Here is a 57671-nt window from a genome sequence, read left to right on the forward strand (position 1 = left end):
GCTGGGCACGCATCCCTTAGATACTGAAAACGCAGCCAACAGCTTAAAACTGACGGCACTGATGTACCCGAAAAAGACCGGCACCGCATTGAGCGATTATGAGTGCGCGCGCAGAGAAAGCAGCGACCCATTTGACACTGTTTTTTCAGTTGAATTACAGCAACAAATTCAGCAAGACATAGACGAAGGCTTAATGTCTGGCGAGCAGCGCGAATTTTGGCGCCGTGCTTCGCATGTGGTTTGGGGCGTATTGGCTGTGAGTTTTTCCGTACCAACCAGCTATTATGCTGCTGGGGGATCTGGCAAAGATTTTAAAGCACACAGTGCTGATAGAAACACACAAGAAGAGAGGTTGAGATCGCAACGTTCAGAGATTCAAAAAGAAATAGACAACCTACACGACAGTATTGCATTGAAGCAACAGGAGATCAGTGCAAGGCAAGCTGCAAATGCACAAGTGCGTCAAGAGTTACAGTCTGGGTTATTTGGAGAGGGTAAATCAATACCGGATAGCATGGATCAGGTTTTAGCCAACAGAATGGAAGAGTTAGAAGCGCTTCATGATAACCATAGTCGGGCGCGTGCTAGGCTGATCCGCACCAAGCAAAACTTAAAGCTGTTACATCAAAGCGGTGAGTATTATCAAGGTAAGTCGTTTCGAGATCTTTTATTACGTGAAGTGCCACACACTCGCTATATGCATTTAGCTAAAGTGATGACAGGCGATTTGCTTACAGAAATAGATATTGATGTTAACGATTATTACTCTAACAAATTGCCTGATGGCAAAGTACCGCTTAACTTTTTAGATAAAGCCAAACGCGCCCAAGAGAGCTTGCTAAAGCTTGAACGGGCTGCAGAAGGGTTTGATAGTGCCTATGAGAGCCCGCAAACAGATCCTTTAGTAAAAGCAAAAATAGACGAATTTGCTTCTATTGAAGCGCGATTAGACCACATCCTAGAGCTGGATGGCTCTTTGGATGAAGTGCTTAAAGTGATGGAAAAACAGCAAGCTGATATAGAGGCTGGGCAAACACGCATTAAAAAAACTTTAGTGGTGATGGATTTGTCGGCTGTGGAAGAGTTGGATAGAGCCATTGAGGAAAATATTGATAAGATCGATGGAAATTTAGCCCAGGGCTTAGAAGCTGAATGGAAATTAAAGGGCCTCAGTCACGAAAATGCGGCACTGAGTAAAATGGCCAGAATGAACATTAATCCAGCGACACTAGATGCGGTGTTGAGACACCTGTTACCTGTTGTGGCCATGTTAGAGGTCACGAATTTTTTTAGTACATTTAGTGACCCTAATGCATCAACAGTAGCTAAAGCATCTGCGCTTTTAGATGCAGCGGATATTATGGGCAATATTGGCCTTAATATGGTGGAAAGAAAAGTAGGCCTGCCTTCACCAAAACAATGCTACGCAATCATACGTAATAAACCTGTTCCGCCAAGTGCGTTAGCAAAGCGCTTTTGGTGGTCATCTCAATTGAAATTTAAAGTATATGGCTCGGTGGCGGCAAACGCATTGACCTTTGTTGCCAGTGCGGTTAGTACATACGTTGCTTTTAACAACATGATATCAGCATATGAGCGCGGCGATGGTGCACAAGTCTTGTCTCAAGGCTTAATGATGACTGGGGCAGCGAGTATGACCTTGTCATCCCTTTTAGGGATATTGGCCAAATCGAGTTTGGTATTTCAGAGCGCAGCGCTTGTGTCATTGGCTTCGGGACTTGCGATTGCAGGTGTGATTATATTACTGATCGGAGCGGGTATCGCATGGGCATTTTCGGAAGAGCCGATAGAGGCTTGGCTGGAGGCTTGTCACTGGGGTAAAAGAAAGACCCGCTTTAAAAATGATGACAGTCATGATGCGACGATCCGCGCTGCCCAGTGGGAGGAAAACCCAGAGTTGGCATTGCATGATTTATACAACACGCTCTATCGCCCCAATTTATCGATTACCTCTATTAATGTGATTGGTTCCGTGAAGTTTTCATTCAGTGTGCCTCTTTCATACCCTGAAAATGGCGCAAAACTGGTATTTATGTACAAAAAGCAAGGTGGCGACAACTTTAGTATTTTATCAAGGTATCAAATTAGTCAAATGGTCGATACGATTGACCTCTATCCCAGCCGCACTGGTTGGGAGTTTACCACGACCTATTCAAAAATTAAGCACGCTTTAGGGGTTCAGCAAGATATGAGGCTTGAATTTAAAGTACTTTATGCCACTTATCCAAGAGGGATAAGCGAGCCCATCATTCATGGCACTAAGCAGGAATTTGTATTGCCTATTAGGTTTGACCGAAAGCAGGGGGGGGGGGTTGAGCAGCGTCATGGCGGCTTGTCGATGAATGCTATTTACACTCAGCCAAGCGGTTTGCTAGCCCTGTAAAGTTATTATTTAAAGCGGCTAAAAAAGCATAAAAACACTAAAAAGGAAAGTTATGAACAAAGAAGCGCTAACAGAAGAAGAAATTAGAGAGCAGCAACGAGCGGCAATGCGTTTAAGAAATCGTAATGTGACGAAATATTCAAGGTTAGGCTTTTATTATTTAGAACTATCAAAAGAGTATCTTCATCATAGTAATTATGAAGATCGTTTAGCAATGGCTGCAAAACTCAATGGTTGTGAATTCAAAGTAGCAAAACCCTTTAAACGAAAGTTCGCATCCCATGACCATACCGATATGTTTTACCACATAGGTAATTGTGATGGACAAGTGTTGGTTTTGCGCAGAGCCCCCGGAATTTGGCTTGTTTGTTTGTTTCTATCTCTTTTTTGTTTTGTCGGTGGGTTTGGTTTTTTCTTTGAAGGGGTATTCCATGGCCCGAATTGGTTAATGCCAGCTGCGATAGCTCTTTTTTGTATTGGCCCTTGGTTGACTTATAAGTTATGGAAAAAGTTGGATTGGTTAGACAAGATTGAGTTTAACCGTCATACCGGGCTTGTGCGTACCTCACATACTCTATTGCGACGGCCATTTTATGTCCCGATTGAAGACGTTGAAATGTGTGAAGGGCCAATCATTCAAGCGGCGAGAGGAGGAGGTGAAATGGGAACGGGTGGTTTAGTGTTGACTAAATACCCAGCTAAGTTTTGGTGGCGACCAACCATTGCCACTTTTGGGGGGATGGAAAAAGATCATTGGACAGCCATTTTGAAGTTTATGGATATCAATGAGCCGATACATCGAGATGTACATTTATCAATAGAAGAGCATTATAAAAAAGATAAAAACGCCATGGGTACGGGCCCTTTTCCTGAAGTGATGAAAAAGTATATTGATCCAGAAGACAAGCAAGTAAGCCGCTGGAAGGTGTGGTAGCCATGGATTGCGGGGCAAGCCCGCAACGACGGGGTTTGAGGATTGTGCTGTGATTTAGGTTATAGGTTTGTAATGCTCCTAGTTTTTGACTCTTCACTGCGGTTGCGACATTTCACCATAACTTCCCCTTGTCACTCTGAATTTATTTCAGAGCCTATAACGAGGAGAGACCTTTTAACTTAACCCGTTTTAGCAACATAGCTTCCTTTGACAAAATATGGATTGCGGGGCAAGCCCGCAATGACGGGGGGGAGGTTGAGTCGTGATTTAGGTTATAGGTTTGCAACGCCCCTAGTTTTTGGCTCTTCACTGTGACTGAGGCACTTCACCATAACTCCCTTTTTATCAGTCGTTTTTCCTACTTGAATAACCCTCAAAACGCTTTTTCATAAATTTTTTAATTTATTTATTACGGGTCCGGTCAGTCAGTGTGTCCACATTAGTAAGACTGACGAACTGCGTCAACGGATCAAAGTAGTGAAAGGAGACCTGAGCATGAATTGCTGGGGACATCAAAAACAAAACAAAAAAGCTAATTGGTGGCATCAAGCTTTGCTGCCTTTGGTGATGTTTTGTGTGCAGTGTGCATGGAGCCAAGATAAGGCTGAGGTAATGTCTTCACATACGGCTGGCTCAGCGGTTACGCACACTACGCCAGCGCAGTTGGACGATGGTAGCTTGACGATAATAGGCTCCAACGAGGTGAAGCAGGCGTTAAGTATGCTTGAAAATATGCGCCGCCGCTGTCATGAGCGTACATTTCAAGTCAGCCTCAGTCCAAACGATGCAACCATGTATCAGGTTGTCGGGACTTTATGCGCTAACGGGACTTTTGAAGACAAAACCCTACAACTGTTGTTATCTGGCGGGACTTACTCCGGTGTTTACTGGGACTTTCCTTTGAATCCGGCGGTGTATTCTTATGTTGATGCCGCGAATCAGCAAGGCTATGCGACTTTAAACTTGGCGCGCATTGGTGTGGGACAAAGCGAGAGGCCCAGTGGCAACCTCGTTGACGTTGTCTCTCATGCCCATGTGGTACATCAAGTGATCCAAGCGCTGCGTGCTGAAGATAATGAGCACACGCGTTTTGAAAAAATCATTGCGGTGGGCCATTCCTTAGGCTCGATGATTGCGATTGAGCTGGCAGCTCGTCATCCCGATGACCTAGATGGCCTAATCTTAAGTGGGTTTTTACACAACTTAAATCCTAACTTTTTTGAACTGGCGCAAAACGCCTATCACCCAGCGACTTTAGATGAAAAGTTCTTGGGGCAGTTTCCTCATCATGATTATTTCACAACGGTGCCAGATAAGCGTGCTGCGCTTTTTTATCACTCGCAGACAGCTGAGCCGCAAGTCATCATCATGGATGAACTCACAAAAGATACCTCTTCAATTGGGGAGACGGCATTTACCTTGCCGTTTACTCAAACGCTGAAAATTGACGTCCCAGTGATGCTTTTGGTGGGGGAATTTGATGCCGTGTTTTGTGGCGGCGCGCTGGATTGTAACAGTGCCAGTGAGGTTCATAGCCATCAATCTGACTTTTTTACAGCATCATCCTGCTTGCACACCAAAGTCATTCAAGATGCAGGACATAGTTTGAATTTGCATACCAATGCGCCTGCGACGTTTGCGCATATGAACCGCTGGGCGGACCGAAAAATTGGCAATGGTAAACATGAAGCGACACACCCCTGCGACGTAGATTAAGCGGATAAAAATACAAAGTAAAACCTCAAAGGTCGGCAAAAGCCCTTAGTTTGAGGCTGACATTGAGGTCAACAACCAGAAAAACATTGGAAGCGGTGAGCAGCTGCAACCAGCATAAAGTCAAACCGGGACAACTCAAAGGAGGTGATATTGTGACGAATCCCGAGCAAGCCGAACACGCGTGCAAACTACACGGCGAAGCAAGACAAAATGAGGTGCGCAGCGGCGTGTTTGAGCATACTTTTGTACTGCCAAAAACTGAGTCTCTTGCCGTGATAGAAGCCATAGTAAAACGTCACGCGAACGAAGATTATTACGTGTATGAAAACCCAGCGTCTGGTCAATGGCAGATTGCGCTGGGCATGCAGGCGGCATTGGTGGTTACTCCAACTCAGGTGACTCAGCTGCACATTGACAAGCCTTCGCTAACAGAGCCTCTCACTCAGCCTATATCTGAGTTGGCACGCAATTTTGTCAAGGCCCATGGCGGTCATGGTTGGCATACTTTTGGGCAAGCAGCATTTGAATACGCAGCGCACATTCACGGGGTGTTGATCACTGAGCAGGCTTCAGAGAAAAACTGGCCTTTATTAAGCTTAATGGTGCCCTACAGTGAAATCACCCTCAACCATCAGCACGTCACTATCCGCACTCGAGATATCACCACATTAGGCAAATTACAGACTTTATTAGCCAAAGAAAAACATGCGCTTGGTGAATATGGCGTCAGTGCCATAGATACCCGAGGCGGCCAAGCTGCTCACCAACAAGCGGCCGAAGCAGTGCTTGATGTGATCCATTCAGGGCGATGCGAAAAAGTCACGCTATCTCGTCAGGTCGCGGTGCCCAAACGCATAAATATGTTGGGGACATTTGTGCAGTCTCGGCCAATTCATACGCCGTCACGCTCGTTTTTAGTGAAATTTATGGGGCGTGAAGCGATGGGCTTTAGTCCCGAGCTCATTGTTGCGGTGAACGGACAAACCGTGTTAACAGAGCCAGTTGCAGGCACTCGGGCACTGCATAGTGCAATGGCCGACAATGCACAACTACGCAGAGACTTACACTCTGATCCCAAAGAGATTGTTGAGCATGCTATTTCAGTCCGCGAAGCCGTCACAGAGATGTCTTCATTTTCACATTCTGTGACGGTTGATAAATTCATGGCCACCCTTGAGCGCGGCAGTGTGCAGCATTTGGGCTCTGAAGTGAGCGGCACGCTCAGTGCCGGCAAAGATGCATGGCATGCCTTTGATGAGTTATTTCCTTCTATTACCGCTTCTGGGATCCCCAAAGCCGAGTCTATCGAAGCCATTTTGCACATTGAAACCGAATCAAGAGGCCTATATTCCGGCGCGATTTTAATGCTGGACGAGCACAACTTTGAGGCGTGTTTGGTACTGCGCTCTGCATTTCAAGATGCCGATAAGTCTTGGATACAGGCTGGGTGCGGCATGGTTGGCCTATCGACCCCAGAACGAGAATTTATTGAAACAATCGAAAAGTTCGCAGGTATTGCACCGTACGTAGTCTGCGAGCAGTAACGCGGCCTGTGCCGTAATTTTTGCAGGCAGCTACCTGTTTTTGAAGGTGATTGGCTTGCATTCCTTAGCTATTTTTTAGAGAGAGTCTTGATGTCTGAACTGAATATTCCAGAAAAGCTCAATGCTGCAACCGTGTTCGTCGACAGACACATAGAAGAAGGGCGCAGTGACAAGCCCGCTATTTTGTGTGAAGAGCGTGTGATCACATATCGCCAGCTTCATGAAAACGTCAACCGCTTTGGTAATGTCCTTCGAGACCTTGGGGTGCGTATTGAAGAGCGTATTGCGATGTTACTTCCCGATATCCCAGAGTTCGGATTTACCTTTTTTGGTACTATGAAAATCGGTGCGGTTGCAGTGCCACTGAATACCTTGTTAGACAGCGTTGAATACGCGCATTTACTGCGAGATAGCCGCGCCCGCGTGCTGGTTGTGCACGCATCACTTTTGGATGCGGTTGCGCCTATTTTATCTGAGCTAACATATCTTGAGCATGTTTTGGTATGTGGTGATGATAGCACGGAATATCCGAACTTAGAGGGACTGCTGGCGGGGGCATCTGCTGAACTGGAGGCCGTTGAAACGGGCCGCCATGATGTCGCTTTTTGGCTTTACAGCTCAGGCACGACGGGGTTGCCAAAAGGGATCATTCACCGCCATCAAGACATGATAGTGACCTCTGAGCGCTATGCTGTGCAGGCGCTTGGCTTGACGGGATCTGATATTTCTTTCTCTGTGCCAAAACTGTTTTTTGCGTATGGCTTAGGTAACAGTTTGTACTTCCCGCTTTGGACAGGCGGCACGGCGGTGCTATTGCCGGGTGCACCTACCCCAGAAGCGGTTTTTAACATCATTGATCGCCATCAGCCAAGTGTATTTTATAGCGTCCCGACCAACTTTACTGTGCTGTTGCAAGCCGCTGAGCGAGATGGACGAACATCGCTTGGTGATGTACGCATGTGCTTATCTGCTGCGGAGCCGCTTCCTAAGCCGTTGTTTGAACAGTGGCAAGCGCGCTTTGGTTTAGAGCTGTTAGAGGGAATTGGCTCAACAGAAGCACTGCATATTTTTATTTCAAATCGAGCAGGCAGTGCCAAAGTAGGGAGTACCGGTCAGCTGGTCCCCGGCTATGAAGCAAAGATAGTCGATGACGAGGGAGAAGAATTACCCGTTGGTGAGAGAGGCACCTTACTGATCAAAGGGGAGAGCATCACCCTAGGTTACTGGAATAACCCAGACAAAACACAGGCAACCTTATTAGGTGAGTGGTGTAACACGCGGGACACGTTTAAAGTCGATGAAGATGGCTTTTTTTATTATGTCGGCCGTGAAGATGATTTGATGAAAATAGGCGGTCAATGGGTATCGCCAAAAGACATTGAGTCGGTTTTACAAGAACACCCCGCTGTCCTTGAAACGGGCGTTGTGGGCTCTGCTGATGAGGGGATCATCACCCCAGTTGCTTATGTCTCTGTTAAAGATGGATATAGCCCTTCTGCGGATCTCGCTTTGGAATTACAGGAGTTTGTTCGAGCACATTCGGCAAGAAATCACGCGTGTTGGATTGAGTTTATCGACGAATTACCGCAAACCACGGTCGGAAAAATCCAGCGCTCGAACTTGCGAGCACTCAACGAGCTGCGCGGCGAGCACAAAAGCCAAGTGGGCTCATTTGTTGATGAGTTAGCTCAGCTTTCGTCGCCACAAGCTCAGCGCGATCATTTACTGAGCTATATCCGCACGCAAGTGGCTGTCGCACTGCGTTTAGGTGAATCACAGTTGCAAGATGCGCACATCAGTTTTTTTGAGTTAGGGATGGACTCTTTAGCTGCGGTTGCACTGAGAAATCGTTTGCAAACCGGCTTGGGTCGGGCGGTATCATCGGCGGCGTTGTTTAAACATGCGACATTAACGGCGCTGACAAGTCACGTTTTCGATCAGGTGCTTGCGAGCGAAGGCACAGCCAAAACTGCGGAGCCCGCTTTGAGCGATGCGTTACCTCAGCTGATCCCATCTGCGCAAGACCGCTCAAAACCGTTTCCGCTAACAGACATTCAGCTCGCTTATATTTTTGGTCGAGGTGACACATTCCTTGGTAACGTGGCAACACACTGGTACACCGAGATTGACTGTGATTATGACGATGAAGCCTTGGCGCGCTTTAATGCCGGCTGGCAGCGTTTAATTCAGCGCCAAGATATGTTGCGCGCAGTGATGTTACCGGACGGCAGGCAGCAGATCTTAGAGGATGTGCCTCCTTACGAGATTGAAGTGAGTAATCTTATCAACCAGCCAGCGGTCTTGGTAGAGCGCGAACTCATGGCCACACGGGATAAAATGTCGCACCAGATCTTAGACCCCTACACTTGGCCTATTTTTGAAATCAAAGCGACGCGACTTGAGAACAACCGCACCCGTTTGCATGTTGGGCTAGATCTTTTGATCATGGATGCATGGAGCATGTTCCTGATCTTTAGAGAATTACATGACATTATCTATCAGCCACACAAGCTGGAACCACTAGAAATCAACTTCCGCGATTACGTGCTGGCCGAAGAGGCATTTAAAGAAACCGCACATTACCAAAAGGCCAAGGACTACTGGTTTGCGCGCTTAGATAATTTGCCGCCTACGCCTGATCTGCCTTTTGCAATTAAACCTGAAGCGCTGAAAAGCCATGAGTTTACACACCGTGGGATCACAGTGCCTGCGGATACATGGCAAACTTTACAGGCGCGTGCAGCCAAAGTGAACTTAACGCCATCGGCCTTGCTGCTATCGGTATTTGCCGAAGTGCTGGCAATTTGGAGCAAAAATGCACACTTTGTCATCAATATCACGCTGTTTACGCGCCAGCCTTTACATCGCCAAATAAACGATGTTGTCGGTGATTTCACTTCGCTGTTGTTGTTAGAGGTGGATCATACGATTGAAGAACCATTTATTGCCCGTGCACAGCGTATTCAACAACAGTTGATGGATGACTTGGACCACAATGCAATCCATGGTGTGCAAGTACTGCGCGAGTTGGCGAGGCGACAAGGCGGCAATCAGCGCGCAGCCATGCCTGTGGTATTTAGTAGTACGTTGGGGCTTGGCTCGCTTGGTTCCGATATGTCATCAGTGAGCCAATTTGGTGACATTGCCTACACTGTCAGCCAGACCCCACAAGTATGGCTCGATTATCAAATCTTTGAAAACAAAGGCGAGTTAATCCTCAATTGGGACTGTATCGAAGAGCTATTCCCAGAGGGGCTGATTGATGACATGTTAAGCGCCTATAGCACCATGTTGTCGTCGCTTGCAAATGATGAGACCACTTGGCAGCAAAGCAAGTTTCAACCACTGCTCATGGAAAAGCAGCTTACTGAACGCACAGCCATCAATGATACTTCGGGTGATGTATCCAACGCATTATTACATGAATTATTTATCGCACGTGCTAAGACAAACCCTGATGCGCCAGCGGTGATTTCTCACGACCACAGTGTGAGCTATGGCAAATTGTTAGATCTTGCGACGCGTACCGCGCATTGGTTGCAGCGCCATGATGTTGCGCCAAATACTCTGGTGGCTGTGGTGATGGAAAAAGGTTGGGAGCAAATCGCGGCGGTACTTGGGGTGTTGATGTCAGGCGGTGCTTATCTGCCGATTGATGCGCATCAGCCAGAAGCGCGCATCAACACGATTTTGGCCGACGGTCAGGTTACGCTTGCACTCACTCAACCCCAATTTGAGCATCAAGCGCTCTCGGCGGGGATCACGCGCTTGACCCTCACAGAAGACAACCTTGCTCAAGAACAAGCACAGCTTACTCCGGTTGCGATAGGCCCAGAAGATCTGGCTTATGTGATTTATACCTCGGGCTCAACGGGCAAGCCAAAAGGCACCATGTTGCCGCATCGCGGACCAGTGAATACCATTTTAGATGTGAATCGCAAATTTGCAGTGACAGAGAACGACAGAGCAATTTGCCTCTCTGCGCTTAATTTCGATTTATCTGTGTATGACGTCTTTGGGGTGCTTGCAGCAGGCGGTGCGCTGGTAATGCCTGATCAACAAAGACTGCGAGATCCCGCTCATTGGCGAGCGTTAATGATTGAGCACAAGGTCACTGTGTGGAATACAGTCCCTGCATTACAACAGATGCTGGTGGATTATCTAGAGCCGCGTAACGAGTTGGTGCCACCAGATATGCGTTTGGTGATGATGAGTGGGGATTGGATCCCTGTTGATCTGCCTAACCGCATTCGTGCCTTGTGGCCAGATATGATGGTTGTTGGGCTAGGTGGCCCGACTGAAACGTCAATTTGGAATAACCATTATGTCATCGAAGACGTCGATCCAAATTGGCAGAGTATTCCCTATGGTAAGCCGCTGGCCAATCAAACGCTGCATGTTCTTAACCAAGACCTTGCGCCTTGCCCTGTTTGGGTCACAGGCGACCTATATGTGGGAGGGCGCGGTTTAGGAAAAGGTTTTTGGCAGGATGAGGAAAAAACCAATGCGCTCTTTATTGTCCATCCACAGAGCGGTGAAAAGCTGTACAAAAGTGGCGACCTTGCTCGGTACTTGCCAGATGGCAATTTGGAAATCATGGGACGTGCTGATTTTCAAGTGAAGATCCGCGGCCATCGAATTGAACTCAAAGAGATAGAAGCCATTTTGGCCGACCGTGGTGATATTCGCTCTGCGGTGGTCACTGCATTTGGAGAATCGCACAGCTTGCAGTCTCTTGCGGCGTACGTGGTTTTACAGGGAGATAAGGTACTTGCAGAAGATGCGCAAAGTGACTTAATCAAAGCGTTAAAGGCCCATGTCGCTGGTTTATTACCAGAGTATATGGTGCCAACCACCATCACTGTGCTGGATGCATTGCCATTATCAGCCAATGGCAAAGTGGACCGTAAAGCACTGCCAGCACCAGATCTATCCCAAAGCCTTGAAAGTGATACGCAGACTCTACCTGAGACAGAGCTTGAGCAAACTTTGGCAGAGATATGGTGTGCGCTACTTAATCGAACCCACATTGGGATCTACGACAGCTTTTTTGATGTCGGTGGCGACTCCGCTTCAATTGTGCAGCTTCACGCCAAGCTGTGGGAGGCACTAGGTCAAGAAGTGCCTATCACCAAACTCTTTGAACATCCAACCATACATGCACTGGCAGCGCACCTAGAAGGTGAAGACGTGGTTGAACATGCTGCTCGCAGTAACCGAGTTGATAAAAGGCGCACCAGTCGGAAATCAGCAAAAGATCAAAGGCAAGCACGTAGGCGCAGCCGAGCGGAGAACTCCTAATCATGAACAGACATGACAAAAAGGTCTTTTTAAGTCAGCGCCAAGTAGGGCGGGGCTCCAAGCAAAGCAGATTAATGGAAGTAACACTATGACGACTTTTGAATCGATAAGTGACTCGGATATCGCAGTGATTGGCTTGTCCTGTCGTTTTCCCGGTGCAAAAACGGCGGACGAGTTTTGGTATAACCTCAAGCACGGCGTAGAGTCTATTACTCCCTTCTCAGACGACGCGTTGCAAAAAGCGGGGATCAGTGCCTCGACGATGGCTCGGCCTGATTATGTAAAAGCCGGATCTGTGCTTGAGGACATCGATAAATTTGATGCGGGCTTTTTTGGTTTATCTCCGAAAGAGGCAGAGTCCACCGATCCACAGCAGCGCATTTTTTTAGAGTGTGCATGGGAAGCTTTAGAAGATGCGGGCTATGTTGTCGACAAAGACACATACTCTATCGGTGTGTACGCTGGCGCTGGCATGACGAGCTATTTCTTTGACCGCGTATCGGATCAACTGCCATTTTTAGAGGCGCAAGCGTTTTCAACTTTATTGGGTAATGACAAGGATTACTTGGCGACACATGCCGCGTATAAGCTGGACTTAAAGGGGCCTGCGGTCAGCATTCAAACGGCCTGCTCCACCTCGCTTGTCGCGACACATATGGCATGTCAAAGCTTGATAAATGGCGAGTGTGATATTGCGCTGGCGGGAGGAATTTCAGCCCGTGTGCCCCATGAAAGTGGGTATTTTTATCATGAGGCCATGATGTTATCTCCCGATGGCCACTGTCGTGCTTTTGATGCGCAATCGCAGGGCACAGTACCGGGCAATGGGGCTGGCGTTGTGGCGTTAAAGCGCCTGGATGATGCGCTGGCTGATGGCGATACCATATACGCGGTGATCAAAGGCTCTGCCATCAACAACGACGGTGCGGGTAAAGTTGGCTTTACCGCCCCAAGTGTTGAGGGACAGGCCGCGGTGATATCTGAGGCACAAGCCATTGCGGATGTTGACCCAGAGACCATTTCTTATGTTGAAGCACATGGCACAGGCACCAAGCTTGGCGACCCCATCGAAATTGCCGCTCTGACACGGGCATTTCGGTTTGGCACCCAGAAAAAAGGCTATTGTCCGATTGGGACGGTGAAATCTAATTTAGGTCATTTAGATGCTGCAGCTGGCATTGCTGGTTTGATAAAAACCGTGCTGTCGTTAAAGCATCAGCAGATCCCACCCAGTTTGCACTACAGTGCACCAAACCCAAGCATCGATTTTGCCAGTAGCCCTTTCTACGTTAATACCGAGTTGACGCCATGGCCACGCAAAGAGGCGCCGCGCAGAGCGGGCGTCAGTTCATTTGGCATGGGCGGGACTAATGCGCATATGGTGCTAGAAGAAGCGCCCACGGTTAACGCACCGCGTGTTAAACAGAGTACTGAGCGACAACATCATGTTTTGACCTTATCTGGAAAATCCGCACAGGCGTTGGCACAACAGGCAGGTAAGTTAGCGCAATATTTAGACAGTCACCCTGATTTGGCATTTGCGGATGTGTGTTACACCGCAGCCAATAAACGAGCACATTTCTCCCATCGGTTAAGCTTAGTTGCCAGTTCATTGGAAGACGCGAAACAGCAACTTAGAGGTAAAGAATACAGCAGTGCACAGGCCCTAGAGAAAGCGCCTAAGCTGGCATTTTTATTTACCGGGCAGGGCGCACAATATCTTGCAATGGGACAGCAGTTGTTTGAGTCTCAAGTGCTGTTTCGTGACACGCTAGAGCGCTGTGATGCCATATTGCGACCGTTAGATGTGCCATTACTTGAGTTACTGTATGGCCGAGAGACTGAAATACTCAATCAAACTCAGTATACCCAACCTGTGTTGTTTGCAATTGAATATGCACTGGCAAAGTTATGGCAGTCTTGGGGCGTGCACCCAGATGCGGTCATGGGACATAGTGTGGGTGAGTATGTCGCTGCGTGCCTCGCTGGGGTGTTCAGTTTAGAAGATGGCTTAAAGCTTATTAGTGCGCGTGGACGTTTGATGCACAGCTTGTGTCAGTCTGGCGAAATGCGCGTATTGCCTGTGGATGAAGCCAAGGCACAGACCCTGGTTGCGCCTTTTGCTGAGCGCTTATCGATTGCCGCAGTGAATGGCCCTGAAAATATTGTTATCTCTGGTGATACTGAGTCGATGGCGCGCTTGGTAACGACGCTGGAAGCACAAGGCATTCAGAGTAAAGCGTTATCGGTTTCTCATGCCTTTCACTCTGCGATGATGGCACCGATGTTAGCTGAATTTGCAAGCGTTGCGGCAAGTATTCAATTTGCCAAGCCAAGTATTCCAGTGTGCTCCAATGTCACTGGCGAGATGATAAACGTAGACATCGCAAGTGCGGATTATTGGGTGCAGCATGTGTGTGCGCCTGTGCGCTTCGCCGCTGGGATAGATACACTGCAAAGCCAAGGTATTGAGGCATTTATAGAGATCGGGCCCAAACCTGTTTTATTGGCGATGGCGAAGCAATGTTTAGCGAATGAGCATACACATATATTCTTACCAAGCTTGCGAGCAGGCCAAGATGATGAATTGCAACTATTAGAGAGTCTAGGTCAATGGCATTGCCATGGCGGGCTTGTGGACTGGCAAGCATTTGATGCAGGGTATGGGCGCCGACAAGTGCTTTTACCAACTTATGCATTTCAGCGTCAGCGCTATTGGATGGCGCCACTGAGCAAGGATAAGCAAAGCACAAGTGATGAGCTGGTTCACCCTTTATTAGGTGCACAATTACAACTTGCAGATACAGATAAGACCCGTTTTGCCAGTGAAATAAGCGAAGATTCGACACCTTGGTTGGTAAGCCATCGCGTGTTTGGTGCCGCTGTTCTGCCCGCCGCAGGCTATATTGAGATGGCACTTTGCGCAGGCGTGCAAGTGCAGGCAGACAAGACCTCTAGCATTGCAGTGGAAAATATCTTTTTTGAGCAGGCATTGATTTTACCTGAGCAGGGCACTTCGTCCATTCAGACTGTGATGTCTGCTCCTCATAATGACAGAGCTGCTCAAAGTCACGCTTTCCAGATATTTAGCCAAGATGAACACGGGCAGTGGGGCTCACATGTAACTGGTCAAGTTGTCGCTGAGCAAACCGTTTGTCAGTCTCAGAACATTGACCTTGAAGCCCTGTTATCTAGTTGCCCAAGTGAACTTCCCGTTGCTGAGCAGTACGCACTTTGGCAATCGCGAGGTTTACATTATGGGACTAATTTCCAAGGATTGGTGCAATTACATCAAGGTGAGGGCGTCGCCATTGGCAAGGTTACACTGGCCGATAACCTGCTTGCTGATGGTGCGCTGCTAAAGGCTAGCCAAAGGCTGCATCCCGCTATGCTGGATGCGTGTTTGCAAGTGATGTTTGTGCAGATGTTTGACCCGACGGAGTCAGCTGACAAGACCTGGTTGCCTGTATCAATAGACAAGGTGAGCATGTTTGGTGCAGGCAGCAACACCTTGTGGAGTGTGGTTAAGGTGATTGAGAACGCTCAATCTGGGCAACCAAGTCTCACGTTAGATATTTCAATATTTGATGAAGCGGGTAAGGCCGTTGCAAGTATTGAAGGCTTAACCGCCGTGCAAATGGATGGCAAAACACTTCGCAGTCACTTTGCACAAGGGGCAGATGATTTCTACTCATTAAATTGGGTACCAGCGCCATTGCCAGCAGCAAGTGGTGAAGCGCAGGCGCTTGGTAATTGGTTAATCTTTGCAGATCAAGCCGGAGAAGGCGAAGCGCTGGCGGTACAGTTGCAGCAACAAGGCAATAACTGCACCTTGGTATACAGTAAAACGGCCCCCGAGTTAGAGACTGTAAAGGGGGGTTACAGTAGTGAATTTACTGGCGAAAAAGTCTACATAGATGCTGAAGAAGCTGCGGACTTTGAGGCGCTTTTCGCGCATACTAATCAGCAGCATGGTGCGTTACCTGTTGGCGTGGTGCACCTTTGGAGCTTGGATACTCCAACAACTTCTGCGCTGTCATTGTCGTCACTGAACCAAGCTCAAACACATATTGGCGCCAGTGTACTGAACCTTGTGCGCGCGGCAGCGAAGCTGCAATCTGCAAAGCTATGGTTTGTTACCCGTGATGCTGTAAATGTGGGTGATGACAATCATGCGGTATCGGTTTGCCAAGCGCCGTTATGGGGCACTGCCAAAGTCATTGCACAAGAGCACCCAGATCTTTGGGGGGGAATGATAGATAGCCCCTCTACATCCGCTTTGTTAGATGAACTCAAACACACAGTACAGAGCGGGCAAAAAGAAGATCACATTGCATATCGTGATGGCGAGCGATATGTCGCGCGTATGGAAGCAAGCATCAGTGCGCCTGTGCAAGGACATATTTCTCTGTACGCAGACAAGAGCTATCTCATCACAGGTGGCATGGGTAAATTGGGACTGCATTTAGCGCGTTGGATGGTTGAAAAAGGCGCTCGTCATATTGCTTTAGTTGGACGCAACGCGCCCTCCCAATACGCGCAAGAGGCCATTAATCAGCTGCAAGGAATGGGCGCTAACGTATTCGTGATGCAGGCGGATGTGGCAAAGGACAATGAGGTTGCACAGCTTTTCCATCAGCTAAGCTCGGACATGCCGCCACTTAAGGGCATCATTCATGCCGCGGGTGTGGTAGATCGTGCTGCTTTAGTTGAGCAAAGCTGGCAGCAGTTTAACCAAGGCATGGCTGCAAAGGTACAAGGTAGCTGGAATTTACACTGTCATACCGCGTCCTTGGCGCTGGACTTTTTTGTGCTCTTTTCTTCTACGGCAGCGCAATTGGGTGGCCTCAACATGGCAAGTTATGCTGCGGGCAATGCCTTTATTGATGCACTTAGCCAATATCGCACCTCGCAAGGCTTGCAAGCGCAAAGCATCAACTGGAGCTTTTGGGCTGATGGCGGCATGGCTGGGGATACTGATGCGCAAGCAAGCTTAGGTGACTTTATGCTCTCAACTGAGCAAGGCCTCAGCATTCTTGACGCCTTACTTAGCAGCCCACAGCTCAGTCATGCATTTGTATTTCCTGGTGGCTTGCCGGCCTTTTTACAGCAGTTTTATCCTGGTGAAATACCGGCATTTTTACGTTCGTTGAGCCAAGAAAATGACGTGCCATCTCCACAGCTAGCTGTACAGCACCTTCTGGATCAAGCCGATTGGCAAGCACATGATGAGATCTTAGAAGACTTTATTCGCAAAGAACTCGCTGCGGTGCTTAAGCTCTGTCCCACGCAGCTAGACTCAACACAAGCCCTGAACTCAATGGGCTTGGATTCACTGATGACTGTTGGGCTTAGAAATCGCATCCGTGCAGAGTTGGGTGTTGATATCTCCATTGCCAAATTTATGGGCGAAGGCACCACAGTGGTGGATCTGGTCGCTGAGTTAAACCCGCCTCGCAACCTCAATGTGAAACCGCAAACAGAGCTACAAGAAGGCGAAGAGGAGTTTAAGGTATGAGCATTATGCAGACCGTACGTACCCTGTTAGCCGATTTGCAGGCGATTGATTGTCGTATTTGGGTTGAAGATGACGAGCTTATGGTGCGCACGTCTAAAGCGGGCATACCCTCTGAGTTAAAAGCACAATTGAAAGCCAACAAACAGGATATTTTGTCGTATTTGACAGCGCCATCAAGTCGCACAGTATCCGAGGCGAGAATGGCACAAACGCTTGAGGCACAGCGCAGCACAACCCATGCTGTGCAATTGCCAGCGCTTGTCAAAGGCGAGCAGACTCAGACCTTTGAGCTCTCTTACGGACAAAAGGCGTTTTGGTTTTTATATCGCAACGCACCGCAAAGCCCAGCATATAACGTGACTATGCATTGGCGCATGTTATCCAAGCTGGATTTAGCCATCTTAAAGGCGGCTTTGCAAGCTTTAGTAGATCGTCATCCTTCTTTGCGTACAACGTTTTCTGAGCAAAATGGTGAACCGATGCAAACGGTGCATCCTCAGCAAGATGTCTGCTTTGAAGTGCTAAACGTGGTTGGTGAAAGTGATGAACAAGTTTATCAGCGTGCCCGTGACGCTTATTTGCGTTTGTTTGATTTAGAAAATGGCCCGTTGCTGCGTGCGACATTATTAACGCAAGCAGAAGATAAGCATATTTTGCTGATCACCACACACCACATCATCACAGATGGTTGGTCATTTTGGAATCTGATGTCGGAGTTTTTAACGCTATATCCTGCGTTGAAAGCTGAAAAACAAGCCAACTTACCGCCTTTGGATTGGCACTACCAAGATTATGTACGCTGGCAAAATAACATGTTTTCCAGTGAGCAAGGAGATCAGTTATGGCGCTATTGGCAAAACCAGTTATCTGAGCAGCCGCCTATTCTCGACTTGCCTGCGGATAGACCAAGGCCCTTGCTTCAGACCAGTAATGGCGCATCCATTATTTTTACGTTGCCAAAAGCGTTGACCCAACAGCTTAAATTACAAGCGCGAGAGTCAGGCCACACCTTGTATGTCATCTTGGTTGCTGCTTTTCAGGTCTTACTGCATCGCTACACTGGGCAAAATGACATTTGGGTAGGGTCCGCAGCGGCAGGGCGCAGCCTTGCCGAGTTTAAAGATATTTGCGGATGCTTTTTTAACTTTATTGTACTGCGAGGCAAATTAGATTCAGATCAAAGCTTTGCATCTTTTTTGAGTCAGATGCAAAAAGCGACGCTAGAGGCGCTAGTTCATCAAGACTATCCATCACTGCTGTTAATTGAGCGTTTGAAACCGCAAAGAGACAGTAATCGCTTTCCGTTGTTTCAAGTTGAGTTTAATTTGCAGCAACCTCATGAAGAAGATGACCTCGCGCCGTTTTTCTTAGGGGCGGATGAAAATCATATCGTGCAAAGAGATGGACTGACACTTAAGCCTTTTCGAATGACGCAGCAAGAAGGTCAATTTGACTTGAGTATCGATCTGATTGATGTGGCGGGCGAGTCACTATCTGGAATATGTCGCTATAGCGCAGACTTATTTGATGCAGATCGCATAAAACGCTTGCTCGGTCATTTTGAAACCTTGTTAGCTGCCGTTGCTGAGAATACGCAAACGTCTATTGCTCAGCTGCCCCTTTTAACCGAGTCAGAGCAGCATCAACTTTTGCATCAGGGGCAAAAGGTTACGGTGAATCTGGAGCAAAGCAGCTGTGTTCATACCTTATTTGAACGCCAAGCCGAGTTATCTCCAAAAGCGGTCGCACTGACGTTTGAAAATCAACAAGTGTGTTATGGCGATTTAAACGCACGTGCCAATCAGCTTGCCCATTATTTACGTGAGCAAGGGGTTGGGCCTGAAGTGCGCGTTGGCTTGTTTGTCGAGCGCTCACTTGATGTGGTGATTGGACTGTTGGCCATCTTAAAAGCAGGTGGGGCGTATGTGCCTCTTGACCCTGATTATCCGGCAGAGCGACTCGCCTTTATGGTGCAAGATGCAGAGCTTAAGGTGCTGTTATGTCATGGCGCTACTGTCTCTCGATTACCTAAAAGCGACGCGCTTGTCGTGGATATGTCGGTGCAGGCTGATGCGATTGCAGCGCAAAGTGCGGCGAACCCAGCGCCGCTTGCTGGGTTAGATAACCTTGCTTACATCATTTATACCTCGGGCAGCACAGGCAAGCCCAAAGGCGTGTGTGTAGAGCATAAAAATGTACTGCGTTTATTCAAAGCCACCGAGCAGGAATATGGCTTTGGCAATCAAGATGTGTGGACACTGTTTCACTCTCATGCCTTTGATTTTTCTGTCTGGGAAATTTGGGGGGCACTCATATACGGCGGCCGCTTAGTCATTGTGCCATACATGACGACGCGCTCTCCTGAGTTGTTTTATCAGTTACTGCAAGCACAAAAGGTCACGATACTGAATCAAACGCCGTCTGCGTTTTACCAATTGATTGAGTACGAGCAAGCAGCCAATGTGACTCAGAGCGAGCCGTTATCGCTGCGCTGGGTGATATTTGGCGGAGAGGCACTGACACCAGCAAAGTTGGCACCTTGGTTTGAACGTCACGGTGAGCAAACACCGACCTTGGTGAATATGTATGGGATCACTGAAACCACCGTGCATGTCACGCTCAATAAGTTAAGCGCAAAAGACATTGCGTCTGCCACAAGCAACATAGGCCAGCCAATCGCTGATTTAAGCGCCTACATTCTCGATCAACATCAACACCCAGTGCCAATCGGGATCCCCGGTGAGTTGTATGTTGGCGGAGCGGGTGTAACCCGTGGCTACCTAAATCGTCAAACGCTGACAGATGAGCGGTTCATTGTAAATCCATTTCAGGATACAGCAGCGCGATTATATCGCACAGGCGATCTATGTCGTTGGTTATCCAATGGCGATATTGAATATCTTGGGCGCGTGGATACGCAAGTGAAGATCCGCGGATTTCGCATCGAATGCGGCGAGATTGAGACTGCTCTTTTATGTCATGAGGGCATTGTGGACGCCGTCGTTGATGCATGGGGTGAAGGGGAAAGCAGGCAGCTAGTTGCTTGGCTGACTGGCGCGTCATCCGCAGAGGAAAATACGACGCTAGCATGGGATGCGTTGCGTGCTCATCTGCGAACCTCGTTACCTGATTGGATGATCCCAACTCAATTTGTCTTTGTTGAGAAGTTACCTCTCACACCCAGCGGTAAGGTTGACCGAAAAGCCCTACCTGCACCGGATGCGGCGCAAAGAGATGCGCAGGCACAACGCGTTCCGCCAAAAACAGCGCTAGAAAAAACACTGGCTGATATCTGGTGTGCATTATTGACCCGTGAACACATTGGTATTCATGAAAACTTTTTTGAAGCCGGTGGTAACTCCATGTCCATCGTCCGACTTCAGTCAAAGCTCAAGGAGCAGGTTGATAAGGATGTGGCCGTGGCCAAGTTATTTGCCAATCCCACCATCTATACGCAGGCCCGCTATTTAGCCGGAGACCAGCAAAAAAGAGCCAATCGCAGTCGAGCAGGCGAACGACGCACTCGACAAGGCTCTATGAGAAAACAACAACAAACGCGGCAGCAGCGCCGTTCGAATCGTCAGACTGACATTCAGCGTTAAATAAGGAAAATACGATGACGAATTTACCAAATATAAATGATTCGGATATTGCCATTATTGGCATGTCTTGCCGTTTTCCCGGTGCAAAAAGCATCGAGACATTTTGGCATAACCTCAAAAATGGGGTGGAATCTATTACTGCTTTTTCTGATGAAGAACTGCTTGATGCTGGCGTTGATCAAGCCACGCTTGCTCAGCCTGAATACGTCAAAGCTGGGGGCGTTTTACCCGATATCGATATGTTTGATGCCGAGTTTTTTGGCTTTACACCCAGAGAAGCTGAGATCACAGATCCGCAAGAACGTATTTTTCTTGAATGTGCTTGGGAAGCGCTCGAGGATTCGGGTTATACCGCTAAAACGCATCAATATGCCATTGGCGTGTACGCCAGTGCCAATCTGAGTTCATATATTATTGATAATCTGCAAACCGCAGATAAATCACGTGATGTGTTCGAGTTTTTCCCGAAACTGATTGGTAATGATGCCGATTATGTGGCGACACGCGTGTCATACGAGTTGGATCTCACTGGGCCGAGCATGGGGATCGCGACCGCGTGTTCAAGTGCTTTGGTGGGTGTCCACGTGGCGTGTCAAAATTTACTCAATGGTGAGTGTGATATGGCACTTGCCGGTGGTGTGGGCTTAGTGTTGCCACAGAAAAAAGGGTATGTGTATTACGATGACATGCATGTATCCGACGACGGTCATTGCCGAGCATTTGATGCGCAGTCAACAGGCACGGTATTTACCAATGGCATGGGGGTGGTGATATTAAAGCGCTTAGATGATGCGTTGGCGGATGGTGATATTATTCATGCGGTTATCAAAGGCTCTGCGGTCAATAATGATGGTGGCATGAAAGTTGGGTATATGGCACCGAGTGTTGAAGGTCAGGCGGATGTCATTGCGGATGCGCTGGCTGTGTCTGGCGTTGATCCGAACAATATTTCTTATGTTGAAGCCCATGGTACCGGCACGCGCCTTGGCGATCCGATAGAAATTGAAGGCTTAAGCCTTGCATTTGAAGCGCGAACAGGCGATAAGCTGCCAATTGGCACGGTAAAAAGTAATATCGGCCATATTGGTGCAGCGGCAGGGATCGCAGGCTTGATCAAAACTGTGCTGGCATTGAAGCATCAGCAACTGCCGCCAAGCTTGCATTATAATACGCCAAATCCGAACATTGACTTTGATGACAACCCTTTTTATGTCAACAGTGAACTGGCGGACTGGCAAGCCAATGATGGCCAGCCTCGCTGTGCTGGGGTGAGTTCATTTGGTATTGGAGGTACCAACGCGCATGTGATTTTACAAGAGGCGCCAGTCCTCGCTACACAGCCAGAATCTCATCAAGCAGAACGTCCAAAACATGTCTTAACCCTGTCGGGAAAAAGCGCAGACGCGCTAAACCAACAAGCGCTTAACTATGCAAATTACTTAGACACGCAGACAGCAGCAAGCTTGGCTGATGTGTGTTTTAGTGCTGCTAATCAGCGTACACACTTTGCACATCGTTTGACCTTAGTTGCCAGCTCAATCCAGGACGCACAGCAGCAGCTGCGCGATAAAACTTATCATATTGATACTGCATCAGAGGATGCGCCTAAGCTCGCGTTTTTATTTACCGGACAAGGTGCGCAGTATTTGAATATGGGTAAGCAGTTATTTGAAACGCAGCCGCTGTTTAGAGAATCCTTAGAGCACTGTGATGACATCTTACGCCCACTGGATGTACCTTTGTTGGATTTGCTTTACAGTGACAATGCTGACGCTGAGGTGCTCAATCAAACGGTATACACCCAGCCTGTACTGTTTTCATTAGAGTATGCGTTGGCAAAACTTTGGCTGTCATGGGGCGTGCGTCCAGATGCCGTTATGGGGCACAGCGTTGGTGAGTATGTGGCGGCTTGCATAGCCGATGTTTTCAGCTTAAAAGATGGCTTAACCCTCATTGCAGCCCGTGGCCGCTTAATGCACACACTGTGTGAAAAAGGCGCGATGTTAGCCTTGCCTGTCAGTGAAACGCAGGCGCTGTCGTTGATAGCACCTGTGCAAGATAAGGTTTCAATTGGTGCGATTAACGGCCCTGATAGCGTGGTTGTTTCTGGTGATAGTGAGTCGATAGCAGCCCTATCAGCGAATTTGGCGCAGCAAGGCATCAAAGCAAAACCACTGGCGGTTTCCCATGCGTTTCATTCAAGCATGATGGCGCCAATGTTGGCTGAGTTTAAGCAAGTTGCCGCAAGTATCGATTATGCATTGCCCACACTGCCAGTATGCTCCAATGTCACAGGGGAAAATGTCAGTGATGCGCTGACAGATCCTGAGTATTGGGTCAAGCAAGTTCGCCAGCCGGTGCGTTTTTCTTCGGGCGTGCAAACGTTAGAGGCACAGGGCGTCACTGCATTTATCGAGATTGGGCCAAAACCTGTGTTATTGGGGATGGCATCACATTGCTTCACAGCGGATACCCCTGTGGTGCAATTACCCAGCTTACGTGAGGGCGAAGATGATTGGCAGCAAATCTTAGAGAGCTTAGGGCAATGGCATGCCTGTGGTGGCTTTGTAGATTGGCAAGCATTTGATAAGGGCTATGGACGCAATAAAGTGTCATTGCCAAGCTATCCTTTCCAGCGCCAACGTTATTGGATTGAAGCAGAAAAGAATGCAACAGCCGCTCAGCCTGAAGAAACCCACCCCTTACTTGAATTTTTGTTCCAAGGTGATTTAGCGCATTTTGAGCAGTTTAAACGTCTCAATAGCCTTGTTGATGACAAGGTAAAGGCGATGGAACCGCATGAGCGTTTGAAACTGTTACAGGTGTTTGTGGAGCAGGATAAAAGAAGCCGAACTGTAACTAAGTACTATGATTCTACGGCAAATTTAGAAACCCAAGATTATCATTTAGAGGAAGGACGATTCCTAAACTTTGGCCCATTTTTTGACATGGTCCCGGGCTTTTCTTGGGTACTGGCCTTTTCTGATGCACAAAAATACCCTGAGCACTCTCGCTTAGTACTCAATGCACAAAAGTCCATGCGTGAAGTGTTATTTAGAAAAGTCGACTTTGATGCCTGTGAAAAAGTGATGGACTTTGGGTGTGGTTTTGGCACAGACATTTGTGTGCTGGCCAGAAAGCACTCGCACCTGCAACTCAGAGGCTACAGTATTTCGGGGGAGCAACTTGAAGCGGCCAATAAAAAGATCGCTAAGTTTGGGTTAGAAGATCGCGTTGCGGTGTTCAATCGAGACAGTGCCATTGAAGAGTTCCCAGACCAATTTGATTTGATCTTTGGTTTTGAAGTTGCACTGCATATTAAAAATAAAACCGCGCTATTTGCCAACATAGGTAATCACCTCAATCAAGGCGGCAAATTAGTCTTGGCAGATATTATTTCCAATACGCTGTTTGACATTGACCACGGTGAAACATCATCTTTCTTAATCACCAAAGATGAATGGGTTGAGCAGTTAACAAAAAACAACTTAAAAGTTGTTGATTGCATTGATGCCAGCCATGAAATCGCAAATTTCCTTGAAGATCCTCACTTTGAGGAGAATTTAGCGACATTTGATTTAACTGAAGAAGCACGCGCAGGGATCCGCTCACACAATCAATTAGGTGGGCTATTACGTCGCGAGTTGGCGAGCTTTGTATTACTGACCGCAGAAAAAGATACGCAGTTAAGTGCACAAGAGCTAAGACGCATTAATGAGGCGGGCTTGAGTAATTGGATGACCTATACCGAGTTATTAAAAGGTCGCCCAACTCAAGCATTGCTGTCAGAGAGCGTGTATGAGACACGTTGGCAGCCAAGTGAGATCAGCACGTCAAATCATGACACTGAGGCCGGACATTGGCTGATTTTTGCTGACGCAGGTGAGCAAGGTCAGCAATTGGCAGAACAGCTGGAAAAAGCAGGCCATCTTTGCACGCAAGTATATGCAAAAAATGGGGTTGCAGCGCTGACGACGTCTGATTCGTCACAAGGTATTCACTATCACCTAGACCCAAGCGCGCCGGCGCAATTTAAAGCTCTGCTTGCAACAGTATGTGCGAATGAAACTACACCACTTAAAGGCGTCGTGCATCTTTGGAGTCTCGACACACCGACAAGTACAGAGTTAAGTGCAACAGCGCTCACAGATGCGCAATCATTGAGCTGTGCAAGTGTCTTGCATCTGCTTCAAGCGCAAGCTGAGCATGCTGAGTCTTGCAAGCTGTGGCTGGTAACACGCAATGCCGTGCAAGTGGCGCAACAAACGCATCCGTTGAATATTGCCCAATCGAGCTTGTGGGGACTTGGAAAAGTGATAGCTCAAGAACACCCGCAATTATGGGGCGGCATAATAGATAACCCGAGTGTGGGTGACTTGGTGAGAGAAATTATCTCTGATGATCATGAAGACCAAGTGGCTTACACAGCAGGCGCTCGACATGTGCCCCGCGTTATCAGCGCACCGCAAGATGAAAGCGCGACCTTGACTGAGCTAAATGCGCACAGTCGCTATCTGATCACAGGTGGTTTAGGTGGGCTGGGACTCATGTTGGCTAACTGGATGGTCGAAAAGGGGGCGCGCAAGCTAGTATTAACTGGGCGCAGTGCACCATCTGACGCGGCAAACGCTGTGATTGCACAGTTGCAAGCTCGCGGTGCCGAGATACAGCTTGTAAACGCAGATATCGCTGATGAGGTACAAGCGACTAGGCTGTTTAATGAGATTGCAGGTCAGGGGGCGTCACTGAAAGGCATTATTCACGCAGCGGGTGTGATGGACCAAGACGCGTTAACGCACCAAGGTTGGGCGCGCTTTAGTCAGGCGATGAGCGCAAAAGTTGAGGGAAGTTGGCACCTACATCAATTGTCTAAAGACCTAGAGCTCGATTTCTTTGTGTGTTTTTCTTCTTTGTCTGCCCTGTTAGGTGGTCTTGGTATGGGCAGCTATGTTGCAGCTAACACCTTTATGGATGCACTTGCCCAGTTACGTGCTCAGCAAGGACTGCCCGCGCTCAGTGTCAATTGGGGTGTATGGGCTGATGGCGGGATGTCAGCGGATATTGATGAGGGAGTAAATAAATCACAGAGTGAGTTCATTCTAGACGCTGCATCTGGCTTGGCGATTTTAGATAATTTAATCACTCGTCCAGATGTGACCTGTAATGCCGTACTACCAGGCGACAGCGCTAAATTCTTGGAAATGTTCTATCCGGTACAGGTGCCGCCTTTCTTATCTGAACTGACACGCAATGAGTCTGATAATGATATGTCATTCTCTATTAAACACCTGCTTGAACAAGCGAGCGCTGAGGATCATGCCCGGATGTTGGCGGAGTTTATCCAAAGTAGCCTTGCTGAGGTATTGAGAATGGACACAGCGCAAGTCGATGTCCACAAGCATCTCAATACCATGGGGCTGGACTCACTGCGCGCAGTGGAATTTAGAAATCGGATCCGAACTGAGCTCAATATCGATATTCCCATGGCCAATATTATGAACGACATCAGCGTGATGGATCTGGCCGGTCAACTTGGTGCACTGCTCGTTCAGACGCCAACTGATGAAAAAGAAGCGCTGCTCAACCAATTGGACTCAGCAGAGTTAAGTGGTGAGCAGATCGATGCGCTTTTTGATGAATATTTCGGTTAGAACAATTAAGCAGGTTAACCTAATGAACAACACCCAAGACAATAAACAAGCCCTGACGACGGAACAAAAGCGCGCACTACTTCAACAGAAATTGCGCGCTGAAGTGGAAACCAAAAAGCAACAGGCAAATACGGGCAAAGAGCAACTTGCTTATATCAGTGAGGCATTACCGACTGTAGAGGCAGATCCGGAGGGGCGCTTTTTGCCTTTCCCACTCACAGAAATTCAGCAAGCTTACATGTTAGGCCGACAAAGTAGCTTTGACTTTGGTGGGTTTGCTTGTCACTGGTATCACGAAATTGATTGCCCTTATGACGAGGCACAGTTTGCAGCGTTTAATCAGGTCTGCCGACAGCTTATAGACCGCCACGATATGTTGCGGGTTGTGATGTTACCCGATGGTCAGCAAAGAGTCCTTTCACCGCAAGAAATTCCGCCCTATACCATTGAGGTGACGGATCTGAGTGCACAGCCAGAAGCTGCAAAAGCATCGCAACTGGCCGAACTTCGTGAGCAGATGTCACATCAAGTGATTGATGCTTATACTTGGCCTATTTTTGATATTAAAGCGGTGCGTACTGGCTCGCAGTCGGTTAGGCTATTTGTCAGTGTCGACATGCTGGTGGTTGACGGTTACAGCGGGTTTTTGCTCTACAAAGAGCTATATCAAATGATGAATCAGCCAGAGGTTGCGCTGCCACCGTTACCGCTGAACTTCCGTGATTATGTGCTGGCCACGGACAAAATCCAAGAGACAGCATATTACAAAAAGTCATGTGATTACTGGTTTGACCGTATTGATAACCTACCACCCTCAGCAGAGCTACCTTTGGTGCCCGCAGTGGACGAAGATACTCAAGTCCGGTTTAGCCGCAGACACGATACCATCCCCGCTGATGTTTGGGGCAAACTCAAAGCACGAGGCGCCAAATTGGGGTTGACGCCTTCGAGTATTTTGACCGCTGTGTTTGCGGAAATCTTAAGTATTTGGAGTAAGAGCTCGCACTTTATTCTTAATGTCACGCAGTTTGACCGCTTGCACCCTCAGGTCAATGATATTGTGGGTGATTTCACCTCTCCGATGTTAGTCGAAATTGACAACACCACCACTGAGTCGTTTGAGCGCCGTGCCGTGCGTATCCAGCGGCAGTTATGGGAAGATTTAAGTCACAATGCCATCAGTGCTGTTGGCGTGTTAAGAGAGATGACACGACGTCGCAAAGGGGCGTATGTCACCATGCCAATTGTATTCACCAGTACCTTGTGGTCAGGCTCTGAGCAGGAAAGCTTTGCAGGCGACATGTCACCAAAAGGATGGCTTGGCGACTCGGTATATGGCATCACGCAAACCCCTCAAGTGCTCTTTGATCATCAATTGGCGGAAATTAAAGGTGAGCTGATTGTGAGTTGGGACTGCGTTGAGGAGCGCTTCCCTGCAGGATTATTAGAAAGCATGTTTAATGCGTATTGTGACATGCTTACCTTGCTGGCCACCGATGAAACAGCGTGGCAAAAGGCGTCATTCCAAGATGAGTTGTTAGCGACTCAATTGATGCATCGTGCGCTTATCAATGACACTGCGCAAACGCCTTCAGAAGCGCTTTTACACGAATTATTTATAGCGAAAGCCATAAAAAACCCAGATGCAATCGCGGTGATCTCTGCGTCTCGAACCTTGACCTATGGTGAGTTACTAGACCTTGCTAAGCGCACTGCTAATTGGCTACAGCAACAAGGTGCAAAGCCCAATACCTTAGTTGCTGTGGCAATGGAAAAAGGGTGGGAGCAAATTGTTGCTGTGCTGGGTGTCTTGATGTCAGGTGCTGCTTATTTGCCAGTGGATGCGCATCAACCTGATGCTCGTCGCCACGCTATTTTAGCCGATGGGCAAGTGAGCTTGGTATTAACACAGCCGCAATTTGAGACGCTAGCGTGGCCCGCTGATTCGCTGCAACTTATCATCACTGATGAGAATCTAGCACAGCAAAATACCGAAGTAGCAGATGTCTCAATCAGTGCCGAAGATCTTGCCTACGTGCTGTACACCTCAGGCTCAACAGGCAAGCCAAAAGGGACCATGCTACCGCATCGTGGTCCAGTCAATACGATTTTAGATGTGAATCGCAAATTGGGGGTCACAGAGAAAGACAGAGCAATTTGTCTCTCTGCGCTTAACTTTGATTTATCCGTTTACGATGTATTTGGTCTTTTGAGCGCAGGGGGCGCGTTGGTGATCCCCGAACATGGCGGGCTGCGCGACCCCGCTCACTGGCGAGAGTTGATAAATACGCATCAGGTTACGCTTTGGAACACAGTTCCTGCGCTTCAGCAAATGTTGGTGGATTACCTTGAGTCCAGTGGAGGTGATTTAGCATCGAGTATGCGACTGGTTATGATGAGCGGTGATTGGATCCCTGTTGATTTACCGGATCGCATTCGTCAATTGTCGTCGGATGTGATGATTGTTGGATTAGGTGGCCCAACAGAAACCTCGATTTGGAACAATCATTATGTGATTGAAGAGGTTGACCCCAGTTGGACAAGTATCCCATATGGTAAACCACTTGCGAACCAAACCCTACATGTCCTAAACGATAAGTTAGAGCCTCGCCCTGTTTGGGTGACGGGTGATTTATACGTGGGCGGTCGAGGCTTAGGAAAAGGGTATTGGGGAGATGCGCAAAAAACCAATGAAACCTTTATCACTCATCCGCAAACCGGTGAGCGCCTGTATAAGAGTGGCGATCTCGCTCGCTATCTACCAGATGGTAATTTAGAGATCATGGGGCGTTCTGACTTTCAGGTGAAGATCCGAGGTCATCGCATTGAGTTAAATGAAATAGAATCTGTGATCAGTGAATACCCGGGCATTCGTGATGCGGTTGTTACCGCTGTGGGCGGTGAGCGCAGCCTGCAATCGTTGGCGGCATTTGTGGTGCCTGAAGGAACTGGGCAGCCTAGTGGCGATAGTGAACAGGCAGAGCAAGAGGAGGTGATCTTAGATCAGTTTGCAGGGTTAGAATTTAAACTGACGCAGCCGGGTGTACGCAAAGTGGAAGACGGCATGGTTGAAATCCCCATTGCCGCGCCAGAGGTGGTGGAGTCAGCTTGGCTGACACGACAAAGTTACCGTGAGTTTCGTCAAGACCCATTAGCACAAGAGCACCTTGGTCAGTTGTTGTCACACCTAAGTGCAGTAACGCTTGAGGAGACACCTCTCCCTAAGTATCGCTACCCATCCGCAGGTAGCTTGTATCCTGTTCAGTGTTACGTATACGTCAAACCAAACCGCGTAGCAGGACTCGAAGGCGGTGTGTATTACCATCATCCAGTGAGAAACTCGCTACTGCAAATGGCCAAAACAAATGACATAGGCGAGCAAGTATTTGCTGGCAACATTGATATTTATGAGGAAGCCGCGTTTGCAATTTTCTTGATCAGTGATCTCAGTGCCATAGAGCCTTTATATGCGCATTACTCCGAGCGCTTTTCACTTCTAGAAGCCGGACATATAGGTCAGATGTTGATGGAGTCTTCGACACGCCATGGTATTGGCCTTTGCCCGATTGGCAAGCAGGATCTCTCTGCAGTCGAGGCACTATTTGGGTTAGGTGAGCGTCATTTACCCCTGTATACCTTCCTTGGCGGAGGCATTGATCCTGAGCAGACGCGTAAACTGTCGCGTCCGGTGTCAAAAACAGCGTCTCTTGCAGATAAATTGAAAGACTTCGTCAGCGCGAGACTGCCAGATTATATGGTGCCGAGTACGTTTGAGCTACTTGAGGCCTTGCCATTAACAGCCAATGGCAAGGTGGACCGCAAGGCCTTACACGCGCAAATTGACAATCAAGAAATCGAGAAACCTGAATTTGTGGCGCCGGACAGTGCACTTGAAAAGTCCATTGCGCAGATTTGGGCAGCGTTGTTGGGACATGACAATATCGGTATTCATGATAACTTTTTCGAAGCCGGGGGAGACTCCATGCTGATTGTCAGGATGCAATCTAAGCTGAGGGAAATTTATCACCAAGAGATCCCCGTTACCAAGCTATTCCAGCACTCAACGATAGATGCGCTTGCGCGTTATCTTGGTCAAGAGGAGAAGGTAGAAGAGGCAATAGCCAGTAAGGCAGATAAACGACAAGATCGCCGAGGCTCAACGCAGCGACGCAAGCAAGCACGTAAAAAACATCGATCAAACCCGCAGGAGGGTAGCTGATGGGCGCGCATTTACCTCATGAGTCTGATATTGCGATTATTGGTATGTCTTGTCGCTTCCCAGGAGCGCCAAATATAAAGACGTTTTGGGAAAATCTCAGAGAGGGGAAGGAGTCTGTTTCTTTTTTCTCTGATCAAGAACTATTAGATGCGGGCGTTGATCCTGATCTGCTGGCGATGCCTAACTATGTGAAAGCAAGCCCAACGCCTTTTGATGTCGATATGTTTGATGCCGACTTTTTTGGTTTTGCCCCCAAAGAAGCGCAGATCATGGATCCGCAGCAGCGGATCTTTTTGGAGTGTGCGTGGGAGGCATTAGAAGACGCAGGTTTTAAAGCGGGTGAGACAGAGGAAGTGGTTGGTGTTTATGCAGGCGCTGCACTTAATAGCTACTTTTTTGACCACCTCACGCCAGAGGATGTCGGGCTAGCTGGACTGGCAGGTAACGAAAAAGATTACTTGAGTACTCGCATCGCATACAAGCTAGATTTGAGAGGACCGGCTGTCACTATTCAATCTGCCTGTTCTAGTGCCTTAGTTGCGATTCATATGGCGTGTCAGAATCTGCTCAATGGTGAATGTGACGTTGCCCTTGCTGGTGGCGTGGCTATTCGCAACTTTGCAAAAAGCGGTTATCTCTATCAGGAGGACATGATCTTCTCTCCTGATGGACATTGCCGCAGTTTTGATGCGGACTCTAAAGGCACCTTATTTGGGAATGGCGCAGGCATTGTGGTGTTAAAGCCATTAACAGAAGCAATGGCGGATGGGGATACCATTCACGCTGTTATTAAAGGCTCTGCCATCAACAATGATGGTGCGCAAAAAGTAGGGTACACAGCGCCCAGTGCCGAAGGGCAAGCGGCGGTGGTGATGGAAGCACAGGCCATTGCTGATGTTGAACCAGAGTCCATTTCTTATATTGAAGCACACGGCACTGCGACCGCGTTTGGCGATCCTATTGAAATCGCCGCACTGACTCGTGTATTTAGAGAATCGACTGACAAAGTCGGGTTTTGCCCAATTGGCACAGTGAAATCTAATTTTGGCCACCTCGATGCAGCAGCGGGCGTAGCAGGGTTAATTAAAACCGTGCTGGCGCTGAAAAACCGACAAATTCCACCCAGTTTGCATTACCAGTCACCCAATCCCAATATTGATTTTGCCAATAGCCCGTTTTACGTGAATACCGAATTGGCAGATTGGCAAAGTGAAGATGAGCCCCGCCGTGCCGGGGTGAGCTCGTTTGGCATTGGCGGCACCAATGCCCATGTCATCCTTGAAGAAGCGCCGAATATTGTCGGTCAAGCACCTGAAGTCAATGCGCAGCGCCCGCAACATTTATTGACGTTGTCGGCTAAAACCGCACCGGCCTTGAATGCCCTAATCGCGTCATATGACCGTTGGTTTACTGAAAATCCACAGTCAGATTTTGCGGATGTTTGCTATAGCGCTGCACAAGGGCGGAGCCACTTTGCACATCGCTTAAGCTTGGTTGCAGGCTCTATTAGTGAGGCTCAAGCCCAATTGCGAAGCCATCAGTACCAGCAAGGTATTGCCACAGAAGCCGCACCAAAAACGGCCTTTTTATTTACCGGCCAAGGCGCACAATATTTTGGTATGGGTCGCACGCTGTTTGAAACGCAGCCGTTGTTTAGAAATACACTGATGCGGTGCGATGCAATTTTGCGTCCATTAAATGTGCCGTTACTGAAACTACTTTATGAGCAAAGTGAGGCGCCAACTGACATCAATCAGACGGTGTATACGCAGCCTGTATTATTTTGCATTGAGTATGCCCTCGCGAAGCTATGGCAGTCATGGGGTGTAAAGCCAGATGTCTTGATGGGACACAGTGTGGGTGAATACGTCGCAGCGTGTATTGCAGGTGTATTCAGTTTAGAAGATGCGTTAACACTTATCGCAGCGCGAGGTCGTTTGATGCACATGCTGTGCCTTGGCGGTGAAATGTTGGCATTGCCAATCAGCGAGGCCAAAGCGCAATCCTTGATTGCTGATAGCAATGCGCTCTCAATTGCGGCGATAAATGGCCCGCAAAGTGTGGTGCTCTCTGGAGGGGCAGATGCGATTGAACAGCTTGCTGCGGGCTTATCTGAGCAAGGGATCCAAGGTAAAAAACTGGCCGTGTCTCATGCTTTTCATTCTGTGATGATGACGCCCATGTTAGATGAGTTTGAAAAGGTCGCAACGGCGGTTAGTTATGCGAAGCCTAAGCTACCCATTTGCTCGACGGTTAGTGGAGATATGAGTGGTGAAGCGCTTTGCTCAGCTGCTTATTGGGTGAAACAGGTGCGCCAACCGGTGCGCTTTGCTGCGGGTGTCGAGACACTGCAAAAACAGGGTATTCAGGTGTTACTGGAAGTCGGTCCAAAGCCTGTTCTGCTTGGCATGGCAAGGCAGTGTTTAGCGGATGATACCGAGATTATTCAGCTCTCAAGCTTGCGAGATAACAAGCCTGATTGGCAGCAATTGTTAGAAAGCCTAGGGCAGTGGCACAACCAAGGAGGCGAGGTTGATTGGCTCGCAGTTGATGCTGATTATGCGCGAAGTAAAGTGCACCTGCCGACCTATCCGTTTCAGCGTGAACGCCACTGGGTTGAAAAAAAGACCTCAAAGCCACGCACTTACCAAGATCCTAAACTGCACCCTTTACTGGGCAAAAAGCTGCGTTTGGCTGACTCAGATAAGATTTACTTTGAGTCTGAAGTGGATGTGTCGGTAACGACTTGGCTGAGTGAGCATCGCTTTTTTGATGCCATGGTATTTCCTGCGACGGGTTACCTTGAGATGGCCATGGCTGCGGGTAAAGCGGTGACTGCTGCACAGGACACACTGCATATACAAGACATTAGGTTTGAGCAAGCTCTGATCTTGGAGCAGACAGGTTCTCAGATCATGCAAGTGGTTTTAAGCCCGAGTGAGCATGGCTATGAGTTTAAAATATTGAGCCAACAAGATGGATCAGTATGGCAGGTACATGCATCAGGGAAACTCGCCGCGAGCGTGCCAACCTCTTCGCCACGTGTAGTGACGTCAGCGGAATTACAAGCTCAATGCCCTGTTGAGTTAAGTGTTGATGAACATTACAGTATGGCCGATGAGCGCGGTGTTTATTATGGACCAAGTTTTCGTGGCATCACGCAGTTGCAAAAAGGCAACTCAATGTCCTTGGCACACGTTCAATTGCCCGAATGTATCACCACCAATGAACTCTCTCACTATCATCTTCATCCAGCCCTGTTTGATGCTTGTATTCAAATCTTAGGTGCTGCCGTTGCCAAGCCTTCTGAAGGGACTTTTATGCCGATCGGCTTGGATGCATTGACGGTTCATCAGCAAGGCGTGCAACAGCTATGGAGCTTTGTGCGTTTGATTGAGCAAAGTGATGATCAAGTGATCACGGATATCGCCTTATTTGATAGCCAAGGTAAATTGGTTGCTGAAGTCACCGGATTTAAAATTGGCCGTGTGGCTGACGCGACAGTGATGCACCACTTTAAAAACCAGTCGAACGACTTTTATCAGATAGAGTGGCAACAACAACAGCTCATTTCTAAAGTTCACCTTAATAATATTGGCCAAGGTACTTGGTTGATATTGGCGGATAAACAGGGCACAGGGAAAAAACTAGCAGACAAACTAGAACAAGAGGGTAAATCTTGTGTGTTGGTTTATGCCAGCACGGGTAGCCGAGCTGATAGTGCCCAAAGTGATGCTAAATTAGCAGTGAACCCATCCGATCCAACTGAATTTAAACAGCTTTTAAATCACTATTACACCGAGCAATCTAGCGCGCCTGTGGCGGTGATTAACTTGTGGAGCTTAGACGCCCCTGATTCTGACGAGTTATGCCAACAATCATTGCTGCAAGCACAAGATCTTGTCTGTGCAGGTACCTTACACTTGGTACAGGCAATGGCTGAACTGGGCTGGTCGAGCAAGCTGTGGCTGGTGACTCACAATGCGGTCAGTACTGGTGCCAATATCTCAGAGATAGCCGTAGCGCAAGCGCCTCTGTGGGGCTTAGGCAAGGTGATCGCGATGGAGCACCCGGAGTTGGCCTGTACATGTGTTGACCTGAGCCAAATTGATGACATTGGGCCTTTATATGCTGAACTTGGCGCGGATAATAGTGAAGATCAAATTGCTTTACATGGTCATGATCGCTTTGTCGCGAGGTTGGTACAGCATGATCCAAAGGGAGTAAAAGATGAGCTAGATTTGCCTCAAGGCGCATTTAATATGCAGATGGCTGAAAAAGGTGCGCTCGATGCGCTGGCGCTTGTGAATGTCTCTCGCCCAGCACCAAAACAAGGTCAAGTTGAGATCCAAGTGCGTGCTGCGGGCCTAAATTTTAGAGATGTGCTCAATGCATTAGGCATGTATCCGGGCAGTCCCCCGTTTGGTGGAGAGTGCGCGGGCGAAATCGTGGCTGTTGGCGAAGGTGTCACAGAGTTTAATGTCGGGGATGCCGTCATTGCAGCAGCACCGGATAGCTTCAGCAGGTACGTGCTGGTTGACGCAAGTGAAGTGGTGGCCAAACCTGAGCAGCTTAGCTTTGAAGCCGCAGCGACTATCCCTGTGGTGTTCTTAACTGCTTGGTATGCACTGAACGAACTTGCCAAATTGTCTAAAGGGGAGCGAGTGCTGATCCATGCGGGTTCCGGTGGCGTTGGTATGGCGGCGATACAAATTGCACAGCTTGCAGGTGCAGAGGTATTTGCCACTGCAAGTCCCAGTAAATGGCCGCAACTTGAAGCGATGGGCGTTCAACACATCATGCATTCTCGTACCACGGAATTTGCCGAGCAGATCATGGCAGTGACCCATGGGGAAGGGGTAGATGTAGTTTTAAATTCATTGACTTCAGATAACTTTATTCCAAAAAGCTTATCAGTATTGCGAACGGGTGGGCGCTTTTTAGAGATCTCAGTGGTCAACACATGGCTGCCTGAGCAGGTTCAGGCATTTAACCCTAAATTGGCATACCATCAGATAAACCTAGCGCAATTGGGTCAAGACCAGCCAGATTTAGTGCAAGGCATGATGAAAAAGCTCATGTGGCTATTTAAGCAAGGTGAGCTTAAGCCTCTGCCATTCAGAGCTTTTCCAATCAGCCATGCAATTAATGCGTTCCGCTACATGCAGCAGGCAAGGCACAGTGGAAAAGTCATTTTGACTGTGCCTTCAAGTGAGGAAAATCAGACACCTGTGTGCCAAGATGCGACTTATCTTATCACTGGTGGACTGGGTGATTTAGGATTAGAAGTCGCCACACTGCTAGCGAAGCAAGGCGCTCGCCATCTTGTTTTAACTGCAAGACGCGCACCGACGGAACAAGCCGCAAATGTGATTGCGCAGTTGCAAGCGACTGGCGTGCAGGTTCGTGTTATCAGGGCAGACGTTGCCAATGAAGCCCAAGTAACCGATATATTTAACCAGATAGACGCAGACATGCCGGCATTAAAAGGCATTATTCATGCGGCTGGGCTGTTGGATGATGGCGTGCTAGTGCAACAAGATAAGGCGCGTTTTGAGCGCGTGATGGCACCTAAAGTTTTAGGCAGCTGGCACCTTCATACATTGACAAAAAATAGCGCGCTGGATTTTTTTGTGTGCTTTTCTTCAACGGTTTCTCTGTTGGGATCAGCTGGACAGGCAAACTATGCAAGTGCTAATGCCTTTATGGATAGCTTGGCTCACTACCGCAGACAAATGGGCTTACCTGCATTGTCAATAAACTGGGGCCCTTGGGCCAGTATCGGGATGGCAGCCAGAATGCCCGGTCACGAACGAGAGCAAAGTCGCTTGCATGCCATGGGGGTGACCCCAATTGCACCTGAGCAAGGCATGGCTCAGTTAACAAGCTTGTTGCACCAAGCCCATCATGCACAAGTTGGCGTTTTGCCAGTAAATTGGACCCGTTTCTTCAGTCAGTTACCTAAAGTACCTCATTTTCTATCTGTATTGGCTTCGGATGACGTGCCTGTGGCTAATACGCTTGGGATTAAACAGCAATTAGCGCAAGCCAGTGATGACGAGTACGCCCCCATATTGACTGAGTTTATTCGTAATAAATTGAGTGCAGTGCTTGGCATGACCGCAAGGCAAATTGATGTTCAACAGCCGCTAAATAGTATGGCGCTTGATTCTTTGATGACGATTGAGCTGCGAAATCGGATCCGCTCAGAACTGGGAGCTGAGCTATCCATGGCGCAAATCATGAAAGCAGGCACCACTGTATTAGACTTGGCATCAGAGCTAGATCCTCGGCAAGGGGTTAATGTTAAACCCACAGAGGCGTTGCAAGTGGGTGAAGAGGAGTTTGAGCTATGAGTGCGGCGGAAACGGTTCGTTCACTACTTGCTGATCTCAAGGAAATTGGCTGTCGGATTTGGGTTGAAGATGGCAAGTTAAAAGTGCGTACCTCAACGGCGGGGATCTCACCCGCTTTGAAGGCGCAGTTAAAGGCCAATAAGGGGGATATTCTCACTTATTTGATGCGGCCACCAAGTGCAGCGATTAGCCAACCAGAGCCAGATCACGCAGGCGGCTATTTGCAATTGCCTGCATTGCAACGGTGTGATCGGACGTCGATTTTTGAGCTGTCTTATGGGCAACAGGCATTTTGGTTTTTATACCAAAATGCGCCAAAAAGCCCGGCATATAATGTGGCCATGCCGTGGCGCATTTTGTCTAAATTGGACACTGAGGTACTTCAGTCTGCACTGCAAGCATTGTCAGATAGACACCCATCGCTGCGAACCACATTTTTTGAACAAGATGGGCAAGCAATGCAAAAGGTTCATGCTCATCAAGGGGTCGAATTAACGTTACAAGTTGCTGACAAAGACAGTGAAGAGGGCGTGTTTAAAAAAGTCAGGGAGGCTTATTTGCGTCCGTTTGACTTAGAAGAGGGCCCATTATTTCGAGCGCATTTAATCACTCAAGCAGAGGACAAGCATGTCTTATTAATGACCATCCACCATATTGTGTTTGATGGTTGGTCGTTATGGAATTTAATGTCTGAGTTTTTATCTTTATATGAGTCTATAAAGGGACATCGTCCTTCAGACCTATCGCCTTTACCTTGGTGTTATCAAGATTATGTCAGTTGGCAAAATGCGCTGTTCTCCAGTAATGCAGGAGAACGTCTTTGGTCTTATTGGCAAAAGCAGTTGTCCGATCCGCCAGCGCCCCTTGATTTACCGGCGGACAGAGCTCGTTCAGCGCAGCAGCTAAATATAGGTGCTTCCGTTAATTTTACTCTGTCAAAAGCCTTGACGGAACAGCTGAAAACGTATGTGAATGGTACTGGCAGCACCTTATACGTGGTGCTGTTGGCTTGTTTTCAAGTACTCTTGCATCGCTATACTGGGCAACAAGATATTTGGGTTGGATCAGCGGCGGCGGGTCGCAGCCTTGATGAATTTAAAGATATTTGCGGCTGCTTTTTTAATTTTATTGTACTGCGTGGAAAACTAGAACCACAGCAAAGTTTTGCCTCATTTTTGACACACATGCAGCATACGACGTTAGAGGCGTTGGCGCATCAAGATTACCCGTCGCTGTTATTAATTGAGCGTTTAGCGCTGCAAAGAGAGAGCGATAGGTTTCCACTTTTTCAGGTGGAATTTAACCTTCAACAACCGCAGCAAGGCCATGTGTTATCGCCCGCTTATTCGGCGACGAGTAGCAGTAAAAGTCAAACTATTCACAGTGCTGGGCTGACACTTGAGCCCTTTAAAATGCCTCAGCAAGAAGGCCAGTTTGACTTGAGCCTTGATGTATTGGATGTGGCTGGGCAGTCTTTATCAGGCATGTTTAGATATAATGTGGCACTGTTTGATGAGGACAGGATCCAGCGCATGCTGGGTCATTTTGAAGTGATTTTACAGGCGGTGGTACATGAGCCACACACATCGATTGCACAGCTCCCTTTGCTGACGGAGTCTGAGCAACAAATGTGGGTGAAAAAGCCATCTGTCAGCAGTGAGCATGTGCCAAGGACAACATGTGCCCACACCTTGTTTGAACAACATGCAGCAAGCAACCCAGATGCAACGGCGGTGATCTTTGAAACGCAGCAGCTGAGTTATGGTGAACTCAATGTGCGGGCTAATCGCTTGGCACATCATTTACGCCGCAAGGGCGTCGGCCCAGATGTGTTGGTTGGCTTGTTTGTTGAGCGCTCAATCGACATTGTGGTTGGTATTTTGGCAATCCTCAAAGCGGGTGGTGCTTATGTTCCCCTTGATCCTGAATATCCGGCAGACCGCCTGAGTTTTATGGTCGAGGATGCCGATCTTCAAGTATTACTGTGCCATGAGGCGACACAAGCGCGTTTGCCAAAGTGTGAGGTGCAGACGTTAGATATGTCCTCAGCAGCGATAGCAAAAGAGTGCACCGAAAATCCAGAGCCGCTCTGTGGTTCAAATAACCTTGCTTATATCATTTATACCTCGGGGAGTACGGGTAAGCCAAAAGGCGTGTGTGTTGAGCATCGCAACATTGTTCGGCTTTTTGACTCTACCCAATCAACCTATCAATTTGGTCGTGATGACGTTTGGACATTGTTTCACTCACATGCTTTTGACTTCTCAGTGTGGGAGATCTGGGGGGCGCTTATCTATGGTGGTTCGCTGGTTATTGTGCCCTATACGGCGACTCGAACACCGGCATTGTTTTATCAGCTATTGAAAGAAAAGCGAGTAAGTGTTTTAAACCAAACGCCGTCTGCTTTTTATCAGTTGATAGAGTATGAGCAAACGTTAAGTGCACCGCAACGAGCATCGCTGGCACTGCGTTGGGTCATTTTTGGCGGTGAGGCGCTCGCGCCAGCACGCTTAAAACCTTGGTATACACATCGCGGTGAGCGGGGACCAACGCTGGTAAACATGTATGGGATTACCGAAACGACGGTGCATGTGACTTTGCATGTGTTACAGCCACAAGATGCAGAGAATACCTCAAGCAACATTGGCATGCCTATCTCAGATTTACACGTCTATATCTTAGATCAATGGGGACAGCCTGTGCCTGTTGGTATCCCTGGAGAGCTGTATGTTGGTGGAGCTGGGGTTACTCGAGGTTATCTGAATAGGCCTGAACTTAACGCGCAACGATTTATTGCTGATCCGCTGAACAGCGAGAGTGAAACACCTTGTTATCGCACTGGCGATCTTTGTCGACAGTTATCCGATGGCACACTCGAATATCTGGGCCGAGTAGATACACAGGTTAAAGTACGCGGTTTTCGAATTGAGTGTGGCGAAGTTGAAAGTGCATTGCTATCACATGCTTTGGTTAAAGCTGTGGTGGTTGATGCCTGGGGAGAAGGTGAGAGTAAGCAGCTAGTTGCTTGGGTTAGGTTAGATGATATGGCCGGTGAGCCGCCACAACTATATGATTTTAAATCACATTTACGCGCGTTGTTACCTGATTGGATGATCCCAACGCGCTTTGTCTTTGTGGATACTTTACCACTGACGCCCAGTGGCAAAATTGACCGACGCGCATTAACCGTACCCGACGCGCAGCTGTGCGAGACAAGCCCATCGTACAGTGCGCCGCGCAACAGTTTGGAAGCGGATTTATGTGAGACATTTGCTGAGTTACTTGGTACATCACGGGTTGGCATTCACGATAACTTTTTTGACCTAGGCGGCCACTCAATCTTATCAATGCGACTGCTATCTATACTACGAACAAGGCTTGGTATTGAAGTGCCGCTCAGTGTGCTATTTCAACACCCGACCCCAAGTACCTTGGCGCTGGCAATCCAAGAGAATAAGCATTGGCAAGAGAGCCTGCTGGTGCCGCTGCAAAGTGGTGGCTCAGAGGCGCCACTGTTTTGTATTCATCCGGTGGGCGGCAGTGCATTTTGCTACCAAGCTTTGGCTGAATCACTTGGGACATCACGCAGTATTTATGGTGTACAGGCTTTAGGCTTGGAGGGCGAAGCTGAACCGCTCGATGATATCAAAATGATGGCTGCACAGTATGTGAAGGAGATTATTACACGTTACCCAGCAGGTCCTTATCACTTGTATGGTTGGTCGATGGGCGGCGTTATTGCATTTGAAATGGCGCACCAGCTATTTGCTGATGGGCGCGAAGTCGGCATGATTGCGATAGCGGATTCAACTCTGCCAAGTGTGAGTACAAACCATCAAGCCTCTAAAGATGATGAGGTCTTATTGCACCTGCTGGCTGAAACTGGTGAGCTCAGCGAGGCTGTATTTTCCGAGCTTCAAGATATTGAACCTGAGCGCCGCTGCGCTGTGTTGCGAGCACGTCTTGCACAGGCCACAAATTCACTCGGTCCTGATGAAATAGCGCAATTGCTGCCTATCTATCGTGCCAACCTCAGTGCGCTATCAGCGTATCAAGCAAATGCCTTGAATAAGGAAATCCTTTACTTCAGCGCTGCAGAGCGTCTTGCAGGGCAGGGCGACAGCTTGCGATCAGGTTGGCAAGAGGTTTCATTAAAAGTAGTGCCTTTTGAGGTAGTGGGTAATCACTTCACAATGCATGATACTGCGGGCACTGAACAAATCTCAGAGCATATCACTGCGTATCTAACTAACTAAACAAAGCCATGATTGGCACCTATGGCCCCGCAATCGGGGCCGAACTTAGTTTAAAAGCACATTGAGGTGATGTGAGAAGAGGTGCCTAAGCTAAGTTCATTTTTCACTGTTTGCTAGCTCACCATTGGGTGAAGTTGGCAATTTATGAATGTTTAAAAAATTAATGCATACAAGGAGCGCAACATGAGCCACGAAGCATCATTATGGGTTGGTGGAACAGAGAACCCGCAAGCAAAAATGAGGTTATTCTGCTTTCCTGCCGCAGGTGGCGGCACATTGGCCTTTCGAGGTTGGGCGCAGCAATTGCCTTCGGATATTGAGGTACGCCCGATAAGGTTACCGGGCAGAGAAATGCGAATTGGTGAAGCATGTTTTGATGATGCCTATCAAGCTGCCGACGCGTTGGCTGATGGCCTGAGTGACTATTTGGATAAACCATTTGCTTTTTTTGGCCACAGTATGGGGTCGTTATTGGCATTTGAATTGACGCGGAGTTTACGCCGACGTGGTGGACCAATGCCACAAATACTGATGGTGTCTGGGCGCCGCGCCCCGAGTTTGCCGCTATCTCGGTCTCTTTATCATACCTTGCCAGATACGCAATTTGTTGATGTGTTACGCACCCATTATGCAGGTGGCACCTCTGAAACCGTGTTGCAAGAAGCTCAATTGATGGCGCTGTTTATGCCAGTCATTCGTGCCGATTTTGCCATCACAGATGTTTATAGCTATGCATCCGAAGCGCCTCTTGATTGCCCTATTCATGCTTTTGGTGGTGAGGATGAGCCCGAGTTTGGTGTGGCTGAGCTTGACGCTTGGCGCAATGAAACGAGTGGCTATTTTAATCGAACATTATTTGCAGGCGATCACTTTTATCTGAATGAGGCTAGTCGCGCTGCGCTACTTAGTTACATTGCTGAAGTGCTTCAAGCACAGCTTAGAGCGCAGTGATGAGGTTTTTAGGAAAATTTTTGGGCAAATTTTACGGGTCGCGTCGTTGCAGGTGTTTTCATTAATGAAACTGGTGAATTTGGTCAAAAGAGGCAAGCAAAAAATGGGCATACGGATCTGCGTATGCATGGGGCACCGAGAAACAACAATGATTAGAAAAGAAGGATAATTTTGTGAAATCTATGAAGCGTCCATCAGACTGTGAAAACCTGACGGACATCCGTCACGGCATTGATTCCATTGATCAAGAGATCATCAAACTGTTGGGAGAACGCATGGAATATGTGTTGTCCGCTGCGCGTTTTAAACCAAACCAAGCCAGTATTCCTGCACCAGAGCGGGTTGCCGCCATGTTGTTGGAAAGGCGTCAATGGGCTGAGCAACACCAGTTGCCAGCTGATTATATTGAGTCGTTGTACCACGGAATTATTCAGTGGTTTATCAGCCAGCAAACTCAGCATTGGCGAGCTAAGCATGGGTTACCTGTTGATGAGGATTAACCGCTCAATTTTTTGCATATGCCAGTGATAGCAGTACTGAGCTTAATGTGTAGCTCAGTGCTGTATTTTTCTGGTTCCTACTTGTACAAGGAAATTTAAGAAAATGAAAATGTATCTTTCGATTAGACACATGATTTATCAAATACGAAAAAACATCTGCCAAGTCGGATTATTAGTGTCTGTTCTATTTTGCTCAATGCACAGTGTGGCGCAAGTAAAGCAAGACTTTGATTTTGATGTCGACAATGCGGCATTGGATGTTGTTGGTTTTGGTAGTCTGCCAGCTCTGCGCGAGCACGTATCGGCAAATTATGGTGATGCATCACTGGTATTTCGTTATGCAATTTTGCTAACAAACGCGTGGTACGATGCCACCGCTGCTTATCACCCAACTGCGGTTGGTGTCTATTCGCACTTAGGCCGCAGACCGCAAAGTGAGGCAACAAACAGAAATATCAATATTGCCGTGTTTTATGCGTCATATCATGTACTCAATAGCTACATGCCAACGTACAAGCCAACTTGGCGTAAGCTATTGCTTGATGTTGGCCTTGACCCAGACAACAACAGTACAGATATCACCACACCGATTGGTTTAGGTAATGTGGCTGGTAAAGCGGTTGTCGCAGGCCGCCTTAACGATGGTATGAATCAATATGGTGATGTCGGCAGAACATTTAACCCAACGCCTTATGCGGATTATACAAACTACAAGCCAGTCAATACGGCGTATAAATTGAAAAACCCGTCACGTTGGCAGCCAGATATGCAGCGCAAAGGGTTGGGCTTGTACAAGATCCAACAGTTTGTAACTCCACAATTTGCATTGGCAGAACCTTACTCATATGAAGATCCGCGTGATTTTGAAATGCCGCCTCCGCACAATAGTAACCACCGTAATCGCAAAGCATATCGTCAGCAAGCGAAAGAAGTACTAGAAGTATCGGCAAACTTAACTGATGAGCTTAAGCTTAAAGCTGAGTTATTCGACGATAAATTCAGTTCATTATCTTACTCTGTTGCATCAAATACGACCGCGAGAAACTTACCGCTTCTCGACTTCATGCAATTTGAATTTGTGGTCAATATGGCAACATTTGATGCGGGTATTTTTGTTTGGCAAGAGAAATACAGATATGACGCTGTAAGACCTTTCAGTGCAATTCAAAAGCTATTTAAAGATAATGTTGTAGAGGCATGGGGCGGTCCAGGTAAGGGCACGGTTACCATGAAAGGCAGAGACTGGAAGAGCTACCTTGAAGAGGCCGACCATCCAGAATATCCGTCTGCATCGACTTGCTTTTGTTATGCGCATGCACAAGCAGCAAGGCTGTATTTTGGCGATGATAACATGACGTTTAACTTGACTTACCCTACAGGTAAATCACGTATTGAGCCGGGTGTGACACCAGCGAAAGACACACTAATCACCTACAATACATGGTCTAAATTTGCAGAAGAATGCGGGCAAAGCCGTGTATGGGGTGGCGTACACTTCCAAGCAGCTGTTGATGAAAGTGCTGAGTTTTGTCCTATGTTTGGAAACCTAGCACACGACTATATGACAAAGTTAGTAAACGGTACTGCTGAGCTGAGAGCGCCGAGTAAAGGTCGAGACCTAGACACCTTGCCAGAGCGCTTTAAGTTTACAAAGCCGTCAGATAAAGATGATGATGACGAAGATGAAAGCTAATTTAATCGCTGGTGGTTAAACTCCACGGCGATTAATGATAGAAAATCAATGAGCGCTGATCTAACGTTGTGAGCACCTCACATGTTTGATTGGCGCTTATTTAATTGTGTTTACTACTTTTAATTCGTAACTTATGTGGTTTGTAAGTGGTTGCAAACTAAAGGGGGTGATTTTAGTTCCTGATATTGGTCTGGTTTTTATTGAGAATGATTTTTATTCGTGATAGTGTCATGGGTACTGAATAACATAGTTTGTTCAGTTGTCGTTTTCAGTCAGTAGTATTTTGTTCAACAACCTTTTATCAAGAACTTATAATGTATTTGTCTGTAAAGAGTAAAAAATCCTTGAAGTCCCATGTTGAGTCGCTCACAGGGTCAATCGAACGATATCGACTGGAAGTTAATCGCTTCCTGACCAGACGTGTGGGCTGTGCCGATACGGCTGCTGACATTTTCCAATCCGTCGCAGAAAACCTGCTAAAGCGTGATCCAAATCCTCCCATTGAAGATGTTCGAGCGTTTTTATATCGAGCCGCTAAAAATGCAGCGTTTAACCTGCAGCGCTCTGAGCGCACGAGAGCTGAATTAAATGTTTTGATCGCACCAATGATGGATGAGCGGGATGAGCGCACCCCAGAGAGCATCGCAGAATCTGGGGAGAATGTTATAAAAGTTAATCAAGCTATTCAGGACTTACCGATACTAACGCGTCAAATCTTTACCATGTATAGACTTCATGGGATCAGCCAAAAAGACATCGCCCAGCAGCTAGGAGTCAGCCTTTCCACTGTGGAGAAACACGTAAAAAAAGCACTTTCTCATTGTTTCACATGCCTTTATGACTAAATATTACGGTTTTTTACGCGTGACGTGTATTCTATAATAGGAAGACATTGAAGCCTTTGGGCTTCATAGGACACGATACGTTAATTGAGGAACAAGCTGTGAATAACCAACAGCCTGACAAGCGCCTATTAAGAGAAGCGTTTGACTTAGTGGTCGCAGTTTACGATGACCCAAAAAGTAGATCACAGTTGGATGCTTGGCGAAAGCAGTCACCCATGCATGAACAAGCAGCAGCAAAGGCGGAGGCTGATTGGGCGATCTTGGGTCTGGTAGAGCATGTGTCTTTATCTCTTTTTGATAAAATTAAGCTCGCCATTCAATTGAGATTGGAGCGTTTTGCAGAAGCACCTCTTAAACTTATTCCTCCTCTAGGTATCGCTATGGCTTTATCGACGCTCTTGTATGTCAGTGTCGATGAGCAAGCCCCTACTCCCATTCAGCCTTCAGTCGTTAAGGTGGTTACTCCGACTAGTAAGCCCAAAGTGTCGACTAAACACTATCAAACTGCATGGGGACAACAGCAAACTGTTGAGCTAGAAGATGGCACTGAGGTTTGGTTAGATTGGAGTACTGATCTTAAAGTCTCAATGACGGACTCAAGTCGACATGTCTCTTTGCTCAGTGGTAAAGCGCTGTTTAGTGTGCAGCCCGATCCGAACCGGCCTTTTACGGTGACCAGTGACAGTGCAGTTGCAACGGTACTCGGTACGCAGTTTGTGGTGAGCAAACTGGACCATCAAGCGGTAGAAATTGAAGTATTAAGTGGTGCGGTTGGTGTGAGTGACACAAATCACAATGTGACCAAACAACTAGGTGAGTCTGATGTTGTAAGGGTCACAGATGGCAAGCTCAGTGAGGTCAAAACCAGACCTTTGGCCGAGATAGGCGCATGGCGAGACGGCATCATTGTGTTTGAGCAGAGGCCGTTGATTGAAGCACTTGAAGTCCTGCAACCTTATACTTCTTATCTATTGGACACCCGCTATATTTATGATGGGGAACGCCCAGTTTCAGGTACATTCATTCTGAATAAAGGGGATGATGCCCTGCGAGCTATTATGCAAAGTTACCGCTTAAGTGGTGATGTAGAAGGTCGCAATACATTGGTACTGCGTTCTGAAACGCCTCAAAGACCTCTCTAGAAAGTTTATTTTATTTTTTTGATTAATTTTTTACGGGTACAGCCAGCTTAATTGTCTACCTAGCTAAGAACCGGTGAGTTTGTCACCGGAGTCTAACACTGAATGGAGACATCAAGCATGGTATGCATGGAATACCGAAAGAAAAATAATCGCATTAATTTATTGTGTTCATTGGCGTTTGTGCCTGCTTTAATCACCGCGCCAGTTGCAATGGGCCAAGGCGCAGTTGATGGCAGCGCGACTTATCGATTTGAGATTCAGGCTCAGCCATTGATGAAGGCGCTGCGAGATTTTACGGTAATAACCGGGCAACAGGTTGTAGTGCAAGTTGACGACATTAGCCAATATAAAAGCGCAATTGTTTCAGGGAATTTCACAGCACAACAAGCGTTAGTACAATTAGCTGCGAGTAATGATTTACGCATTGCTCAAACCGCTTCGGGTGATTTTATATTAGAGGCGGACGTGCCGAGCAGCAAGCCTGAGGCGAGTAAGATTGAGCAAATCGTCGTCGTGGGCAGTAAAACAGGTGAAACACGACAGGAGATCGCATCTAGCGTTGGGTATTTTGGTGAAGACCAAATTAAAGACCAAGTCATTTATAATGTTGAAGATGCCTTTGATCGTACCGCAAATGTTTCAATAGGCAGCTCGATTTCTGGTGCATATAGCATTCGAGGTGTAAATACGGATGGCATTGCAGGCTCCTTGAATAGATCAAATGCGCTGGCATCCATTCTGATAAACCAAGTTGCCATGGGCGTGTCTGCTGGTAACTATGTCAAACCATCGCTGTTTGATGCAACTTCTGCTGAGGTGCTACGTGGGCCGCAGTCTTCATTACAAGGGCCAAATGCACTGATTGGCTCTGTTTATATTAATTACAATCGTCCTGATTTTTATGGCTATGAAGGTGCGGTGCGAGCAGAAGCCGGGCAGTTTGATACCATGCGCCTAGCACTGATGCAAAATTTTGTATTATCCGAAGACACACTAGCTGCAAGAGTCGTGGTCGAAACACGTCAATCTGATGGTGATGTGATCAATACAACCACTGGCCGTGAGGATATTCAGAACGAAGATGAGGAAACAATTCGTTTGGCAGTTCGTTGGCAGCCTCGTGGTGATGAGGATTTGGTGTTTGATTTCACGTATATGCATAATAAATCAGACACCAATGCAACGCCTTTTGTGGCGGCTTTACCTGACGGCGATATTTTTCATGGTGAACAAGTCTACAATATTGAAGGTGACTTCCCTTCTGACTTTGATTTATTTTCTTTAGAGGCCAGTTGGCAAATAAGCGATAAGCTTCGTTTTACCTCGGTTACAGGATTCAATGATTTTGGTGTTGAGCAGCGTTTTGAGGGAGATCACACTGCTTTTGACCTGTTAGGTGTTGACGGCTTTATGAATGAAGAGCTGTTCAGCCAAGAGTTTCGCTTTAATTATGAAGGAGAGCAGTTTTCTGCCTTAGTCGGTTTATTTTACTCTGATGGAGATTATAACAATGGCTTCACCGGAGCTGGTGTTTTTCCTGACGGGCAAGGCGGAGTTGTGCCATTTAACAACACTGTTGAAAGTACAGAAATCATTGAACAGCAAGCCTTGTTCGGCCAACTAAATTGGCAACCTATCGAAGATTGGGAATTTAAATTTGGCGCGCGTTTTAACAAAGAAGAGCGCACAACAAAAGATTTTAAGGACAATGGCTTTGTCAGTGATCAGACCGCTTCTGAGTCTTTCAGCCAATTTATCCCATCTTTTACAGTCGCTCACGATGTCAGTGACATTACTCGAGTCGGTGCCAGTTACAGTCGAGGGTTTCAAGCCGGTGGTATTTCTTTCGCGATGTTCCTTGGAGAAGCGACGCCATACGGAGAAGAGTACATTGATAACTATGAACTCTTTATGCGCAACCAGCTCCTTGACGGCAAATTGTTATTGAATGCTAATTTGTTCTATTTTGATTGGTCAGATCAACAAGTCACTATTACCTTACCAGGTGGCTTACCGGGTTTTGATGACGCGGTGGTTAATGCTGGTAAATCAAAAGTCAGTGGTGCCGAATTTGAAATTGAGTATCAGGCAACCGCTGATTTAAATCTATTCGCAAACTTTGGTTTTATTGATACTGAATTTAAAGAGTTCGTTACCAAAGGTATTGATCTGGCGGGGATGTCCTTTTCTCAAGCCCCTGAGTTTACCGCAAATTTAGGTGGTTTATATCAAAACGATAATGGCTTTTTTGTCTCTATGACTTACAGCTATACCGATAAAACATATTCTCGCATTGATGCCCCTGAAATCACTAAAATCCGCGATCGTAGCCTTTTGAGTGGCCGGATCGGCTATCAGCAAGATGATTGGAGAGCCTATGTTTGGGGTAATAACCTGCTTGATGATGATTATGAAATCTTTGTCCAAGACGGTAGAGACTTTGGCCTGCCCGGCGCTTATGGCAGCATCGGTGAGCCGCGTACGATAGGTGTTGGCTTCCAATTAGACTGGTAAAGCAGTCGACGTGATGGTGTAAAAATCGGTGCAGTAAGGAACGCGTTGCTCATTGGGTCATGCGTTCTTTTTAGACAATATTAGAAAGGAATGAGTGACAAGACATGACTGAACAACAAGTGAGCAAACGTGGTCTGGTAGTGAAAGGGCTAAGGAAGACTTATAAAGGCGGTGTCAGTGCGCTGAATGGCGTTAACCTTGAAGTGACGCCTGGATTGTATGGGTTACTCGGGCCTAATGGCGCTGGGAAAAGTACCTTGATGCGTACACTGGCTTCTTTGCAGCAGCCAGACTCAGGTTCAATTACTCTTGACGGTATCGATGCGTTAGCAGATCCAGATAGTTTGCGTTTTAAACTCGGCTATTTGCCTCAGCAAATTGGTGCATATCCAAATGTATCTGGACGCGATTTACTTGAGCGTTTTGCTTGGTTAAAGGGTCGCACGGATAAAAAGGTGCGTAAGCAAGAAGTCGAATACTTGCTTGAGCGTGTTAATTTGGAGCGTGATGCACACAGGGCTGTTGCTACCTATTCAGGTGGTATGTTGCGTCGTTTTGGCATTGCCGTTGCGCTTATCGGTGAACCTCGTTTACTCATTGTTGATGAACCAACTGCGGGTTTAGATCCGGCAGAAAGAAGTCGTTTTCATCGTATTCTTGCTGATATTGGCTCTGATGCAGTCGTACTTTTATCGACGCATATCGTTGAAGACATTGAAAACTTATGTACACGACTGTCTATCATGGCCAAAGGCCGCATCGTTGCCGCTGGGACGCCTGATAGCTTAAAGGCGAGCCTCAAAGGACTGATTTGGGAGAAGGAAATTTCACGCGAGCAAGCTGTGCCAGATGATGCACTCCATGCGACAGCGACACCTTATGGTACGCGAGTTGTTATGGCTGGTGAAGCTTTGGCTGGGTATAGCGAGCGTACGGTGCGCCTTGAAGATGTTTATTATCATGCCTTGCGCAATGCGCAAGTCGAGGAGGTCTGATGGGACATTCTCGCACCAGCTTCTTTTTCCAAGAAGCCGCCAATGAAGCCAAGCTGGGCTTGAAGAGCTTGATCACGCCCATTGTCTTTTTCGGCCTGACAGCTTACATGCTTATTTTTTTACTCAACGCAGATTATATGCGCAGTATGGGCGCTGTAGACATTTATCGAAACAGTCCGCACGTGATTTATTTGATGGTATCAGGGCAAAGCTTGTGGCTATTTTTTGCATGGGCATGGATTTTTGCGCAAATTGTTGTTCGAGATCGTTCAGCCGAGCTCCATGAGGTTGTTCTAGCAAGTCCCATCTCGCTGCGATTACTACTTGCTGCGCGGTTTAGTGGTGCACTCGTCGTGGCTGTGATCCTAGGTTCTTCAATTTGTGTCGGCTTACTGATGGCGCCAATCCTCGTGACATTTGGTGCACTTCCGCCTGATGCTGTCGGCCCTGTACCTTGGGCGGCAGCTGCGGCTTCCTTGCTGGTATTTACCATTCCCAGTGCATTTGCCACTGGTGTGCTGTTTTTAGCTGGTGCATCATTAACTCGTTCAAATACTGGTGCGTTTGCCACTGCAGCAATACTAAGCCTGATTTGGATGATTGGTTTAGTTGTATTGCACGAGGGCGGAGTGAGTCCGATGCTTGCCTCCATTATCGATCCCTCTGCTTATGTGGAAGCTGAGCGACAAGCTTTGATATGGACACCTGCTGAGAAAAAAGTCGCGATGATTGGTCTGACAGATATGTTATTGATCAACCGTGGATTGTGGTTGTCTGTAGGGGTAATCGTGGGGGGCATTCTTTTAGTTCGATTACGCCGTGAGCACCTTGCAATGGAACGCGCTCCTCGTGCACAGGCTCGCAAAGGCGCGTCAGTCTCAAAGTATTTAGCAGCGCCCGCAGGATTAATTGTCAACCCTAATTGGTGGCGTACTTTGGTGGTGGAGTGTACCTGGCATTTAAAGATCTCATTGCAGAGTTTTGGGTTACGACTCGCGCTACTACTACTCACTGCAATTGGTGTTGCCGCAGCATGGGTAAATTCGATTGGTCACATTGACGGTCCTTTGGTGCCCACACCTCAGGCATTAATTTACTTTATGGTCGGGTTCTTCTTTGTTTTTATTGTTTTTGTTGTGGTGGGCTTTGTCGGGGCATTAATGCGCCGAGATGATTGCGATGGCTTCATTGAATGGTTAGATACGTCACCGGTGCCACTTGGCACGAGATTGTTCGCACGTTTTATTGCCGCACTGGGACTCACAGCATTACTATGCTTGGTACCCGCTGTCGCATCGGTATTAATGACGGCAATCGCTGCGCCTCACGCTCTTGATATCATTTATCCTTTTGCCTATGTATTGCTCACAGTGTTTCCAGCATTGGCTGAGTTATGTGCTATTGCAGTGCTGGCCCATGCTATTTTCCAACGCGCTGGGACGGCCTATGTTGTATCGATACTCGCTGCGTTTATCGCGATTGTGAATCATGAAGTGGAGCTGGTGCAATATACACCCGCTGCGATTGGTACGCCTATTCATGCTTACCCATCTGAACTGGCTGGTTGGTCTCCGTGGATAGCGATGATTGTTGCCCTTGCCAGCTTAAAGTTGTCCCTTGCCTTCTTGTTATTTTCTGGTAGTTGGCTTGCTTGGCGACGGGGGACTGCATTGACTCTACGCGACCGTATCAATGAAGCAAAAAGGCGTGTGGTCGGCACTGCAGGTATGGCTGCCACGGCCGCTCTGTCCTTGGTATTTGTGTGTATTGCTGTGCTTAATACTCGGTTTGTTAATGAGGGTGGATATGCTTCTTCAATGGATGCATTGGCACATGATGGAAATTGGGAGAAAAAGTGGTGGAAGCAAGCATCTCCTTATTCAATCAGTGGCGGGGAAGTGCTAATTCGCCTCAACCCAGCAAATGGGACTGGTGATGTCAATTGGCGTTTAGAAGGTGTGCGCGCACAAAGGCTGCATGGCACATTACCTCATGGCGTTGAACTTGTTGGCGCGACACGAAAAGGCATGTCACTTGATTTTGCCGTGGATAGTGAGCATTTTGTTGTTGAGGCTGGCTGCTTGGTAAATTGTGAACTGACTCTTGAACTGAACATTGGCGCGCAAGGTTGGCAGACAGAGGCGGCACCTTGGCTAGATACAGCCAGTGTTTGGCTGCGTGCACACGATGTATTACCGGTATTAGGTCATGACCCACAGCGTTTGGTTCGCTCTATTGGCGATCGGCCCCTGCTCGGTTTACCGACGCAGTTGCCAGCAATCCCGCAAGCTGCTGCTCTAGCCTCATTAGAGGGTGTTGCGCCTATGGGCGATTGGACTTGGTCGGTTGCCATCGATAGTGGCTCTGGTGAGTATCAGGTATTTGATAAAGGTGATATCGAAGGGGTACTGGCCTTTGCATCGATATGGCAGCGTGACGGATCATCAACGCATCAGCAATCTGGTGTTGAGTTTTTAGTGGGGGATGCTCGCCAGCCGCTAGTTGATGGTTTTGCGCAAGAATTGGTGTCATTGCAACAGTGTGTCGAGTCTGAATTAGGGGGGACTTCCCCTATCAATACTGTGGTTCAAGCGCCACGTAAATCGGGTGAAATTGCGCTTTATAACGGTGTATTGTGGGCACCAGAAGACATTGCATGGCAAAGCGATGGGACTGGCAGAGGTGCTTGGCAAAGACAATATAACTTGGCGGCTGCATTGGCGCGTGACGCGATCGGCAGGCGAGGCGAGTTACGAGACGAAGCTGGTGCACGTTGGTTTATCGAGGGAGTCGCGGGTTGGACGGCACTGCGCTGTGTCGAAATTCAAAGTGGGTTTGATGCTGCAATTGCGGTGCGCAAGCGTGCCTCAGAACAACTTGCTGAAGAGTTTGCGACAACGGATAAACCCATTACCAAGGCAATGGATGGAGATATCAGTTGGCTTGGGCTTTATGCCGCTTTATCTTTGGATAGTTGGGGCGCATCTGAGTATCGTACACCCAGCTCTATGATGACGGTGTTTGAGGGCATTGACTCAGGTGATTTATTGTCTCGTTTGTCTAAAACTGTCGGGAATGACTCCCTTGAGTTGCTCATTGGTGCACCAAGAAGCAGTGATGTGGCGATAAAAAACAACGATACAGGTGTTGAAGTGTCTGTGTTAAGTTGGGTTTGGAAAGAAGGTGGCTGGCAGGCACAACCAGCGCTGCAAAGGCTTTTACTCCGTGGCTCTGACATGCATATGCAGGAATATATGCCACAATCATTGGCTCAGCGCGGTGTTGAACTTGACGGTAGCTACTTGTTTTATGCAGGGATAGGGTATGAACGCTCAATCGATGACAATCGCTTTCAAAATAAATGCGCTGACACAAAAGAAAACAGCAAATGTGGCTCAGTTTCAATAACAAGGAATGCAAATGACCAATTTAGCAAGCAGTGAATTAGCGTCGAAAGAAAACGCACCATTTAGTATAAAACCACTGATGTTTGAAACCTTTGTATGCACGATGGCCGTGATGGCATTTGCTGCATTGGCAGGGCCGATAGCCCGAGTGATTGGGTTAGAAGCATGGCAAGTTGGTACTGCCATGACCGCTGCGGGTTTAGCTTGGGTATTGATGGCTCGTTTTTGGGGGCGCTTGAGTGATAAACGCGGGCGACGTCCAGTTATATTATTTGGCCTTAGCGGGTTTGTGATCAGTTATGCATGCCTTGCATTATTTATTGATTTCTCAATGAAAACATCTATTGCTCCGATACTGGCATTCATTGGATTGGTGATTGGGCGAGGAGTTGCTGGGGTCTTTTATGCGGCAGTACCGGCTACCAGTGCAGCACTGGTAGCTGATCATGTAACGCCTAAGCAGCGTACTGCGGCCATGGCTGGTATAGGTGCGGCAAGTGCGGCAGGCATGGTGATTGGCCCAGGCTTTGTGGGCCTGATTGGTGCGTATAGCTTAAGCATTCCTTTATACGTTACGGCCATTTTACCGGCCATTGCACTGTTGGTACTTTGGCGCGTACTGCCTAAAGTGGAGCAGCATGTGAAGCCTGATGGACACTCAGTGAGTTTGACAGATGCGCGAATTCGCAGGCCTGTGGCTGTGGCTTTTGTTGCTGCGTTTAGTGTTGCGATCGCACAAATTACCGTGGGCTTTTTTATTCTTGATCGCCTTCAACTCGATACGTCAGCAGCTGCACGCGCTGCTGGTATTGCGCTTGCGGTTGTGGGTGTGGCTTTAATTGTCGCGCAAGTCGCAGTGCAAAAGCTGATGTGGCAACCACAGAGATTCATTATGTTCGGCGCGCTCATTGCTGCGGCGGGCTTTATTGTTGCTTACCTTTCTTTATCTTCGGTCATGTTATGGATAGGGTATGGTTTGGCAGGTTTTGGGATGGGATGGGTATATCCATCACTCTCTGCATTGGCTGCTAATTCGGTTGAAGCACATGAGCAAGGTGCTGCTGCAGGTACGGTTTCAGCTGCACAAGGGCTAGGAATTGTGACCGGCCCAATTGTGGGCACTGCCATTTACGGGTTAGATTATGGGTTGCCTTTTGCGCTGATCGCAGTGATGTTAATACTGGCAGCGATATGGCGCTCACCTAAATAGCTTGCTAGGGGTTATTAACCAAGGTGCGCTTTAAGTTTGAACTAAGCGCACCAAGTTTAAAACAATATAGTCTTTTTAATAGGCCTGATTTCAGATAATAAGTGCACCACTTATGGTTAAAAGGTGAGAAGAGATCAACTACCTGTTGGTGGTACTCTGTAATTGCCAAAAAAAGAGTAGATATCATGAGTTGCAAGCAGTTAATCGAAGGTCAAAGATACCAGATAGAAGCCTATTTACGCGATGGATTTAGTTATCGAAAAATCGCCCAGCGCTTAAAAGTAAGCCACACTACCATCAGCCGGGAGGTAAACCGTAACCAAATTAGAGGTTCGCACTATTTACCAGAAGTGGCTCAAGCTCAAGCACTCAAACGGAGGCATCAAGCGTCTAAGAAAAAGTTGAGTGATTTGACAGTTACTTTTGTTGAGTATGCTTTATCACTTAAATGGAGCCCCGAGCACATAGTTGGGGTCAGTAAAATAATAGAGCTACCTGTAAGTCATGAGTGGATGTATTCTCACATCCAAAAAGATAAGCTTAATAGTGGCCAATTATACAAACAGTTACGTCATGGGCACCGGAAATACAGGAATTATTCCTAATCGAGTAGGTATGGAGCGCAGGCCAGCTATAGTGGGTTTGAGAACACGCCTTGGTGATTGAGAAGTAGATACGGTGCTAGGAAAGTAAGGTACAGGTGTAATCGTTAGCTTGATTGAGCGTAAAAGTAGGTTGTACTTAATAAGAAAAGTGCCAAGTAAGTGAGTTGAAGATGTTAGCAAAGCCATTATAAGCATGCTATGGCGTTACCGTAAACACGTCAAAATAATCACAGCAGATAACGGTAGCGAATTCTACGAACATGAATTAGTAGCGGAAAAATTACAGACAGAGATTTACTTTGCCAACCCATATTTCTCTTGGGAGCGAGTGTTAAACGAAAGCTTCAATGGACTATTACGCCAGTACATTCGCAAAGGAACAGACTTAAGGACTGTAACGGATAAAGATATTAAAGAAATAGCAAGGGCTTTAAATTTAAGACCGAGGAAGTGCCCTGAGTTTAAGCAGTCGCAAGTCGTGTTTGATGAGCTATGTCATGTGGCTTAATTTATAGAGTGGTGCACTTCGGACTTGAATTTAGGTGTAATTGATTTTTAATAATTGTAAAAGAATCTAATAAAGTGGATTTATTAGATTCTGGTGTATATAAATAGCAGTCAATTTTTTAGTTAATTAAGCTTTAAATTGACTGGTTTATTATTTTTTATTTTATTTAGCATTAACGCTAACGTCTACAACCTTGCCGTTGTATAAGTTGATGCTTTCAATCTTTTCAAATGAAGGGACTGAATCTTGTGCGTAAGATAAATTAAGTACCCCGTTCTCATCGGCCATATAAATATATATTTTCTTACTATACTTATCTACGATGGTGATGTCGTTAAATGAATTTGAATCTAAATCTGCGACTTCAATATCAAAATAGCCATGTTCCAAGTTGAGCTCATTGAAATCAACATTATACTCGTTGATTAAATCATTAATAGAAACTGGTGCGATATTTTCTAATGCTTCAATACCGTTTGACGCTTGGGCACGTCCCATGTGGTTGGTCCAGTTTATACGTCTTGCCTGATCTCCATAAGCTCCATAGCATGTTAGTGTCCACATCTGTCTGCCAAAAGCCACATTAAAACGCTGTGTACCTGAATTAGCTAGCCTCGTGTTATAGCTCCCTCCTTGAATGGTACAGTATGAGCCATTAGAGCCCCAACGATGGTAAGTGGTATGTTGAAATGGATGAACAGGGCTAGTTAAAAAATAATATATTTTAGTTTGCCCATTTTGTAGTTCAATATTAGAACTTTCTGTTACACCAACATCAGCTTGTGAGAAAAAAGAAAGGCATGAAAGTGCAGCAAATAAAGTTTTTTTGTTAAACATAATTAATTTCCTTATAGTTAAATAAATGCTCGCTAAAGTTATAGCGGCATTTTTATGCTATATGTATATTTTTATAGTGTCAATTATAATTTATAATTTTATTAATTTATTTTAATGTTTTATTAAAATAAATTAATTAATTTAATTAATGTTTTGTGTGATTCTTTGTTTAAATAAGAAAAAAACAAGTGGGTTAATTCCCGAAATTACGTTTTTATTAACTTCCCTTTCGAAAAGTATATCTGACATAAATAGAGTGTTTATATGTTCGTTACCTTTATAGGTACAAGGAGGGGCACATTTTTAAAGATGGTGAACCTATGATCTAATAGCGCTAATTTTTTCACTTTTCCTATCGCAATGTCCTTATTTTCACATCTCGAATTAGTCAAAGAAAACCGCTCTACAATTAACCAACACCACAATTTGATAGATATTATGTTTCTGATAATAAGCGCCATAACCTCAGGCTGTGAAGGTTGACAAGAGATTGAAAAATATGGCAATAAAAAACAGCCATGGTTAAGGTGTTTTCGCCCTTTTGTACATGGTATTCCCACACGGCACAGCATCGCGCTCGTATTTTAGCGACTCACAATTGCTAGCACTGTACAGTTGGGTGAATCATCAACGAGACAAATCAGGAATACCCGTTATCGCTTTTGATGGTAAGACTATTCGGGGAGCGAGCAAGCGCGCTACCGATAAACTTTATTTAGTATCCGCTTACGACTGTGATTCAGGTCTCACTTTGCTTCACAATTGTGTCGATAGCAAAAGTAATGAAATTCCAGCGGTGCGCGAGTTACTTCAAATGCTTGATATTACAGGCGCGATGGTTATATTGGATGCAATGCATTGCCAAAAGGATACACTAAATCAACTTATTAGCCGACAAGCCGATTATGTAGTGCGGGCTAAAGGCAATAAAAAGAACCTGTACTGTGCTATTGCAAATGTATT

21 protein-coding genes and 2 pseudogenes (1 of these 23 running past the window's edge) are annotated in these 57671 nt (G+C 47.2%); 22 read left to right on the forward strand and 1 reads right to left on the reverse strand.

From position 1 onward, the window contains the following. From L1077_RS06715 to L1077_RS06815, 21 genes and pseudogenes are all read left to right on the forward strand, one after another. Nucleotides 1-2404, forward strand: a 2404-nt coding sequence (locus tag L1077_RS06715) for a hypothetical protein (RefSeq protein ID WP_237136128.1), incomplete at its 5' end; no start/stop codon positions are given. 52 nt (nucleotides 2405-2456) lie between these two features. Continuing rightward, nucleotides 2457-3338, forward strand: coding sequence for a hypothetical protein (locus tag L1077_RS06720; RefSeq protein WP_237136129.1), 882 nt, complete (start codon nucleotides 2457-2459; stop codon nucleotides 3336-3338). A 495-nt stretch (nucleotides 3339-3833) separates the two neighbouring features. After that, nucleotides 3834-5054 carry an alpha/beta hydrolase gene (locus L1077_RS06725; protein ID WP_237136130.1) on the forward strand — a complete coding sequence of 407 codons (1221 nt, stop codon included), beginning with the start codon at nucleotides 3834-3836 and terminating at the stop codon, nucleotides 5052-5054. A 152-nt stretch (nucleotides 5055-5206) separates the two neighbouring features. Continuing rightward, nucleotides 5207-6598, forward strand: coding sequence for a salicylate synthase (locus tag L1077_RS06730; RefSeq protein WP_237136131.1), 1392 nt, complete (start codon nucleotides 5207-5209; stop codon nucleotides 6596-6598). A 90-nt stretch (nucleotides 6599-6688) separates the two neighbouring features. Next, nucleotides 6689-11899, forward strand: coding sequence for a benzoate-CoA ligase family protein (locus tag L1077_RS06735; protein ID WP_237136132.1), 5211 nt, complete (start codon nucleotides 6689-6691; stop codon nucleotides 11897-11899). An 88-nt stretch (nucleotides 11900-11987) separates the two neighbouring features. Then, nucleotides 11988-17417, forward strand: a complete 5430-nt coding sequence (locus L1077_RS06740; RefSeq protein WP_237136133.1) for a type I polyketide synthase — start codon at nucleotides 11988-11990, stop codon at nucleotides 17415-17417. After that, nucleotides 17414-21019 (forward strand): non-ribosomal peptide synthetase, encoded by a 3606-nt coding sequence (locus tag L1077_RS06745; protein ID WP_237136134.1) that lies wholly within the window; start codon nucleotides 17414-17416, stop codon nucleotides 21017-21019. Before L1077_RS06740 ends, L1077_RS06745 begins: the two co-directional genes overlap by 4 nt. Before the next feature lie 14 nt (nucleotides 21020-21033). Then, nucleotides 21034-26670, forward strand: coding sequence for a type I polyketide synthase (locus tag L1077_RS06750; protein WP_237136135.1), 5637 nt, complete (start codon nucleotides 21034-21036; stop codon nucleotides 26668-26670). After that, nucleotides 26642-30889: an amino acid adenylation domain-containing protein gene (locus tag L1077_RS06755; protein WP_237136136.1), complete on the forward strand. Its 4248-nt coding sequence runs from the start codon at nucleotides 26642-26644 to the stop codon at nucleotides 30887-30889. Before L1077_RS06750 ends, L1077_RS06755 begins: the two co-directional genes overlap by 29 nt. Continuing rightward, on the forward strand, nucleotides 30889-37245 hold the full coding sequence (locus L1077_RS06760; RefSeq protein WP_237136137.1) for a type I polyketide synthase: 6357 nt from the start codon (nucleotides 30889-30891) through the stop codon (nucleotides 37243-37245). The genes L1077_RS06755 and L1077_RS06760 overlap by 1 nt, the downstream gene beginning before the upstream one ends. Further along, nucleotides 37242-41501, forward strand: a complete 4260-nt coding sequence (locus L1077_RS06765) for a non-ribosomal peptide synthetase (protein WP_237136138.1) — start codon at nucleotides 37242-37244, stop codon at nucleotides 41499-41501. Before L1077_RS06760 ends, L1077_RS06765 begins: the two co-directional genes overlap by 4 nt. 183 nt (nucleotides 41502-41684) lie before the next feature. Continuing rightward, the gene (locus tag L1077_RS06770; RefSeq protein WP_237136139.1) at nucleotides 41685-42452 is read left to right on the forward strand and encodes a thioesterase II family protein; all 768 of its coding nucleotides are present in this window, start codon (nucleotides 41685-41687) and stop codon (nucleotides 42450-42452) included. Between the two features lie 182 nt (nucleotides 42453-42634). Continuing rightward, nucleotides 42635-42952: an isochorismate lyase gene (locus L1077_RS06775; protein ID WP_063364351.1), complete on the forward strand. Its 318-nt coding sequence runs from the start codon at nucleotides 42635-42637 to the stop codon at nucleotides 42950-42952. A 103-nt stretch (nucleotides 42953-43055) separates the two neighbouring features. Next, on the forward strand, nucleotides 43056-44645 hold the full coding sequence (locus L1077_RS06780) for a vanadium-dependent haloperoxidase (RefSeq protein WP_237136140.1): 1590 nt from the start codon (nucleotides 43056-43058) through the stop codon (nucleotides 44643-44645). A gap of 314 nt (nucleotides 44646-44959) precedes the next feature. Then, nucleotides 44960-45490: an RNA polymerase sigma factor gene (locus L1077_RS06785; RefSeq protein WP_237136141.1), complete on the forward strand. Its 531-nt coding sequence runs from the start codon at nucleotides 44960-44962 to the stop codon at nucleotides 45488-45490. 98 nt (nucleotides 45491-45588) lie between these two features. Further along, the gene (locus L1077_RS06790; RefSeq protein WP_155731787.1) at nucleotides 45589-46632 is read left to right on the forward strand and encodes a FecR family protein; all 1044 of its coding nucleotides are present in this window, start codon (nucleotides 45589-45591) and stop codon (nucleotides 46630-46632) included. A 126-nt stretch (nucleotides 46633-46758) separates the two neighbouring features. Beyond that, complete coding sequence (locus L1077_RS06795) at nucleotides 46759-49146, forward strand: TonB-dependent receptor (protein ID WP_063364347.1); 2388 nt, start codon at nucleotides 46759-46761, stop codon at nucleotides 49144-49146. 104 nt (nucleotides 49147-49250) lie between these two features. Next, entirely contained in the window at nucleotides 49251-50141 is an 891-nt protein-coding gene (locus tag L1077_RS06800; protein ID WP_237136142.1) for an ABC transporter ATP-binding protein, read from the forward strand. Continuing rightward, nucleotides 50141-53584: an ABC transporter permease gene (locus tag L1077_RS06805; RefSeq protein ID WP_237136143.1), complete on the forward strand. Its 3444-nt coding sequence runs from the start codon at nucleotides 50141-50143 to the stop codon at nucleotides 53582-53584. Before L1077_RS06800 ends, L1077_RS06805 begins: the two co-directional genes overlap by 1 nt. Next, nucleotides 53562-54758, forward strand: coding sequence for an MFS transporter (locus L1077_RS06810; protein WP_237136144.1), 1197 nt, complete (start codon nucleotides 53562-53564; stop codon nucleotides 54756-54758). The genes L1077_RS06805 and L1077_RS06810 overlap by 23 nt, the downstream gene beginning before the upstream one ends. 185 nt (nucleotides 54759-54943) lie before the next feature. Beyond that, nucleotides 54944-55871: pseudogene (locus L1077_RS06815) on the forward strand (IS30 family transposase). 162 nt (nucleotides 55872-56033) lie between these two features. On the opposite strand, the gene L1077_RS06820 reads toward L1077_RS06815, so the two are convergent. Further along, the gene (locus L1077_RS06820) at nucleotides 56034-56708 is read right to left on the reverse strand and encodes a hypothetical protein (protein WP_237136145.1); all 675 of its coding nucleotides are present in this window, start codon (nucleotides 56706-56708) and stop codon (nucleotides 56034-56036) included. 360 nt (nucleotides 56709-57068) lie between these two features. Here L1077_RS06820 and L1077_RS06825 point away from each other — a divergent pair. After that, nucleotides 57069-57671 (forward strand): annotated as a pseudogene (locus L1077_RS06825) (ISAs1 family transposase); it runs 459 nt beyond the window's last position.

The organism is Pseudoalteromonas luteoviolacea (genome assembly GCF_021654285.1).
In the GTDB taxonomy this organism is placed as follows: Bacteria; Pseudomonadota; Gammaproteobacteria; order Enterobacterales; family Alteromonadaceae; genus Pseudoalteromonas; species Pseudoalteromonas luteoviolacea_J.

What these genes read in the sequence shown, in the direction of transcription:
- L1077_RS06720 (WP_237136129.1), top strand. Translation starts at nt 2,457, where the DNA reads ATGAACAAAGAAGCGCTAACAGAAGAAGAAATTAGAGAGCAGCAACGA.
- L1077_RS06725 (WP_237136130.1), top strand. Translation starts at nt 3,834, where the DNA reads ATGAATTGCTGGGGACATCAAAAACAAAACAAAAAAGCTAATTGGTGG.
- L1077_RS06735 (WP_237136132.1), top strand. Translation starts at nt 6,689, where the DNA reads ATGTCTGAACTGAATATTCCAGAAAAGCTCAATGCTGCAACCGTGTTC.
- L1077_RS06740 (WP_237136133.1), top strand. Translation starts at nt 11,988, where the DNA reads ATGACGACTTTTGAATCGATAAGTGACTCGGATATCGCAGTGATTGGC.
- L1077_RS06745 (WP_237136134.1), top strand. Translation starts at nt 17,414, where the DNA reads ATGAGCATTATGCAGACCGTACGTACCCTGTTAGCCGATTTGCAGGCG.
- L1077_RS06750 (WP_237136135.1), top strand. Translation starts at nt 21,034, where the DNA reads ATGACGAATTTACCAAATATAAATGATTCGGATATTGCCATTATTGGC.
- L1077_RS06755 (WP_237136136.1), top strand. Translation starts at nt 26,642, where the DNA reads ATGCGCTTTTTGATGAATATTTCGGTTAGAACAATTAAGCAGGTTAAC.
- L1077_RS06760 (WP_237136137.1), top strand. Translation starts at nt 30,889, where the DNA reads ATGGGCGCGCATTTACCTCATGAGTCTGATATTGCGATTATTGGTATG.
- L1077_RS06765 (WP_237136138.1), top strand. Translation starts at nt 37,242, where the DNA reads ATGAGTGCGGCGGAAACGGTTCGTTCACTACTTGCTGATCTCAAGGAA.
- L1077_RS06770 (WP_237136139.1), top strand. Translation starts at nt 41,685, where the DNA reads ATGAGCCACGAAGCATCATTATGGGTTGGTGGAACAGAGAACCCGCAA.
- L1077_RS06775 (WP_063364351.1), top strand. Translation starts at nt 42,635, where the DNA reads ATGAAGCGTCCATCAGACTGTGAAAACCTGACGGACATCCGTCACGGC.
- L1077_RS06780 (WP_237136140.1), top strand. Translation starts at nt 43,056, where the DNA reads ATGAAAATGTATCTTTCGATTAGACACATGATTTATCAAATACGAAAA.
- L1077_RS06785 (WP_237136141.1), top strand. Translation starts at nt 44,960, where the DNA reads ATGTATTTGTCTGTAAAGAGTAAAAAATCCTTGAAGTCCCATGTTGAG.
- L1077_RS06795 (WP_063364347.1), top strand. Translation starts at nt 46,759, where the DNA reads ATGGAATACCGAAAGAAAAATAATCGCATTAATTTATTGTGTTCATTG.
- L1077_RS06800 (WP_237136142.1), top strand. Translation starts at nt 49,251, where the DNA reads ATGACTGAACAACAAGTGAGCAAACGTGGTCTGGTAGTGAAAGGGCTA.
- L1077_RS06805 (WP_237136143.1), top strand. Translation starts at nt 50,141, where the DNA reads ATGGGACATTCTCGCACCAGCTTCTTTTTCCAAGAAGCCGCCAATGAA.
- L1077_RS06810 (WP_237136144.1), top strand. Translation starts at nt 53,562, where the DNA reads ATGACCAATTTAGCAAGCAGTGAATTAGCGTCGAAAGAAAACGCACCA.
- L1077_RS06820 (WP_237136145.1), bottom strand. Translation starts at nt 56,708, where the DNA reads ATGTTTAACAAAAAAACTTTATTTGCTGCACTTTCATGCCTTTCTTTT.